Origin of the sequence: Paenibacillus sp. DMB5, from assembly GCF_001517085.1 — a bacterium.
Lineage (GTDB): Bacteria > Bacillota > Bacilli > Paenibacillales > Paenibacillaceae > Paenibacillus_AQ.
In genome coordinates this window covers 1-57,671 of sequence record NZ_LRAC01000024.1, presented here as the reverse complement: position 1 = coordinate 57,671, position 57,671 = coordinate 1, and the positions used below count along the sequence as shown (strand labels likewise).

Sequence of the window (57,671 nt, the reverse complement as noted above, 5' to 3'; positions counted from 1 at the left end):
ACTAGCTGCAGATAATCCGAGCGGACAAACAGATGATTCAGCTTCATAAACACAGCGGGATCACCCGCCTCCTGCCCAGTCTCTTGCGGATACTGCTGCAGATTGATGTAATTGAACTCCAGCGTGTTGGCGCGGTCGAGCACTTTTTTGCTAAAAGGATGCGTCGTCTCGTCCATATTCACCGTACCGATCAGGAATACATTCTCCGGGATGCCAAGGCCACCATAGGTTTCTTGATCGTCAGGCGTATCCAGCAAGGTAGGAGAGATAAGGTCCTGCGTCTGAATCGCCCCCTCCCGCCACTCCTGCGTCTCCAGCACACTCAGCATATCACTGATATAATGCTCCACCCGGGCCAAGTTCATCTCATCCAGGCAGATAAAATAAGGCTTATGCCGATTCTCCGGCTGCCGCGCATCCACTAACACCTTCGTAATCGGACCTGGCTGGAACCTGCCCGACAGATCCTTATACCCCAGCAGATCCGCTGGATCACTCCAATCCGGCCGTACCGGAATCAAGCTAAACTGCCCATTATCCCGCGTCGCCCCCAGCGCCTCCGCAAACAGCTTCACCAGCCGCGTCTTCCCCGTACCCGATATACCCGCTAGAATGACAAAGGGCTTGGCTTTTAGCGAGAGGTAGAAGTTCTCGATAAGATGCTCCGGGAAAAAGAAGCCTTGGCGGCGGATGTGGGATTGGATTTGGTGGAGATACGTAAGAATATTAGGATCTGATGGCGGCAAAATAGGAATCACCTCATGCAAACTCTCCATACTGGAGGCAGTCTCATCTTGATCTAGAATAGTAAACTCCGGCCAATTCACTTCTGTTGTAAGTGCTTGAAGCACATTAAGTCCTTGTCTGGAAAAACGGAACAAATACCCTTGATTCACTCCGCCTCCTGAATGGAGCGGGCCTTGGGTTATATTCAGTTGCATAATTTGCTGATTAAAATGTTGTAGTGCAATGGGCGGATTAAGCTCCGTATAAATAGTCCGAACCAGTCTACCTTCCTCTTGCCAGCTCGTATTTGCCATAGAACCTGGTTTGGGTGCTTCTACTGCGGCATCTCTTACCTGACTAACATATCGAATAGCCTTATTGGAGTAATGAAGGATGATATCACCTTGTTTAACTTCCTTCATGGTCTCCCAGTGATATAACTTTCGGCCTTGAGTATTCAGGAGGGGCGCCCACAAAATTCCCTCTTCTTTCTCCGCCTGAATAGTAGTTCCTTGATTCACCCACCATACGCTAGGCTTTGGCTGATATGTAATGAATTCTAAACGGTATTCAAATGGTACTCCTGTCGCATAGAAATCAATATATTCAGCTTGATCTTCAGGTACGACGACCTGTGGTCTTTTGGCATCGTCTGTTTTTTGATTTTCTCTTTCTTCCATGATATAGGAGTATGAATGAGTGAACATCTCAATTAGAAAATCCTTCAACACCTGGTTTCCGTTATAGCGAAGTTGAAGGGCTTCCCGACTAGCAGATACTTGATCAATTTTAATAAGTGTTGCATCATAGTTACGATCTTTATAGATGAGCTTAGCCTTTCTTCCTTCACCTAAATTAGGCTGTTGACCTTGATTAGCTTCCAGAAAGTCCGGATGAAACTCAACGGGAATATGCGTGCCATCTCGAAAGATAGAAAAATCCACTTTTTTGCGACCAATTAAGTTAGGAATCTCTGTATCCTTCCACCAGCTTCGTAGTTGCTTGATCATTTATGTTAACTCCCTTGGCACATTGATAGTATCTTACTGATGCTTTTTGATGTTCTCCTTTATTCTCTGTACATGAAGCTTACGAATCTCAGGATCGATAATATTGGCTTGAACAAGCAAATCATATATCACTTGGACCTGTGCAGCAGAAATAGGCGGCTCAGGAGCTCCCATTTTCAAACTTAGTAGTTTTCTTGAGATGTACTCGCTTAGTTCCACATCATATACAACCAGTTCATCTGAATGAATTTTCCGCAGCTCCGGATCAATGCTAAAACGACATCTCATTGTGAATGAAATCATAGAAACTAATTTCACCGCGGCTATACCTTTTAAAACACTCTCGATGGTCTTGATATGACCATAATTTTGTTTTAGCGGATTATACATCTTGAAACGGTTACTCACTGACCATTGTTGATCCGTTCGCCCACCTTTTATTTCTCCATTGTAGTTTTTCGTCTCAATAACAAATAAGCAATACGGGGAAATAACAACATGATCAATCTGAGCGTAGCCTGTACGAGACTTCCGATTAGGGAGCAACAGATCACTTAAAGATTTACATTCCTTTGGTAGCTGTTCCAGTTGGATATTGATTTTATGCTCGCCTAGCTCTCCAATTCTTGTAGCAGTAACCTTCGGCTTCGCCTTGGCTGTTGGTGCCTTACGTACAGGATGGGGTGGCTCCGTATCAGGTTTCTTGAAGAGAGACCATAGCGCTTTAAACATAGCACAACCTCGTATCACCTGGATTTACAATATGTATGGTTATTCGACAATATGGTAATGTATCCCTTCCAAACATATACATAAGAAAAAGACTGTCGAAGTGACAGTCCAAATGTAAAGTATGTGCATGCTTAGATTTCGCTGTCTAATCTGAAAGGACAGAAGGAGCAGTAAAGGCATTGGCAAGCTGCATACCATCCTTTAATCCTTGGAGATATAGACGTTCATATAGAACGGAGAGCTTCAGTTGAAGCTTATCTTCCCAATCCTCAAACTCAGGCATTCGTGCAATGTCCATAGAGTCAAACAGAGCCTGAAATGCCTTATTCTCTTCTTCAAAAACAAGTCTGGGCTCAGATTGGTACTCGATCTGTGCGGTTATCTCATTTAATCTGCCTTGCATCGTTAGTACAAACCATGCCGGAAAGCTCACCACATCTCCTCCATCATAGAAGTTTAAACGACAAGCCCCCGAGTACCGATTCTTTTCTTGATACATCTGATTAATAATTTCATCTACCTTACGACTCTGAGCTTGAACCGCCTCATTACCGCTGAGTGGAACTCCCTGCTCCAGTGATCTCTGACCAAGTTCGTTCAGCTTGCGCTTCTCCTCTTCATATTTCTGAATCAAATGCTGCATTACAACCCCTCCCTCCTGGAAAAGCTATGTCTGTAGACGATGTACAGAAATTTTAATGCGTTTATCGGTTTATTTTATTTTAATTCGATATTCGCATTAAAACAACCGTTACCTCGCATACAATTTGGTTAAATTGTGAGGTGACCCGGAAATGAAGCATCGCAAAGAGCCCCCAGGTGACAAAAACATCATCGGGACCCGTGTTGTAGCTATTCGAAAAGCTAAGCGAATGAAACAGAAGGATTTCCTCGCTAGGCTGCAAACCTTCGGGTTAGACATCAGCCCGACTAGTTTGTCGCGCTTGGAGGGTCAATATCGGCTTGTGCAGGATTATGAGGTGTTGGCTGTTGCGAAAGCACTGGATGTTTCTGTGGGGGAGTTATTGGGAGAAGGTAGATAGTCAACTAACGTTACATTTATTTAAGCATCTATTTTGGGGAATTATGCGCTGACTGATATATAAATTGAAAATCTGTTTACTCCTCAGCACTCTTTCATGATAAATCTATTTCTCATTTCCTTAACGCAAAAAAATACGCTCTCAAGTAAGAAAGGGTAATCACACAAAATTAAATAGAAAAGGACTCTTGTTAAACAGAGTCCCTTATTAAAAGATACAGCTAATTATGGTTTGAACCATTTATCGTCTCCTCGCCGCAACTCATAAAAACACTGAAAATATATCTCACGGAATGCATCGACATCTTTTATCTGACTAAAAATATCCATTCCTAATTTATAGAAGCAGCCTGATTAATTTCCTCTTGAAAATTGTTCAATTCAAATTTCAATGTTTTTGCATCATTCTCAATAGATTCATTTTGTAAATTGTTTTTCAAACTGAAGTTTCCCTGAGACTGTCCTACCACGTAATAGCCAAAATCGTTCTTATCTGGCCTATCTCCTTTATCGGCGCTGAGAAAAACAATAACTTCTTCATCAATTTCAAATTTTGGGATGTAGTCTTCATCGAGGACAAGGATCATATCATCTGTTTCTCCACCATCTACCCGTACTTCTACGGTTTCTCCAGCTTCTCCCTTAAAGACAGTTTGAACTTGGATTGTTGTATCGGTAACCGGGAACCCTTCAAAATTTTTCTGCACTTCTTGGGAGAGAACTCTACCTTTTACAATCGCATCTGCCTCATTAACAAGCTGATTCTTGTCTAAGTGAATAAACTGAACTTCAGAATACACAACAGTTTTAACGGTTGTAGGTAAATTAGTCATGGTTCCATTCGACAAACTTGCTTCAGTATTACTATTTGTACATGCCGATAGAAACAGGAACAGCAAGCTGCCAAGAATAATATAAGGCGATTTCACTTTTAATCAGCCCCTTCTTCGTCTCTGTTATAGACAATAACGTTGCCCACAGTAAAAATGTTACTTAAATTAAAAAGCAGCCTTGAGAGGCTGCCTTTTCAAGTCTGAGTTTAAATATTGCTTTCGACACCTTCTGGAAGGAATATTCTTGGAACATTATTGGTTCTATTGTACTCTTCTATGCGATTAATTTCTTCTTGAAAATCATTGAAATTAAAGACCTGGCTCTCGTTACTATTTCTATGAAAGGATTTTGAAGAATGATCTAGACTAAACTTCCCTTGGGACTGTCCTACAACATAATATCCGAAGTCGTTTTTATCCGGTCTTGACCCTTTGTTGGCACTAAGGAAAACGATGACCTCTTCACCAATGTTAAATGATGGGGCTGCTTCCTCTTCGGGAATTAGGATTATATCCTCCATCTCTCCACCGTTAACTCTTACATTTACGGTCTCTCCAGGTTCACCCTTATAGGTGGTTTGAACCTGAATTATTGTATCGGTAACTGGGAATCCTTCAAAATCCTTTTGTACTTTTTGAGAAAGAACTGTTCCTTTTACAATCACATCTGACTCATTGACAAGCTGGTTGTTATCAAATTGGACAAGCTGGCCACTAGACAAAACAACTCTTTGGGATTTCGGGTCATGTTCAGATTCTTGAGTGTCTACCTGCCTTAACAAATCGTTTCTCCATCTGGATACAGAGTATTGGGCTGCCTCTCTGTCTGCGGCTGTTAGATCTCTTTGGGCTATGGAACCTATAATTCCCTCTTCATACATAGTATCAGCATAGACTGGGGAATGGTCTACTCGTAATGTGTGTCCTAGTTCATGAGTAAAGGTACTCTGGATATCATAGTAACCCGAAATTGCAGAATTAGCCCAATTATTACTTGCATTAATGAATATATCTGATTCATCCACTACACCTGAGGAAGTAATATAGGCATAGTTTCGCCCTAAAAAGGAATTGGCTCCATAAAAGTATTAATATAATCAGCGGTGGGGCTACTTGCTGAGGTTTCTGAACCTGACTTATACAAGAAATTGAAGGGTATCGCACTATTCCATTCGTTCATTGCTGATTGTATTTGTGTCTTGGTAGTCGAATCAAAAGTAGATTGAACAGTATAAATGACACTTGATCTTCCAGGAGACCAAACTGTCGGGTGTAATGTATGGCTGTAAGCTGCGAAAGTTGTGCCTGCACTACTCATCAACAAAAGTAATGAACCCGTTATGACAAAAGGCTTTTTCGATAATTTTTTTAGCATCTTGATATTCCTCCTTATAGTGGTTTGAGGCCAGAAGACTTATCTTGATGTAAAAGCAATAAAAAAATCTAACGCCTACTTGCGTTAATTACTTGTGATACTGCATACCCAAAAAAGACCCCGCATCCGCGGAGTCTTTCACCAATCTATCTCTAGTGCCCAGTCCCATGATTAAATAGCGTAATACCGCCCGCAGGGCTTGTCTTTGCAGCGGAGTCAGCACTAGCTGAAGCTCCAATAGCAACTGCACTAAGTAACAACAGCGTCGTCAGCAACAAGGATATCTTCTTCGTCATAAAAAAACTCCCTCTCTAAGATATTTTTTATAATCCTTTGATACATCTCTTGCTGTGAATCTGTAGCCCTGTTTCGGATAAGCTCGTAGAAGGCGACAGATTTTCTAAAACCCGCCTCATCTTCTAGTTTACTACATATTTGTAAAATATCTAGTATTCCATTTAAGGCATCGGTCATATTATTTCTTCTATATAAATAGGTAGCGAGTAAGTACTTGTAATCCACATAGCTTCGTACATCTTCTCTCTTCTCTTTGCTGCTGATCTCCTCGATCTGATCCTCGAATAGCTCAAGCACCCAATCGATAGAGTAGTTGTATTTGATTGCAGACTCCAGGACGGTTAACAGTCCGTTCAATACTTCCTTCTTCGTTAACGTTTGCAGAAAGCGGACATACTCCTGCAGAACTCCGCTGTTCCCCTCAAGCAATTCAATGACATAACCGTTGGCCACAGCCATTTCCTTGAAAAAAGCCGCTTCCGCATATCCCTCTTCATCCAGATGCTTAATCCAGCTCAGATCCTTGTATTGATTAATGCACCTTCTTGCTTCTGCGTATTGTCCCGTCTTCTGGTGCCCCACCCCCTTCATTAACAGACTATATCCGAAATAGTAGGCAATGCTTCTGTTCAGGTACGGCTTGGGGGACATCCCGATGATATTATGCGAGGTCTCGTAGGTGATAGCAATTACTTCGAATAGCTTATCTGACACCTCAATTACGGCTGGCCAGTTTTCACATGAAAATGATAGTTTTATCATGTCTACAAGTGAATCGGCAGCTATACCATCGAGTTCAAGCAACGTATACACTTCCTTTCAAAACCATTTATACCAATACTAACCCTTTATTTTCCATGGGTCAATATTCCATTTCTGCAGTTTGCTAGATTGTCAATATTATTGCATATCCCGGCTTCTCCACTCCTATTAAGCACATTTTTCATATAAAAAAAGAGGACCAGCTTCCTGGCCCGGGTTCCCCCGCTCCATTTCGCCGATCCTGCTTAAGCCGCCTATCTCATAAACAAAGCACTAAAAATAATCACATCCTGCAGGAAATGAATCGCCAGCGCCCAGAAGAACCCTCGCGTCTCCAGTATCGATTTGGCCAGGAACCAGCCGATAAAAGCAGCCATCAGCATACCTGGCACTCCGCCCGGATTCCCGAAATAATGAACGGTACCGAAGACCACTGCTCCCAAGCCTTGTGCTACATACGGAGAGAATCCATAGCGGCTGACAACGGCAACGAAGGAGAACCGGAAGATGATTTCCTCTGAAAAAGCGTTCATTAGCGCAAAAGCAAGAATTAGCAGAACCCCGGGATATAACTCCAGGTTCATGCTTCCCCCGTGAACCACCTGGAAGTAGATGACGACAGCCGTCACTAACGTAATCACGACCGCAAAGTTAGCACCCAGGTTCCTCCACGTCTCTGTAGCTTTTGGCTTAATCCCGATCCACGGTTCAGGCCGGATGGTTCCATCCCGCTTTTTGAGGTTTAAATACGCAAGCCCGGCCTTACCCGTTAATCCATACACAATGCCGATCACGATAGCAGCCACTAACAATACCGTCATTTGATAGCTGATCTCCAGATTGTATGCGGTGTTGCCGAATGCTTTTAAGGCGAGGGGCGGATGGCTTCTAATCCACAGCAGGAGCGGAGCGCAGGCAATCACCACGATCGTGATCAGCAGGAGGGGGAACAGGCTGTCTCGTCTTTTAATCATTCTTGGGCCCTCCGTCCGGATGGTTCAGCGTATCCAGCGCATGCCGGCACCATTCAATGGTCATTCGCAGGTATCGCTCGCCGTAGTCGAGCGTCAACAGCCAGAGCTGGGCCTGCTTGCTTCCCCCTCCTGGAACACTTGCTTTAATGGCTGCAAGCACCGCTGTTAACTGCTCACTCGCAGCTAATTCTTCCTCGATAAAAGTAACCAACTGCGGAATATGGCGTTCATCCGAGACGAACAGCTTCATCAGCAATTCATGCCTCATCACAGACTCCTCAGGCGGCAGCGCTAACCAGGAATCCAGCTGGGCACAACCCTGCTCAGTAACCCCGTAGACGATTTTACGTCTTCCCGTCTCTGCTTCCTCCACAACCGACACGGAGCCCTCTTGCTCCAGCTGCTTGATGCTTTTGTGAATGTGACCATAGGATTCGTTCCAGAACAGGCCAATGCTTTCCTTGGAAAACTTAACAAGCTCATAGGCGCTCATGGGTTTAATGCGGAGCAGGCCGAGTATGGCAAAATGAGTGGTGTTGATTCTTTTCATAAGTCCCCCTCAAATAGATGTATCTTTAAGATATATATAATTAGCATATTAACCCATCGGGCTAAAGATTACAATCCATTTTAAGGAGAAAAATAAAAGAGTTCACCTGCTTAGCATCCGTTCTCCACTACCTGGTCAATCCGCATAGCCCGAAAATTAGTTCATCATCAGCTCATAGAAATACTTAGGCTCCTGAGTCTTATACAGGTTATACCAGGCTTCTAAAGTTTGGGCCGAGCATACATCCAGGGCTCTCAGGACGTGAACGGTAAACTCCAGCGGAGCTATCCCGGAGGCCGTAATCAGCTTCCCGTCTGTTACAGCAGGCTGCAGTTTATAGTGCTGTTCGCCTGTGTATGCCGGGCAGACCATTTTGAGATACTCCAGGTCGTTGCTGGTATGAGCACGGGTATCCAGCAGGCCTGTCCGGGCCAGCCCCATTGTAGCTCCGCAAATCGCCGCAACCCAAACATCTTCCTTCAAACATCTCTCGGCGGCTTGCAGGACGGGCTCGTGAATGCTTTCTGTCCACGTCTCTCCACCCGGCAGAATCAAAAGATCTCCGCTTATAAAGCTGCACTCCTGCAGGCTGAGGTCAGGCATTATTTTTAATCCGCCCATTGTAGTTACAGGCTTCTTGTCTAGCCCTACGGTGACTAATTTAGAGGATGCCTGCCCCTTCTTATAGTATCTTCCCGAGTTCAGCTCGGCAGTCAGGTACCCGATTTCCCAGTCCGCCATAGTGTCAAAAACATACAAATATACAGTTTGATTCATTAATAATTCCCCCTTCTCTGATTACCTCCATAATAAAACAGCTCCACTGACATCCGCTGTCAGTGAAGCTGTTACTGCTGATAATATTCCATTAGCTCCGCTGCGGTAGCAACAAGCCTGTCCTTTAAGCTCTGCGGCTCCATTACTTGAACGGACTTCCCATACGGCAGCAGAAAAGAAGGGACATACCTGTGAAGGGACTCCTCCTCAAGGGTAAAGATGGCCTGATTCGCTGTCCGCTCCTGCAGATGATGCCCCAGAAACCAGTGCATACACAGGTCGTCCAGCGCATCCGCCGTGCCTTCGATCCTCAAGGCAACCAAGCCTTTCGCACCAGCCAGATCAGGCAGCAGCTTATGCAGGAAGCTTTCACGGGCCGAAAAATCCTCTGAGCGCTTAAAGTTCACCGCCGTACGTTTGATCGCCAGAATCCGGTCTGCCCGGAAGCTGCGAAGCTCCTTTTTCAAGTGGCAAAAGGCAACTGTGTACCATCTGTTATTCCAGTAGACCACTCCATACGGGTCAATTACCCTGCTCTTGGGCTGTTCTTCCCGGCTTGTCCGGTAATCGATTTCTACGGAGCATTCATTGGCTACCGCCCATTCCAATTCCGCGAGCACCGGCTGGACAGAAGCAGGCACCCTATGGTTAATAACCTCAATGCCGGCCAGATGGCGGCTGAGCACCTGCTCCTGCTCCTGATTTGAATACATCCTTAGCTTTGCTGCTGCATTGTCCAATGCCTCACTCATGGGGGAGCCGGCTTCTTTGGCAAAAAGAGCCGCATGAAGCAGCGCCTTCTTCTCTTCCATATCAAATAGCAGCGGTGCTCTGATCACATTACTCAGCAGGCTATACCCGCCGTTATGACCCGCGTCAGAGATGATCGGGACTCCGCTGGCACATAGTGCATCAATATACCGGTACACGGTCCGTATGTTGATTTCCAGCTTCTCGGCGAGCTGCTTCGCCGTTATTTTCACGCCGGAGTTCAGCATCCATAGGATGGCCAGCATATTATCTTGTTTCGGCATCACATAAGCCCTCATTTTCTTAAAATCTGCTAGACTCAGTTTACCTCACAACGCCCCCCGCCGCAGCTTATAAAAAATAAAGACGCCAAAGGAGCTCCCCCAGCGTCTTCGTGCCTTTCTATTAATTCTTACCGCCGTACCCCTGATAGGTAGCGTAAACGGCATTTGCATATTGATCGGCCAGAATAGGCCGGCCATAGGAATCGGTAGCTCCCGGATACCAGTTGTCCCCTCCGTTATAGTGCAGCAATCCGTTATAGATGCTTCCGAACCTGGAGATCTTTTCATCCAAAATCAGTCCGCCCAAGGCTACCTGATCCTGTTCACTGCTGTGATTATAGGTGCGGCCAAATTTGGCGCTGAATTGCGAGAGATAGGCATTGCGTGTATTAGGTTCGACCTGCATCAAGCCGTCGCCAGCCGACGGGCTGCCCGGCAGACCTGCCCCAAAGCTGCTTTCCTTCTTAATAACCGCACTTAGCAATAGGGCAAAGTCTCCGCCTTTACCAAATTTATTGTCCACATTCATTACATAGGTCCAGATTTGACTTGGAACCTCGGAAGGCTTGGTTACAGAAGTCTGCGGTGAGCCGATATAGATTTTAACTGAAGTCATCTTGTCATTGACATTGTCGCCGACCCAGGAGGAGCTGGCAGTATAAGTCCATTTGGTGCCTCCAAAGTTATCGTTTTCATAAACTTCAACCGTCCAGCCGCTAGGCACCTTGAGCGATGACATCCAGTCATTCGGTATACCTGCAGCGTTCAGCTGAGAGAGTACATAGTTGCCCGTTCCAACCGTTACGGCCTTTCCGCCGTAATTGATATCTGCATAGAAGGTGGCCCCGTTTGTTGCCGGAGATGGCGTTGGAGTCGGGGTCGGTGTGGTTGTTCCTCCTCCGCTTTTCCATAACGCAGGAGTATTAGCCGGCTCCCAGCCTGTGAGGGAAGTATGGGTCTGAAGACAGGTATACGTACTTCCGCTATAAGTTACTGTATCATTTACTGCGTATGCAGTATTTGGTGCCCATGCTCCTCGTGCGGCAGCGTTTGCAGGCGTTAAGCTCGTGAAGTACAGGGATAGAAATACTGCTACAACTACCAGAAGCGATAAGGCTCTAGCGGGAACTTTTTTCAAAATCTGAAGCCTCCTTTATTTAGTTTACCGGTTTCGGCCATAAGCCGAACCACAGATTTATTGTATTGTCGTTTGTGAAAATCATTCCATACTCCATAAACTTTAATTGGCTGGATCCATAAAGAAATAGCCCCGCTGACATCACTGTCAGCGGAGCTATTCTAAAGCTTGCGGCTATTCATCAAAACGGCCAGCCCGGGAAGCCCGGGAAACCGCCGCCCCCGTCGTCGGCGTAGTCACCCAGAATCAATTCATAGGTTACGTTCTGTGCAGGCATCGGGAGTGAAGCATAATAAGGCGGGATCTCCGGGCCTCCGTCTACCGCTCTCCAGCCAAGCACCTCGCGATTGGCATAGGTGTTTCTTGATGGAATCGTGAATTCAGCGCCATACCGGTAGGTCTCTTCTGATAGTACTTCCTGTACTCCGGTATCCGGATCAATCCCAATGAACTTGGCTGTATATACATTTCTGTCATAATACAATTTCAGTACAAGGCTGCCGTCATCCTTCACGGTTCCGGTCTGTACATTTAGACTGGACCCGGACTCAAACGTAAAGCCCTCAATGCTGTATACAGTAGCAGTTACAGTTTCCTTTTCAAGGCCCATATGTTCCGTTATGGTGTACAGTGTATAGTCATCATCAATGCCGACGCCTTTAATATAATGCTCTACCATGTACTTGGTCTTCCAAATGGCTTTGAAGGTCAGATCATGTGCAGGCATTTCCCTGTTGTACGGATACTCCTCCGCATCCCAGCCTTCCCAGCCCATGAATTCAAAGCCTTCACGAGTCGGAGCATTAGGTCTTCCGAAGGTGTATCCCTCTGCACGATGGATAACGTAGTTACCATCTACCATAGCGCCGCCATGACTAGCCATATCCTCATCTGTCAGGCTACCGCCGTTCAGATTAAACCTGGCATCGTACAGCTTATGGTAATAGAGGTTCAACGTTGCTTCATCTGAATTCACGTTAATAATAAACGGCGACTGGTTTGGAATTCCATATTCATCTGTTTGCAGCATATACTCCGTTTTGTCCAAAAAGTCTGCATTACGGGCATCGTACGTTCTATAAGCAGGAACCGATATAATTTCGCTCCTGAGCTTAGTGAACTCTGATCCCCAATCGTCTCTCACATAAAGATTCACATTCAAATCAAATTCTCCGAGCTCGTAAATAGCCTGATACGTTCTTGCTTCTAACGGAACCGTTTCGTCTAAATTCTCCCACTCTACGAATTTCAGCCCTGGAAGAGCCGTATACGGCGGGTCCAGCACAGCCCCCGGTCTGTACTCTCTTACCTCCGGACTAATTCCAAAGGGCAGTCCAAATTGAGACAAATAATCGTACGAGAAGGTTAACGCAGTATTCCCGCGGTCATAATAATACTTGATTACCGTTGTTCCATCCGCATTGATCGTGATCTCTTGCTTCTTTGGTGTGAGATATCCCCAAATATCGACAGGTTCGTATTCAGCTACACTGTCTGTTGTACCTCTGTACTTCTCTGCCGAATGAAGATTGTATTGCCCGGTATACACATTCTCAGTGTAGCTCTCAACGAGGTATGGTGTATCCGTCTTTGGTGCCCATTTCGCCCACAGTAATGTCGTGTCTGCAGGCATTTTAGCTGGAATGGTTACCGGCACAGAGGAGTTAACATCGTCAAACCAGCCGATAAAGTCATATCCGACTCTAGCGGGATCGGGCTGCTTCGGCACATCAGAGTTATACTCGCCCCAGATTCTATTAATAATCCTTGATTGCGAAGGCGGATAAATTACGCGATCATAGGACAACAGGTTAACACTGTAGCTTGATCGAAGATTATCCCAATGCAGATTAATCTTACGGCTAATCGGTTCAGAGTTGAAGGTTGCGAACGGCGATCTCCAGGCAATGGTCATCACACTGTCCGTACCTGTTATATCATTACCGTTAGCGATGATTCTAAGGCCGACCGGATCATATCTGAAGCCGGGATTAGAGAACGTGACATCGAAATATACCTCCGGATTATACACTTTGTTCTCTACTTCACCTTCATGAAGATCCAAGTAGCTCATCTCATAAAATAAATCATGCAGATAAAAGGTTTTGTCCTCACCTTTTAAATTAACGTCCTGTATGTCCTCTTGATCATAAGCAAAGTCAATGACCACATAACGTGAGCCTATGGTCAGCAGCGGGAATTCATAGGATGTGGAGAATGGCACGACGGAGAAGGTTCCCTTGAACGCCTGTGCGATAATCTTAATATCCAGATACAGCCCTATCTCTACATTGATAGCTCCGGCAGCATTAGAGGTAGCAGCTTCACCTTGTGTCTGGCTATATTGATAGTAGAAGAAGCCCCATAGCTTAATGTATCCGCCCATCTCTACCTGAACACCGATACTATTGAGGGAGGTGGATAACGCACCAACGGCAACCTCTAGCCGTATCCCCGCCCTAAGCCCCAGCTCACCCATGGCGTAGAATGTAAAATCATATTTTTCCGGTACCAGGGTTGATTTGGAGTTTCCTACACTGCCTGCCAATAATCGGATGTTATAGCTGTACCGCTGACCGTTTTCATAGGTATAAATGATGCCCAGCGAGACATTTACTTTGGCACTAACCACAAAGTCTGCCTGGAACGTGACTTCAATCAGTCCGGCAACAACGCGGAAGCCTACCTTCAGCAGATTTTGCTCTACAATATCTACCCAGTCATTTTCATTCTCCAGCATAGCTTGGTACAGATCAGGCAGGGCATTGGAGATTTCATCAATCTCTTGATCCTCCAGCTCTTCAGCTTCCTCCATGATCTTCTTAATCTGCTTGGCTATACTTTCTACACTATCGTCATTCCAGTCCGGCTCTTCTTCCTTCTCAAACAATCCAATGTTGGCGTCGAACTGAACGGCCGTGTATGTGTAGACATCTATATTCGCATTGATCTGATAATCGCCGGGATACGGGAAAATCCAAGCCTTTTTCCAGAAAATCTCCCCGCTTGCCGAAATGCCTACAGATAGTTCCTGCTCGAATACACCCTTCAGCTTGATCTTAATTTCATTGTCATCATCGATTTCGATCGTGACCTCAGCCGTAATCTCTATAGAGGCGCGGACACCGCTCCTGCCTTTGAAGTGGCTTAGGCTCGTGCCGATGTTGACCTTAATATCATCAAGCTCCACCTCTACCCTGGAGCCGGCTACCCTCATCTGCATTGTGCCAGCCTCATTAAAGGAGGAAAGATACTTAATATCATCGGCATCCACCTGTAAATCCCCGCTAAGCTCCTTGAAGCTATCCGTCTCCAGAGCCATAGCTGCAAGATATCCGGCAGCCTGCTCTGCGAAGCCGCTATCGATCGCCTGTTGCCGCATCTGTTCTTCAAGTTCAGGAACATCACTCTCAGCAAGCAGGTCTTTGCTGTCAATATCCTGCTTTTTGTAATAATCCAGGGATCTTACTAAGCTGTCCTCTGTTACAACTGTATACGTTATCGTATACATATCGTTTGTCAGAGTAACACCCGTAATTAATGCATATTCCTTAAGCTCAGCGTCTGCACTACCCAATTCACCCTGATAGAAGGCAATATAGTCACCGGCTTCAATAACCAGATTCTCATCAAACTCAAATTCGGCATACTTGCTGTCTGTATAATCCATATCGGCTGCAGGAACGGTGATGGAATGATTGCTCGAATTACCATCCGTATCCGCCAGCAGATTTACAGGCAGCACATCAGGGATAAAGAGAATATCTTCAATCTTAGGAGCTCCATAATGATACTTATTTCCTGTAATCGAGCGGATTTTGACGTATGAAAGGTCATTATCGTCCGATGTACTGTTACGCTGCTTCGGGTGAGACCCCTGATAGATAATAACGGTATCACCGACTTCAATATCGTCACCCTCATAGATAAAGTAGCCATTCTCATAGTTAATAGTAGAATTGCTGCTTCCTTCCGCATTTACTTCCAATTGATATAAGGAGTTGGCAATAAAATCTGCCGTCTGCCCATCCTGGCTCATCACGGAGATATCCGCTGCAGCTACATATACAACATCCGGCTTATACTGGAGGTTATTCACTTCAGCCTTTTCTGTTGTAAATACCAGCTCTCTGGTGGAGGAGTCCTGTATTGCTGTGCCATCTTTGAAGCGGAGAGCTTCGTTAGACAGATTCAGCTGGAAGGTACCGCCCTCAGGATAAGCTCCCTCATCGTTGTTGGCTCTGATCGTGAATTCGCCGCTTCCTCCGGTAACAGCAATTCCCGTCTCTTCAGCGAAGGCAGCATGAGAAGTAGAGCTAAATACGATAGCGTTCTTAACCTCTGCAGCTGTTAATGTGCCGGATGGATCCGCTACTTTGACCGTGAACGTGCTTGGCTGCTCCAGCTTAGTAATCGTAGGAACGCTTTGCGTCAGCAGATCAAGCTCCGGCAATTTTTCATATTTGGCATATAAGGTAATATCTCGGGTGATAACTGCAGCTGTGTTAACTTCTACAGTGAGCGCACTATCCGTATACCAACCAAGGAAATGATGGTCGAATTTATATGCAACCGGAAGCATGCCTAACTTCTCGCCCTTGCCGACAGTCATGCTGCTAATTTCCTTGCCGCCGTTAGGATTGAACGTAACCGTATAATATGTATCCGGTACAGCCGTTGGCAGGGATGTAGGCTTAGGTGTTGCGGCTGGTGTTACCGACGGAGTTGCTGCCGGTGTTGCTGCCGGAGTTACAGCTGGTGTTGCTGTAGGCGTTACAGCCGGTGTTGCTGTCGGAGCCAATGTTGATTCTGGTATTGGTGCTCCTCCCCCTAGTGCTGGAACTGACGTTGGCACTGGTGAGGCTGTTGGTGCTGGTGACGCTGATGGTGCTGGCGTTGCTTGTGCGGCTCTTTCCTTTTTCACAGCTTCATTGCTGCGCATCAGAAAGGATGCGGCTTCTGCACGGGTTGCATTCGAGGCAGGATTATAATTGCCTTTAGCATCGCCTTTAATCAGATCTGCCTGCCATAGCTTGATAATCGCATCAGCTGCCCAAGGAGATACATCAGCTATGTCATTAGGCTCAGAGGTAATAGCCGGATTGGGAGGATAAGGAATGTTCAGCTCATCAAAAAATCTGACCGTAAACGTAGCCATCTGCTCCCGGGTTAGCGTTGCGTCCGGTGAAAAGCTGTTATTGCCCGTACCGCTTGTAATCCCGCTCGCAACTGCCCATCCGACGTAGGGTGCATACCATAAGCCTGCCTGAACATCAGAGAATGCAGCAGCTGTATACTGTGACGCATCCACTCCTGCCATACGTCCAAGTACCGTTACAAACATGCCACGGGTCATTGTACCCTGGGGTGAGAAGCTGTCGCTCCCAGTCCCGTTAAACAAGCCGTTCTGCTGTACATAGTCCACAGCAGCATAGAACCAATCTGAGGACTTCACATCATTAAAGCTAACGGAATTATTCGTTGCACTGGTGATACTCAAGTTTGATACTGCAGCAGCATCTTGAACCATCTTATCCAGACTTGATGCCAGCTCCCTTGATGATGGAAGAGGAACTGTACCGGAGCTGGGGCTGCTTGCATCCGCTAAGCCGCTTCCTGATGGTATGACCGATACAAAGATCAGCACTGCCAGCATTAAATGAATGATACGCTTGTACAAGTTATCCCTCCTCATTAGGTGCTTTTATCCTTACAAAAAAGCATCCTGAAAATATGACAAATTTCGTGATTATTCTCCTTGCATTTGCATTCTATCATAGTAATTTTGCCCATTAATGAAACTTAAAGAAATCTTTAAAATGGCTCCGGGATACAACATTCCGGCAAATTCAAACCGATAATAATAAAGATTACTGCCTTGAATACAGCCTCCTTTAAGAAGGCTATCTATAGCATAATTAGTATATTCCAGCGAATTTTGCAGATTGGGGTCGACATCATCATGCGGGGGATTCTCCGAATCAGTTCTCGTAATATCTTGCTTCGTATAGCTGTAGCCGTCGTTATTGGTCTGGCCGCAAGCTATGCTATCCTGTCTGCGCCGCCTGGCACCCCCAAGCTCCAAAGCGAACAAGGCTTTCTGGATCTGACGCAGCATTCCATCAATAAGCAGCCGCTAAAGCTTCAGGGGGAATGGGCATTCTACTGGCAGGAACTGCTCTCGCCGGAGGATATACACAGCCGGATGGCAGGAGGCGAGACAGCTGACCGGTATATCAGCATCCCCCAATCCTGGTTAGGCTACAAGCTGGATGGTCAAGAGCTGAGTGGAGAAGGCTTTGCAACCTTCCGGCTGGTCACCCGGCTTAGCGGGCAGGATCGGAATGAGCAGCTTGCCTTGCGGTTGCCTACCATTTTTCATGCATATAAATTATGGGTTAACGGAGAGCTGTTAGAAGAAGTTGGTGTGGTGGGCGAGGACAAGAGCAGCATGATTCCGCGTCTGGCAACGAAGCTGGTATTCTTCCAGCCAGAGAACGACACGGTAGAACTTGTTATGCAGGTATCGAACTTCCATCATAAACGGGGCGGCATCACCAAGGATATCGAGCTGGGCGGCAGTAATGTTCTGGCGGCCAGGGCTAAGCTGAAGGTAGCCTCAGAGATGTTCATAACCGCGAGTCTGCTGGTAATAGGCCTGTATAATATGATGTTATTCGTTCTGCGGCGCAAGGACAGGGCTCCACTCTACTTCGGCCTGTTCACCGTGCTGTTCGGTATCCGGTCCCTGCTGAACGGTGAGCTCATGCTTACCCAGTGGTTTCCCCATTTTCCGTGGGAATTGCAGTTCAAGCTGGAGTATCTGACGCTTTGCCTCGGCGGTTATATCATCACCAAGTACTTTGAATGCATTTTTCCGAATTATGTGTCGCGGTGGTTTCGGCTTAGCACCCGTATTGCAACCGGCGTACTTTGCCTGGTGATTGTGCTGACCCCTGCACTCCTCTATTCAAAAATGCTGGTGCTGATTGGTGTTATCGTTGTGCTGCAAATGGCGTATCTGATGGTTGGGCTGGCTGTGGCGGCCATACGGCGTATGGAGGGAGCGCTGATCTTCCTGCTCGTGTCGGTGGTGGCCCTGGTTACGGTGATCAACGATTTTTTATATTTTAACGAGTGGTCAATCATTGGTAATACCTCTCCGTTCGGGCTGCTGATCTTTACGATCGCACAGCTGGTTCTGCTGTCTTCAAGATTTACGAGGGCGGCAACGAACGAAGAGCGGATTGCACGTGAGCTGCAGGAGGCTAACAACAAGCTGACTGAAATGAATTCCAGTCTGGAGCAGATTGTATTGTACCGCACCCATGCCTTATCCGCAGCTCACGAGGATCTCCGCATGTCATACGAGCGGCTGCTTCACTCCGAGCAGGGCAGAAAGAAGCTTCTTGCCTACATTACGCATGATCTGCGTATGCCGCTGTCCAGCATGCTTGGTTATGTCGAGGCTGTAATGGACATGGTTAAGCCGGAACGCAATGAACAGTACCTGAAGTATATCCGGGATAACACGATAAGAATTAACCGCATGATCGGGGAGCTATCCTTCCTGTCACATCTGGAGACGGGGCAGGTAGCGTACCAGATGGAGCCTGTGCAGGTGATCGACTTCCTGCGCGGTTTCTTTGAGCAGTATGAGCTCGTTGTGCGTGATGCAGGTCTGGATTTCTTACTGGATATCGGGCATACGGAAGATATCGGATCTACGGAAGAAGATCACAGGCCTGACTCGCCTGTTATCCGGATGGATACGCAAAGATTAGAGCAGGCATTGTTCAATCTGGTGTCAAACGCAATGAAGTTCACCTCCAGCGGCGGGATGGTGCGTCTTGCGCTAACCGTGGACGAGGCAAAAGAGACAGAACCCCGCTGTGCAATCATTAGCATACAGGACTCCGGCACGGGCATCCCCCCGGAGCAGCTCGAGCAAATCTTCGACCGCAATTACCGGATAGAGCTGCCGGGCACGGATAAGGGCGTAGAGGGCAGCGGGCTTGGGCTGGCGATTTGCCGGGAAATCGTCCAAGCGCATGGCGGGACCGTCTGGGCGGAGAGCGACGGCAAGACGGGGTCGATATTCTATGTATCGCTGCCTTGTATATGAGCAGCAGGAAGGTGATGACGTGATGGACACTTACAAAATTATGATCGTCGATGATGATCCCCACATCTGTGAGATTATTCAGGCGTACTGTGAACGGGAAGGCTTTGTAGCCTCGTATAGCCACAACGGGACAGAGGGCATGCTGCTGCTTGCGTCGTTTAATCCGGATTTGATTGTACTGGATGTACTGCTGGCTAATGAGAACGGTATCGACTGGTGCAGGAACGCACGCAGCTTCACCAACGCGCCAATCGTATTTCTGAGCAGTCATGAGGAGGACGAGGTAAAAATCAGCGCATTATCTTACGGCGGCGACGATTATGTGACCAAGCCGTTCAGCCCGGGCGTACTCATGGCCAAGATCAAAGCTCATCTTCGCAGAGTGTCCGCAGGCAGAAGGGAGCAGCTGCTGGAGCTGCCGGGCTTGACGCTGGATTTCTATGCACAGTCCGTCAATATCGGCAGTAAGACCATCTTTTTATCGAAAAAAGAATTTAGTCTGCTCGCCTATATGGCCCAGAACATTAACCGTGTCGTCACCGTCGATACATTGTTTCATCTCATCTGGGGAATGGACAGTCTGGAGGATACGAGAACGGTCGCTGTACACATCAGTAATTTACGCAAAAAAATCGAGGCTGATCCTGTCAATCCGGAGAGAATCATTACGATTCGGGGTCAAGGCTATATGCTGGCTGTCAGCAAGCGCGAGCAAAGTGATAAGGGCAGGTAGTGTGCGCGGCTCCTCCCTTATCGGTAAGTTGAAATCAAAGAATAAGCTAGTAGAGCCTCACAACGCCCTCCGCCGCAGCTCATAAAAATACTGCACCGCCGGATGCTTCTGCTCCATCTTCTCAGCCATGCTCAAGATCCGCTTTTTGCCGACCCGTTTGTCCAGCAGAGCCAGGATGTTCAGCATCATGTCGCTGCTCTCCATACTCTCCTCTATCGGAGTGACCAGAAACTTGTTAGCGACCACGATAAAATTCGACTTCGTTAATGCCGTCTGGGCGGACAGAAGCTCCTTGGCATGCTCGGTGCTCTTTCGGCTGCTGGCCATGACGATCAGGCGATCCTCCGGCACCGGTCCCTTGACGGTTTGTCTCACCGCTTCAATGTCGTCATTTGTGACAGGAATCCGGATACCCGGATCGTTCTTGATATCCAGCTCTGTCTGATACCATCTTATCGGGCTATTTTTATCGCTCATGCTGAGCACGTTCTTTTTATCAACCGAGATGTAACAGATCCCTGATTTATCAGGCAGGTAACGGTAGCCCGGCGCGCGGTACTCTACTTTTCCATTTAACGCAGGGCTCAGAAAGCCCTCCAGCTGCTGCTTCAATTTACTCCAGGACATGAAATCCCACCTCTCCATATTCCAAACAAAGGACAGGCTTGCTGGCTCCGGGGGTTGTCCCCCTCTCCATTCCGCCTATCCTCCATTTAGCAGCTTCATCTATTCGTTTTCCGCCCCGTCAGGCTCCTTACTTGCAAAAGCATCCAGCAGCGCACGCACTTCACTTGTTGATCTGGTATTCATCAAGTTGTTTCTCAATTCACCGGCTCCGCGGAAGCCGCGGACATAGATTTTGAAGAACCGCTGAAGCGGGCTGAACGAGCGTGGTGCCTGACCTGAGTATTGATCATAGAGGTCCAGATGCAGCCGCAGCAGATCCAGCAGTTCCTCGCTGGTGTGCTCCTTCGGCTCCTGCTCAAAAGCATAAGGATTCTGGAAGATCCCCCGCCCGATCATAATCCCGTCCACCCCATACTCCTCAGCAAGCTTCAGGCCAGTCTGGCGGTCCGGGATATCCCCGTTAATGGTCAGCAGTGTATTTGGTGCAATCTCATCGCGAAGCTTTTTGATCTCAGGAATCAGCTCCCAGTGGGCAGCTACCTTGCTCATTTCCTCCCTTGTGCGCAGATGAATCGACAAATTCACAATATCTTGCTGCAAAATATGGGTTAACCAGCTCCGCCATTCGTCGATCTCAGTGAACCCGAGCCTTGTTTTTACACTGACCGGCAGTCCCCCGGCCTTCGCCGCCTGAATGATCTCCGCTGCAAGCTCGGGACGGCAGATCAGGCCGCTTCCCTTTCCGTTCTCCGCTACGTTCGCTACAGGACAGCCCATGTTGATGTCGATGCCCTTGAAGCCTTCCTCGGCCATACCTATACTCATCTGGCGGAAATATTCCGGCTTATCGCCCCAGATATGCGCCACCATCGGCTGCTCATCCTCTGTAAACGTCAACCGCCCGCGCACCGCATGATGCCCCTCCGGGTGGCAGTAGCTCTCCGTATTCGCAAACTCGGTGAAAAACACATCCGGTCTGCCCGCCTTACTTACGACATGACGGAACACCACATCCGTTACATCCTCCATGGGCGCCAGTATAAAAAAGGGACGCGGCAAATCGCGCCAAAAGTTAGTTGTCATCATAATAACCTCTCTATAGATATCAGGACCAATATTATCCTGCGTATGTTTTGGTACTGCCCAAGTAGAAACGGCTGCGCCGTCCTAAACAGGACGGTATCCGTTTCTGCGAGAAAGATAAGGGTAAAGGATAGCGTGAAATATATACTTTCTTATCTTTTCAAAAAGAAATAGACCGCCCTGTCCAAAGGAAACGGTCTATCGCATGCTTTATTATAACATGGCAAGAGGAAAATTCAATCCGGATTAATAAACGGCTATCGGACCGTAAGGCCCTTCCAGAATGTCTATTTTCGTATCAAAAATAGCGGTCAGGATCTCCGGCTTCATAATCTCTGCTACGGTTCCAAAGGCGGCAATTTGTCCATTCTTCATCGCACATATCCGGTCTGAATATTTGGCGGCGAAATTAATATCATGCATCACCGTCAGAATCGTTCTTCCAAATTCATTGGCAGCCTGCCGCAGATGCTCCATCATTTGAACCGAGCGGGCAATATCCAGATTATTCAGCGGTTCATCAAGCAGGACATATTCCGTCTCCTGGCACAAAACCATGGCAACGTATGCTCTTTGCCTCTGACCGCCCGACAGCTCATCCAGATACCGGTTTTCCAGATTCGTCAGATCCAGAAAGTCGATATATTTTGAGATAATAGCCTCGTCCTCTTTCGTTAATCTGCCCTTTGAATAAGGAAACCGTCCAAATCCCGCCAGCTGCCTGACCGTAAGTCTGGTTACAAAATGATTTTCTTGCCGCAGGATCGTGATAATCTTGGCCAGGTCCTTTGATTTTGATTCAGAAACATCCATATTAGCCACACTAATCTGACCCTCATCCAGCTCCAGCAGCCTGCCAATCATCATAAGCGTCGTAGACTTCCCCGCACCATTGGGTCCAATTAGAGAAGTAAATCCTGCCTTGGGAATTTCAATATTGAGCGGTCCTATGGTGACCTGATCCGTGTAAAGCTTTCTGGCATTATTTATCTTTATCATAGCGACCTCTTTCTCAGAATCACAACCAGGAAGGTTATTCCGCCAAACAGTTCAATAATAACGGATACTACAGCCCGTGAATCAAATACGTGATACATTAAAAAATAGGCCGTCGTCAGAATGAAGAAACCTATAGCTAGCGCCATGGCAAAAAGATACCGGTGATCATACGTCTGCGCCGCCTGATAGCTCAACGTTGCAACTAAAAATCCGTAGAACGTAAGGGGCCCCACTAAAGACGTTGAAACGGACATCAGAATGGCAACCAATATCAGCGTATAAATGATACTGGACTGATAGTTCACTCCAAATGTAGTAGAGACATCTTTGCCGAGCGACAACACATTCAGTTTCTTGGAATACAGCATAATTAATACTGCGATAACGATAACTATGGGAATAACAACCGGAAAATAAGCAGCATCCGCATTATTGACAGAACCAAATAGTCTGGACTGCAGCAGATCGAACTCAGACGGCGCAAGCAGCCTTCTCATAAAGGAGGACACCGAATTGAGCCCGGCTCCAATGATGATTCCAACGAGCAGCATCAGCTGCAGATTGCCGTATTTTCCGGATAACAGCCAGCCATACAGGATCAGGCTCATCAGGACCATAACCGTAACCTGAAATAAATAGGACCCGATACCGCTAAAGTTAACCAGTGCACCCGTCCCAAAGAAGAACATGGTACTTGTATGAATGGTGGAGTACAGCGATTCAAAGCCTAACAGGGACGGTGTTATAATCCGGTTATTCGTAATGGATTGAAAGGCTACGGTTGATAAGCTATGGCACACCGCCGCAATAATCATTGCAACCAGTGCCACCACTCTTCTTGTAACAACAGGAATAAAGGACGGTGAATCTACGGGAACGGGGTTGTTATACATTAACAGTCCGTATGAGGAAAGTGCACCCAAAGTAATCAGCGTGATTAGGATGATCCAATAACGTTTCTCCTCTTTCCGGGAGCGGAAGGCGCTGGCTGATCTCTTTTCATGCTGGAGGCCATTACCGATTCCTGCATTTTCAATTCTCCGGTATTCCAATGCGTTCATCTTGGCCTCCTTGGTCTTCTCTGTCGCAATAATAGAGTAATGAATACGGCCGCTCCCACTGTACCCAGGATTAAGGAGACCGGCACCTCAAATGGCATAATAATGACGCGGGAAATGATATCACAAAGCGTTATTGCCCCCATCCCGATCACGCAGACCCAGGGCAGATTGCTTCTGAGATCATCGCCTCTGTACATGGAAACAATATTGGGGACAATCAATCCCAGAAAAGGCAAGTTACCTATAACAGCGGCAACCACTCCAACCGCAACAGTAATAAGACCATTCGCAAGCAGGAGCAGCCTGTTGTAATTCAATCCAAGACTTGTCGCTACATCTTCCCCCAGCCCGGCTAACGTCAATCTGTTTGCACATATAAAAATAAGAATGCTGACGATAACGATGATCCACAAATATTCATATCTTCCCGCTTGAACAGCTGCGAAAGAGCCAACGAACCAGCTCTCAATAATCTGCGACATTTGAAAATGGAGCCCCAGGAAAGTGGATAGTGCCGAAATAACGGCTCCTAACATCAGGCCGATGATCGGGACAATTAAAGAGGAACGCAGCCTGACTCTTCTCAAGAATAAAAAGAAAATCATCGTTCCTATAAAGGAAAAAAGGATTGCCCCTGTCATTCTAGTAACCAGAGTCGGCGCCGGAACGAATAAATAGACAACCAGGAGTCCGAGGCCAGCCCATTCCGTAGTTCCTGTTGTAGTAGGTTCAACAAACCGGTTCTGTGTAATCAGCTGCATGACGAGTCCCGTCATGGCCATCGCAGCCCCGGTAAGCATTAAGGCAATCGTTCTTGGAACACGGGTGATGAAGAACATCTCCATTCCATCCGCTTGTCCGCGTATATCATACACTCCGGTGAACAGCGATATCACGCCTAGAATGATAACAACGATGACCGCCAGTACAAAAGGTATTGTCCATATTCTATTGTAATTATAGAACTGGGGTTGAGAGCAGCTCTCAACCCCGGAAGTAATATGTTTTGACACTATATTGTACTCCTTTACATTACTTAGCAAATGCTGCAGCAATGCTATCAAATATTTCTATAAAGGTCTCCAAGGATTCATTAGTATAAGTGTCATTTGGTGCATACACGATGTTGCCTGCAGTAACTGCAGTTGTGTTCTGAAGAGCAGGGGATTTATCAATTACGTCCTGAGCAGGAACCTTCTCTTCTGTAGAATTGATAGCCGCATCGCGATCCAGTACCAGCAGCCAATCAGGATTGCTCTGTGCAATAGCTTCAACAGATATTTCATCCCCCTGATGATCTGTGGAGGATTCGGCAACCTCCAGCGCCGGAGTCCATCCGAAAATATCATACAACGGCCCCCAGACGCGTCCGGAGTGAGGAGCTGAGAAACCGATATCTCCGCCGGATACGATAATGCTCATCACTTTATCCGTTCCGTTATAAGCAGACTTGGCTTTTTCGATGGCTTGATCTAGATCAGCTGTCAGTTGCTTAGCCTCATCATTCTTATCAAAAATCTGTCCCAGAGCAGTTGTAGCCTGTTTCAGTCCATTCACCAGATTTTCTCCAGGAGCACCGGCTTCTTCGGAGACATCAAAGGTAAGATCAATAACAGCAGCATTCGGTACCAGCTTCTTGATATCTTCATAAAAGCCGGAGAATCTTTGGCCAACAATGACAAGCTCAGGCTCAACAGCAGCAATAACTTCAAGCTTGGGTTCACCGTGGTTCCCGATATCCTGGACATTCTCATCCGCTACATAGGGTGAATCCGCAGGCATTACCCCCTTAGGAACAGCCGCTAATTCAATATCCCAGCTCGCCAGCGTTTCAAACGTTCTATTGTCCAGAGCAACAACATTCTTAGGATTTACAGGAACCGTAACCGTTCCATGGGCATCAGTGATTTCAACGGTAGTAGCTTGTGGAGTATTAGTAGACTCAGCAGCTGCGTTCGCGTTCGCATTACCATCCGTTCCAGCTGTATTATTTGTGCTTGAGCAAGCCGCCAGTATCACAACCAGAACCGCCATCATTACAGATAATTTTAACCTCTTCATTCCTTATACCCCTCTCCCTGTATGTATACTTTGCAGATAATCTAATCATTTATCCTGCGATAGGACTGTGATAATGATTATCAATTTCACTTAGGATAGTATACCAGCATGAGAGAAATATAATCAACCCCTTTATCCTTCAGCCAATAGAATTGAGCATAAAGACTCATTTGTCCACTAATTCAGTAAGCAGCGCTGATAAATTCAAAAAAAAGAGGGGGAGATCCCCTCTTCACTTATCTACTCTTGACCGGAATAAATTCTTTCAAGCTCATGAATTTGATTTTCCAGTGAATAGCCTGCACTTGCAACAATATCTTTACAATCGGTACGGGTATATCCTTTGGAAACTTCGACAATGGCTTCATACCAAGCGTCAATATCTAGCGGTAAAAATTGTATGTTACCTGTAATTTTTGCTTCCTCAGGCATGATATCACTTACTATGCACTTCAAACCCGAAGTTTGTGTTTCGACTAGCACAAGGTCAAGCCCTCCGAACCTTGAAGGTAAACAGAAAATATCCATTGCCTGCATTAGCTTAGGGACCTCAATATCCGATTGAAGCCCCAGGAACAGCACTCGTTCTTCAAGACCAAGAGTAGATACCATTTCTTTAATAGAATCCAATCCTTCACCGTTTCCGATTAACATAAGCTTTGCATGCGGTATTTCCTTGCTCACTTTTGCAAATATCTCTATCAGCATCTCGTGATTTTTTTGATAAGCAAACCTTCCAACATGTCCGATAACAAATGAATCCTTTAGACCCAGCTTCTCTCTATATTCTTCACGGACTTTTGGATTAAAAGCAAACTTCTCCGTATTAATCGCATTCTTTAGAATTCGAATCTTTTCTTTAGGAATCTGCGGACCATAGAGCCACTCGGCAGCTGACTTCGCACAAGCTAAGAAATGGGTAGCATGCTCCGGCATAAACAGCTTTTTCTGCTGCTCATGTGATTCAACAGCCTGCTGTCTCAGATCGGGATCATCAATGCAAACCATATTGCTGTGAGCATGTACAATAATAATAGGGATTCCCATTTCAATTGCAATCTCTTCTACTAAGAAGTTTTTCCAATAACCGGTGTGCAGATGAATGGCATCATAACCCTCGGATAAGATTGCTTTTAGTTCTGATATAAATTGCTCCCGGTTCTGCTCTGCATAACAAGAAACATAATGAACCTTACATCCATCTTTAGTCAATTCATCTTCAAAATCAATCTTTTTACTGAACGTTACAAAATCAAAATGAAATCTGGTTCTATCTATAGAATCCCAGTTTCTCATGGAATAATGTGTAATGCCCGCCCGTGAATTGGCAATGGGCAGCTGCAGAACCTTTACTTTCTTCATTGATTTATTCCTCCGATGCATTAGTATTCTGCACATCAATCGCTAATAAGTCACGCGCAAGGGCAAGCACCCGTTCTGATGAATTTCCATCGGCATATTTATGTGTTATCCGCTTCAAACGCTCTCTGTCTTTCTTAAACTTATCTTCGCCGAACAGCGAGTCAACAACGGCTTGCTGAAACTGATGATAATCCAGCGCTATTTCCCCGGGCATCCAGGCATCATAAGGTTCCATCATAAGGCCCCTTGTCGAGCTGTACTCCTCAAGATCTAACGGAGTCAGGATAATTGGCTTATCTGTAAGCAAGAAATCGATAATGATAGATGAATAATCCGAAATTAGCCCATCTATGCCATTTAATATTTCATACAGATCCATATCGTTGCTATGCAGCATTTCGTCTGTAAGTTCTACAATATTCTCTGAATTAGTGAACATTTTCCGGCTGAGCTGCACGGTATGTTTTTTATATAGAAAGAGGATATTATTTTCACTCAGAAAGTCATTGAATGCCTTCTCGTCAAATCCGTCCATATCGCTAATAAGGGCCGCATTATTTCCGTTGCTGGTTAAAAATGAATCCCTGTGTGTAGGTGCGTAAAACAAAACTTTACGCTGATTAATTGGCCCTATGAGCTTCTCCAGCATTTTTTTTCCGTCGGATTTAAAAATCATATCGTTACGCGGATAACCGGTAATTACGAATTTCTCAAAATCGAGCCTCAGGCAATATCCCATAAAAATACTATATAAATGCGACAAGGATGAGATCGCTGTCTTTTTACTAAAAGTTTCGCTTTTTCCGATGGATAAGCTTCTATCACTTTCTTCGTTGCTCATAAAGAATAACGTCTTTATGGTAAATCCATGCCATAATTCTATTGATTTCTTATTGCCACACTGTTCACCGTATTGTGTGATGATAAGACTGCTGGATAGATAATTATAATAATATTCACTATCTCTTATTGAGTCTTTAACCAGAACAACCTCAATCTCATCATAGGGATTATTAATTAACGCCTTCGACACAGCACCTGAGTTGTAGTGTCCAATAATACAAATTTTATTAGGTATTTCCTTAATTTCTCCATATTCACTCAAGTCGATTCGTGACAGATCTGCAGCTCCATATTTGTTAGGAATATAAAACTGCTTAATTCCAATATTATAAAGTTGATGAGCGATCTCAAGATGATAATTACTCGTTATGATGACTTGCAAGCCCATATCATTAATTTCACTAGGCTTTATAACCGAAAGACCCAGCATGGTGGTCCCATGTTTTTGGGGGTTATTATCAGCAAAGCAAGTAATATCATACTTATCTTTTAGCAGTGCATAATAGGATTTACCAAGCATGCCAGCGCCGAATATAACATAGCTCATGTAATTACACTTCCTTGTTATTGATATTAACGATCAATTCTGGAAAATATTCAGCACCCAAGTCATTTAGCACATCTTGAAAATAGAAAACATTGCATTCCGTTTTACGCAGCTCGCGCTCCACATCCAGATTTCCATACATTAATATAATTACCGTATCCTCTCTCGTCAGCGACCCGAAATCAGGTATCACAAGAGGAATATCTAATATTTGGTCATAACCCTGTGCTTTTATATCCCAGACTTCGTCTGGAACGATGTTGCATTTTATAAAATCTTCAAGTGTACTCTTGGCCACAAAACCGGCCCCATATGCTATCAAACGACTTTGTGTTCTTCGTATAATGGTGAGAGTATCTTTTTTGGGAGGAGAGTATTGTGTCAGATAGTTGCTGACCGCATAGAACAACGTAGAATAACCAGCTTCTTCTATGCGCTTCTCATTTAATAAGCATGGTAATAATCCGCTAGCTTTCACAGTCTGTACAAATTGATTTATATAAAAATCTTTATAGCTTTCCAAGTGAGGGTTACGGTTTATCCGCCTTACCAAAAATGCATCCTTATATATAGCTTCTATTTTACAAAAAAAGTCCAATTCAGATGGCTCAACACAATGTTTTAACGTGTTTTGAGACAATACGCATCTGCTCTCTGCATATTTATCAATAGTCTCCATGCTGGTTTGGGATGTAACGATCGAATCCTCTCGTAAAATGTACGAGTATAACGGCCTTCTCAAATGCAGGACAAAATCCTCTGAAGCCAGTATGGGCAACCAAATCTGCGGCTCTTGTGTGTTGCTTTGATTAGTTATAAAGGTTTCAATGAGCTGTAATTCGGTTATTATTGAAGCACGAAATACAATTAACGCCACATTTGTCAAAAACTTTCCTAGTATATACTTTTTTAACAAATTCCGATTATAATTAGATACTACGTTTATCTCCGGAATGTTCAATTTAGGAGAAAACCCCATATCCCACCGATTTTTCACGACATCGCAAACAACACAATTTATATGAGGAAATTGACGTAAAGCATTCACCATGGCTGAAACGTATTCTTCATGAAGCAAATCATCACAATCAGGCATACATACAAATTCCCCGGTAACTAGCTTCAAACCATTTCTGACAGCTGCTGCTACTCCCTGATTCTCCTGATCCCAAATAATGACTTCATAACCCCGGGCTATAAGTTTATCCTCATATTGAGCTATTACATCTCTAGTGCCGTCGTTACTGCCGTCGTTTACCAGAATGATCTCAATGTTATCCCATTTCTGTGAAAGAACAGAATCCAGCATTCCGGAGATATAGTTAACTTTGTTATAGCATGAAACGATCATGCTTACTTTTGGTTGCATGAGTCTGCTCCTTCTGGCGATAATGCAATTGAATCATTGTAGAAGCCAGGGAATTTAATAGAAGCTGCATATGTTAATATCTCATCATAAGTTACTATCGTACACTCTTGCTTATGAAGAGCTGCGGAAATATCAAGGACTATTTCATAGTTAGACGGAAAAATCAGAACAGTATCATCAGCGGACAAGCCTGCAGCATCCGGAAGTTTAACGGCAACTCCGTCTCCGCTATTGTCCCACAATTCATGCGGTTCAAGCGATGTCCCCTTCAGGTATCCCAGACTTGAACGTCCGTTTTTCCCAAGAGCTCCCCAAGCAATAATACGGCCGGGTCTTTTGGAAATCTCCCCAGGCTTATTACCAAAGATATTATCTGAAATGGCAGTGAACAGCAGCTGCGGGCTCGCCGTATGTTCCTCATTTATTTGCGGGCTTGGTACAAAGACATGATTCACAACATCTATTGTTTCCTGCCGTAATAATTTCAGCTTTAACGAATCCGTCTGATTAAATCGATCGAATAGTAGCAGCATTCGTCTCAATCGGCTCAGTTTGGCTAAGAACATTATCCTCTTGTTCTGCGGTTCTAGTTCACATAACCACTCTGCCGTTTTATCAACGATTATATGATATTGTTCATAATACTTTTCATAATCATCAATGTTCTTCCTGATTGACATTTGCATTTCATTTTGTACATACCGGTAGAGCGGAACCCGAAAGTGCTTGATCTTGCCCCGATTGGCTGCTAAGGGTAATACGTATTGAGGTTCCTGAGTCCTGTTAATTGTATAGAAATAATGATCAATCATACCACTGTTAATCAGATATTCACTACGCACCATGTAATTCCAAACAACATCCGCTATCCTGCCAAAAAAGAAGCTTTCGAGCAGATTAGATAAGATTTTTTCATGATTCTCAGCTTTACAGTAATTATGATACACGGTTCGATCATTGTATACATACCAAAAGTCACAAACGGCCCAATCATACTCAGGGTTCGAAGATAGCCAACCAGCCATCGTTGACACATATTCCGGTTCAAGCTCGTCATCTGCATCAACCTGACATACAAATTGACCGCTTATGCGCTTGAGTCCTTCGTGCACGGCGGCGGGTAATCCCCGATTTTCCTGTTCAATGATGATTACTTCAAAACCCCTGGCCTTAAACTTAGGTTCATATCCCAAAAGGACATGATGAGTATGATCAGTAGATCCATCATTCACCAGAATCAGCTCAATATTATCCCATTTTTGGGCGATGATGGAATCGAACATTTTGTGCATATATTTACCTTTGTTATAACAAGGAATAACTATACTTACTTTTGGATCCATCATCATTCTCCCATCTACAATCTTCAATCTTCAACTAAAGTATTCCAAATATTTATTAATGCCGTCCGTGCCATCATATTTAGCATTGCTTTGAGAAAGCCTTGTACGCTCCCCTGAATTTTGAAGCAGTTCAATAATGGCATGCGCCAATTGTTCAGCATCAAAGCTGCATACTCTCCCATTAATACCATCCTCAATCTGCTCTCTGGCAGAGGAGAAATCAGTCGTTACGATGGGACAGTTCATGCTCATTGCCTCTTCTATTGAGAGCGGGCGGCCTTCAAACACAGATGTTTGAACATATAAAGTACAGTTTTTATAATATGGGAAAGGATTTGGCCTCTCACCGAGAAAACGGACATAATCTTGCAACTGCATCGTTTCAATCAAACTTTGGCATTTTTCTGTATAAGACTTTACCTGATGGCTTCCAAGAACAAACCAGCGAAAATCGATACCGGCATCCTTCAATTTCGCGGCCGTTTGGATAAGTAATTCAATTCCCTTTTGCGGGTGAATTCTTGCGATCGTTAATAAGTTATTTTCGCATTGTTGATACTCTTGAGGATAAAATTCTTCCGACTGTCTAAGCATAAGAGCTTTATTATTAATGTTAATTAAAACTTTAACCCGATCAGCTAGATCAGGGAAATATGAACAAAAGGATTCGGCATTTTGGTTTGCAATACAAACAATGCCATCCATTTGATCATAATAAGATTTTTCACAGCGATATAAGGAGTCTTCATTCTTAAACTCTATTTCTGCTTTGATATCCAGATGCATAAATACAAACTTCTTTTTTGAAGAAACCCTATCTGCTACTATTTTTAAAGGAAGCATATTCGTAAACGCTATCGCGGCATCATATCCATGATACTCTGGACATATGGTTTTCAAAATGCTCCAATTTTCTTCAAAACGCACACCCATAGATTGCTTTTTAAATTCCGCATCCATATTGCGATCATGAATGAAATTTTTAACTTTAACACTTTCGGTCTGGCCTGCTGCTTCCAGTTCTTCCATGAGTTCAGGCGACCAGCTTGAATATTGCTTAAGGAATGGAAGGACATTAACGTGCTCAGGGATCATGTCAAACATCTTCGCATTATCCTGATCATCATTGAAAAGTAAAAGATTTATCTCATACTTATCAGAAGGAAACAACTCAAAAAAGTTGAGCAGAAATCTTTCAACGCCACCGCAAGTTATAAAGGAAGTATAGACAACCAGCATTTTTATCTTTGTATGATTATTGTCCAAAGCAGTCACAACCTTAACTCAGGTAATTTTCTTTAACGTAATGAGATAAATAGAGTTTGATATCTTCCGCACCAATTACGTGAGCTGACGAGGATTCTTTAACATAACTTAGAACTTGCTCCGCCTTTGGGAAAACAAGCACTATGTCCTCTTCTCCGAGGGAATGAAAGTCCGGCTTTTTTACGGCTTCCCCATCGCCTGAGATGTCCCACAGCTCTGTTGGCCCAATCGGTGTATGCTTCAACAACGGGATCAACGCTATTGCGGCCTTTCCCAATGCTCCATAACCAATAATCCGACTATTAGATGTAATAGGTATGTCTCTAGCTGGAACATTAAGAAGTTTATTTTTTACTGCGCGAATAAATAGTTCTTCTTTTCCAATCAGATCATCTCTTGTAATAGGAGTGGATGGTACACAAACTGTGTTTATTGTTTCAACCAAATCATCAAGAGCTTGTGTAAGATATGGATGACCATCCGATAATCCCTTGGCATGTCTATATAGGTTGATATGTTTCGACAGTAGTGAGACAGCCATGATTTGTTGTTTCTTGTTAAAGTCTGCAATACTCTCCGGCAGGTGACTTACAGCGATCTTAGCAAGCCGATTATATTCATCGTAGAATCTTTGCGCCTGTTCGAACTTCACATGGTGGGAATGGCCAATGTCTCCTACATTGAAATGGTATAGCGCCAAGGGGAAATATTTATATTTCCCATGATACATGGTAAGTGGAATGATATAACCTGGCTCATGGGAACCCTTGGTATCTGTGTAATACGTTTGTACAATCTTACATTTATTCAAATATTCTGCTCTCACTAAATAAACCCACACTTCCGAACGAATATCGGTCAGTATATATCGTTCAGTATATAGAGGTTCTTCCGTTTGCAGTTCGCTGAAATGGGAAGGCTTAAACTCTTTACTTGTTCCGCTGCCTGTATATAGGACTGCATCGCAAATGCAATAGTCATAATCTTTATTTTCTTCTAACCATCCGGCCATAGTAGAGACATATTGGGGATCTAGCTCGTCATCGCTGTCCACCATACAGATATAATCGCCAGTAGCCAGAGCAAGACCTGCTTTGGCAGCGGCACATACTCCGGCATTTAATTGATCTTCAATTATGACCTCAAACCCGCGCATGCGGAACTTAGGCTCATATTCAGCTATTACCTCACGTGTACCATCAGTAGAACCGTCATTTACAAGTATTAATTCAATGTTATTCCATTCTTGAGCCAAAATAGAATCAAACATTTCTCCAATATATTTTACTTTATTATAGCAGGGCATAACCATACTTACTTTGCTTTGCATCGGACTACCTTCTTCCAAATCAGAGTCTGCACGATTCTCTAGGATTCCCCAATTCTGTTCTGCAAAAACTGTTCCATAACCTTCGCCATTGTAATAGACTCCTCAGCAGTCAGCTTATAGTTACGTCTTGCCGGTTCGTTAATATTGCGGACAAAGTCAGCGAGCTCAAAGCGGATTCCATACCCGGGAAACGGCGCAGAGAAGCTTTCATTGTTATCCAGATTTTCGTAACATACCTCGAACGTTTTCGTCAGCCACCAGGGTGATTTCACTTGAATGTATCCTTTAGTGCCGGAAACAAGCAATTGTCCCTCACTTTTAACACCTATGCCTGTCTTCACTGTGGCAATTGCATCTTCAAAGCGGAAGTATGCCTTTGTATAGATATCCACACCATTATTGTCTTTAAAGGAATCAAACCGCAGGTCACTGTATTTCGTTCCAAGCAGCTTCAGGATGGGCAATAAATTATAGCTCGCAAGCTCTGTAAAACTTCCACCGACAAAAGGGAGATATTCCCTCGCAGCAGGGTCACTGGGGATAAGCTTTGTGAATGTGGCTTCCACATCATATATTTTGCCAATCCGCCCGCTTTTAGCGATTGCCAGGAGATTAAGAAAGCTCGGGGCATAGGCTGTTTTGATGGCTTCCATTAATACAAGACCCGTTTGCTGTGCCATTTCATACAGCTCGCGTGCTTCATTTTCGCGTAAAACCATTGGCTTTTCGCAAAGCACGTGTTTCCCTGCCAGCAAAGCCTGGCGGGCGTATTCATAATGGGTTTCATGAGGCGAGGCAATATATACACCATCAATATCATCAAGAAAAGCTTCATACTGATCGAAGGCCTTTGCCAGTTCAAACCGGTTGGCGAAAGCTTCAGCGCTGCTTAGACGTGGATTAAATACCGATGTCACCGAGATCCCGCTTACAAACTTCACTTCAGCCATGGTTCTCTCTGCTATACGGCCGCTTCCAACGATACCAAGCCGAATGCTCCTGTTCCGTTCAATTCGCAGTTCTGTGCTTGAAATATCTTTTGTTCGTTCGAGATAAACAACCTCGCAATATTCATTTAAATAGTCGAATGTGCCGCGCCAATCCGATCCGACAACGAAAATATCGATGTTAAATTTTTGAACGTCTCCAATCTTCTGGCTCTCATGATCTTCCACAATAATTTCATCGGCGTAGCCGCAGCTTCGCACATTGTCAATACGACGCATTAAGGAATCCACGACATTCATTTTGCCCCGTTGAATGTCGTATTGTTCCGTTGTAACACCTACGATGAGATAATCACCGAGCGCCTTCGCACGTTCGAGCAACCGGCGGTGGCCTTCATGAAATAAATCAAAGGTTCCGTATGTTATCACTTTTTTCATATAATCCTCCCCGGTTCGATGCCTAATGAACGTAAACGCGATAAAATCTGTGAATGATATACTGTAGAAGCAATCACTATACGGTCATAGTCCTTTGCAAAAAAGCGCACTTCCTCAGGGGTCAGACAGCGTTTTCCCTCAAATATATCGCCAGGCTTTGCGTAAGTATCTGCAAATGCGACAACCTTACAGAAGTCCAAAGCGGAAAGCTGCCGGGCGTATTGCTCACCGACTTTGCCGATTCCATAGATGATGATCCGCTCGTTTTTATCCACCTTATCAAAGGGAAATAAATAATGAATACCGGCATCCATTCTTCTTGCCATATCTGCATGCTCAGCTCTGGGAGGCAGGGTGATTTCCTGCAAGCGGCTGGTTGACACTTCTTGGGTGTATGGAAAGAAAACCAGGTCAACCCCCACTGCCTTAAGTTCTTCCTCATCATGCCCCCAACCGTCAGCAAGGTGATCGTCTCCGCTGAACATAACATCAAATCCGTACTTTTCCAGAGCAGTGAATTTATAAATTAAGGGCTCTGTCGTTACATCAACTTCATCCACATATTTGAGCGCCCCCACAATTTCCAGACGTTCCTTAAGCGGTATGGTTGGCCATTTATTTTTGCGCTTCGAGATTAGCTCATCTGTAAGAACACCAACAATCAGCTTGTTGCACCGTTCCTTCGATCGGCGGATTAAATGAAGATGCCCCATATGGAACATATCAAATGCACCTGAAATGTATCCGATATTCCAATGTTTGTTGGTATCCGTGGCTAACATCCTTTATTCCTCCGAAATATCAAAATGTTGTTTGTTCTGATCATAAAAATCATCAATTAATGCCGGGTTGTTCAGCTTTCCGTAACTGTAGTGCCCAGCCAAAACATTTTCAGCGATAATGAATGAATAAAAATGCGTATGACTCAAGAAAAACACGGCCAGATCGTGTTCGTCACTCCCCAAACCAGAGCCTTCCGTAACCCTAAAGCCCCCCATTTGCTCCCAAATGCTGCGTTTGAATAAAATCGCGCCGATTGAAAATCGATGCGGGCACACGAAGTAGGAATAAGGCATGCTGCTTAATTTTTTGGAGGTTTCGTCCAAAGGTAAGGTATGCTCCCATAAGAAGAGTGTTTCTTCGGTCTTCCCCATAAAATGAGTATTAAAGTCATAATAGGCTCTTCCAAATTCATTCTCGAATTCATTCAGACAATTCATTTTCTCCATAAACCGAACGTAACCATGAACATTGACTGGAATCAAAGGGGCGACTATACCGACCCGATACCGAGAATTACGCTCCAAGTCCATGTGGGTATACATTAAACCTTCGAAAAAGCCTTCGCAAATGAACATGTCTTCGTCGAGCTTATAGATATATTCGGCATTTGAGTGAAGCTTGATAGCTATGTTTTGTATTAAAGACAGATTGTTTGTTTTGGTTGATAAATAGGACCACTGGTTGTCCCTGCACAATTCGCTAAGCTCGGGAACGTATTTCCCTGATGACATTACGCAGACATCAATATCATCCGGCACAAACCGCTTAATACGCTTAAATACAATGTCCCACAGCTTTTCTTTGTAGCCTGCAAGCACCAGTAAGGTTTTGTTAACATGCTTCCGCTTATCCTCGAATGTAAAAGGATCATAGAGTTTTTTGGCAGAGAATGACCCCCAGTTGCAAACGATAATCTCGCAGCGTTCTAATAGATGGAGAGCCTTTAATTGCTCAGTAAACTCATATGCGAGATTGGGCGAGGTTACAATAATGCAGAATTCACCCTCTTCTTCACAAAATTTCTGCGGAGCAACTACAGGAATATCGTGTATGGTTTTACCTTGCATTTCATTTGAATTATCACAAATATACAATATTTGATCCGTCTTCTGGTATTGTAAAAACAACCTGGTATATTGGCCAGAGGGGAACAATACAAGTTTTTTGTTTTTAATTGAAGAAAGATCGTTTATTGCTTCCCCTTTTATAAAAAAGCTCTCCATGTGATTGGCTCCCCACATACAATAATTATTTTATTAAACGCTCCGAAGGAACAGCGTATAGAATCAAATCCCATAATACGGAGTCGGTGTATTTTCTAACATAAAATTGATAGTCTAAATCAAGTTCATGTAAGTAATGTGGTATTTCATAAAGGTCTTCACCTTTATGATACAGGCAAATCGCCAGGATGGGACGATGCTTCTTAATGGTCTCTTCTGCTCCACGTAGAGCGGCAAGTTCGGTCCCTTCCACATCCATCTTTATATATGTCGGCACAATACCGGATAATTCACTGTCCAAGGTAGAGATTTCAATAGTAACCTCGCTAACTAAATCTGTAATCCGATTAGCAAGAGGATGATCCGCCACATAAAAGAATGTCGAACCGCACACATCCCCTACAGCTTTATTTATTGGATGAACCGGAATATTTACCTTCTCGATGGATTTCTGTAACGTTTTAAACGTATCCGGCGCGTTCAAATGCAGTAATTCCTCGCACATCCGGATACATTTCAGCAAACTGCAGAACAGTATCGCCTGTATATGCACCGCAATCTACAATATAATCTGATTCTGTAAGCTCGAATAGCTCAGAGGCGATATATTGCCACTTAGCATCAAACCACGGAGCGGACAACGGCTTTATTTTTAATCCGCTTTCGATGAAATCATAGTAGGTGCTTTTTGACAGGCTGTCTTGCAGCATAGACATCACATCCATACACTTTGAAGCATTGGTTAAGCACGCTGTACCCATTTCAAGCGCCCTGGAAATCTCAAAAGGAACGAAATAAATGTCCTTTGCGTCAAATCCCATTTGTACCATCCCATCAAGAAACGTCTTCTTCACCTTCGGATCGTGATTAAGAATGACAGGAGTAACAAACAGAAGAATATTAGACTTAGCTGCCTCGTCCGGGAGATGCACCGGAAGTCCCTTACGTGTAACGCCTGTACCACCGATTCCTGCATCTATAAAGAAATCAATTGGGACTTCACTTTGACGAAAATAGTTAAGCCAATTAAGCCCCCACTCTCCGGCACCATATAGAACAATTTTCCTTCCGCTTAACACTGCTTGTCTTGTCAAATGAATTAATGTTGGGGCAATAAGCGAATCGATCGATGTATCTAACAAATTTTTAAGCTTTGCTTCAAAGGACATACGATGACTTCCTCTCGTTATTGGCTGGATGAGTAATTAAATGTACACTCGGGCGTAATTTCAGGAAATCTGTTCCGAAATAAAAATTCACGTAAGAACTCTAAATCAATTGTCTTATTCCCATGGCTTCTCTCTCGCACAAAATGCAAAATTTCGGCGGATTTCGGCAATATCATGATAATATCATCTTTTTCCAGTTCTTCGAATTTAGGTTTTGTTACACTATTACCCAAAAACTTACTATCCGTGTCGGCACCCATATCCCAGTAAAGCTGCGGCTCTAATACAGTTCCTGCAAGCTGCGGCAGTATAGAACTTGCTACTTTTCCAAGTACACCATAAGCGATTACCCTTGAACCTTGATTTAGCTGAGGTATCGTTAGCTTGTCCGAATCTAAAATAAGTTCATCAAGTATATCCATAAGATCCATGTACACGCTAGACTTAAAGACATCAGGATGGAATTGAGGTTTTGGGCTAAACAATTCGTCAATCAGCTCTGTTGCATTGCCTGCAACTTCATCTATGAATGGCTCCCTGTTGCTTACAGCTTGTACTCCTGAGTCCATATCGTTCAGGTGGTACAGATAATCCTTGATTTTACCTAACTTAACTAGAGCAAACAATCTATCTTTTTCTTCCCGGTTTAGATCTGCACGTTCAATGGACCAGTTATACAGATAAGAGTAGTCCGTATAATATTTGTCCACCTTATCGTACGAGTCAAATGAATACATATCACTGGCAAAGCGGTTGAATCTGTACAGAGGTTCTTCAAAACACTTCAGCTTGCCGCCGCCAAGCATGAAGGGAACAGCAAATAAAGGCTCATATGTTTTTCTTCGTTCAGTGCAGAAGTTTTCAATCAGACGGCAGCTTTTCACATAGCTAATTCTCGCCATGTATACCCATGATGTTGTAATAATTTTCCGCAAAATATGCCGTTCCAACAGCTGCTTGTTATCCGACATCGGAGCCGCACTGGTTACGGCCTGAGGTTCTACTTTACCGTCTTTCACTACATAGGGTCTGTAAGAACATGCCGTCCATTCATAATCCTCGTGCTCGTCCAGCCAGCCTGCCATCATCGAAACATATTCCGGTTCAAGGTTGTCATCACAGTCTACAAGACAGAAATAATCCCCTGTCATCTTAATCAGCCCCGCATACACGGCTGCACAGCAGCCTGCATTAGCTTGATCGACAACAACAACCTCATAGCCCCGGGCACGCAGCTTGGGCTCGTATTCGGAGATTACCACACGAGTGCCATCGTTAGAGCCGTCATTGACGAGAATGACCTCAAGGTTATCCCATACTTGTGCAATTACACTTTCCAGCATTGCCCCGATATCTTTGACTTTGTTGTAACAGGGTACAACCATGCTCACTTTACTTTGCATTGTTTAAACACCTCGTATATTTTAAGCCGTCAATAAAAAAGTAGTGCTCGAATATATTCATATCCTCAAGCTGTTTGGCTATCTCTTTATGATAAATACTTGCGATAATGAGCCGTGAGTTATCATCCATTAGAGCAGGCAATTCGGAAGGAGGCCGCACGGGAACACCATATGCCAAACTCCCCCATGCTGCTTTACGATTATCAAAAGCGCAAACGACATTCAATCCTTGGCTATAACGCTCCATCCAAATTCTCAGACTATCGCCTGCACCAAAAATGTATACCTTTTTATCTTCAATATCACTTAGCATGTCTGTGTACCGGCTGACATACTCTTTATATGACCGGCCTAAATCTACAATGCTATGTTCCCTATGCTTTGGTCTGCGATCTTTCACATCCGGCTCGTATAGTCCGCCAGGATAAGCTGCAATTAACGTTTCCTTGAAGGCTGCAGGTACTGGAACTTTCATATCCTCAAAGTCCATTTCCACACTTTCCGCAAACCATTCCTTGTCATATACCCTCCTACCACGCTCACCCATCAGGACCGGGATAGAGTAATATAATTGGTTAGAGTACTTAGAACAGAAGCGATCATACCGTCTAGCAAGATAATCATATTGTCCGGATATGCCCCCGGCACCGTAGCAAAATTCTTCTTTACCTTCAGGAATTTCAGCCCCCTCGCATTCATCAAGGGCAGCCGATGCATACATTTGTAAATGCATCTTCCATGCTGTTTCCTGAACACATCTGGCAGCATCGCTGCCCGGCATATCGTCAAGAGGAAGAATGTCGATATAAGCCCCCATGTGGCCGCCCTTAGTGTGCCCGTTAGGAAAATTAGAGAGAACAGCTGTGTCACTTCGCCGCAGCCTCATAAATCGTGGAGCAGCGGCAGGATCATTTTGTGGTGTCTGCAGGAAATAGGGTTCGTTAAACCAGTGCTGCGAAAGCCTGAGACGATCATATTCCTTACGCGGCAAAGCAATATCAATATCGTCATCCCAAGGGATGAACCCTTTATGGCGTACCGCGCCGAGCAGAGTTCCAAACATCACGAACCAGTTCAGCTCTTCACGCTTGGCGACTCTGGCAAATTCTTTTAGAATATCAAGCTCGACGGCCTGCAACTCACTTAGCTTGTTCATTAATTAATTCTCCCAAGGTATATATAGGTACATTTACTCTCCCGCTTAGGTCTTTTTTGATGTCTTCGCCTTCAAGGTTGCTTACAATTAAAACGTCACAGCTGCTGCCCAATAGTAAACCTTCAAGACTTCCATTATTTTGAAGATTTTTATCAATCACAGCTGTTACGTCGATTCCGCTATCGTTAAAAACTTGAAACAATGTCTTTCCGCGCAATCCAAATCCGTAAATTGCCGGGCGGTCAAATCCCAGCTCACGCAGTTTTTTGGCTGCAGGGAGAAGCCTATAATAACGATACGCAATTTCCGGCGGCCGCCTCGAAATATTCTCCATTGACCGCTCCGTTTCCAGCTCCAGCGGTAGCGTCATGTCACCGAATACTTCGGTTCGTGTTTGGAGATCAGCCTGTTTTGATAAAACATCAAACTGCTCCGAAAGGCCATAGCGTGCTTTAAGCAGCTCAAGCCAGGCATCTCTGCGGGAGTCCATACCGAAAGCCGGTGAATATAGAAGCGCCCACAAAGCCCTGGTAAGGGCAATATCAGGCGAGGCATCTTCCCAATAATATTCCTGATCTATAAAGATAAGCTCATCGTTCTCTTTATCGTAAAAACAATTCGCGGGAACAAGCTCCCAAAAGCATTTACCGCTCTTTGCAGCCCTCATGATAGCTTCCCGGATACGGTCAAACTGGGAAACCATCTCGTTTACATCAAAGGTTCCATCCGAAAGCTTCTCGGCCCAGTAGTCCCACAGCGTTGGGAAATTCAGCCGCGGCATAACCAACGAATTGCCTTCCATTTTCATAGTAATGACATTTACGCCCAAGCCGGCAAGCTCCTTATGGTTCCTCAAGGTTCTCAGCAAACCTGCCTTCCCGTCGGGATGAAGAGGCGTTTTATGCACCGTACCGTCACCGCGGACTGTTGTGGCAAAGCGCTTGGCGGGCTCACGATAAGCTGTGACTGCAGCATAATCCACGATGCAAGGCGGATCATTCTGACACACCCGAGCCTCCACGAAATAGGCACCGCACATAAACTCAAAGGCTCCGCCGCGGATAACCTCACGGTATAGGAACCGTTCGTCGAATTGCAGAGATACATCGTCTCTTATATATGGAATAAAACGCTGGTTCAAAAATTCGTCAGGAAGGTAGTTTTCCGAGTATACTTCCCGGGTAAAGTAATGATCTGTAAGCGGGTAAAACCACTTTTGCCCTTCAAAGCCCGCAAGCCTTAATCGGGTTTGCAATTCAGCTTTACTGGGGAGAGGGCGCTCTCCGCGGCCAAAGAGTGTATCATAGGGCAAAGCATGATTCGAGGCCCGTTCTCCCGCCCAATATCGCAATGCGAAGGGATTCTCATACACTAAGAGCAAACGGCCGTGAGCACCCAGCTTGTCTTTGTAAGCCGCCAAAGTTTCAATAGAGAGGTCTTTGGGGTCCATGACCCTTTCATAGGCCACCCCGTTTTCAAAGGGATACCAGCTGAAAACCGCATCTTTCCACGGGGAGTTTTCATAGTATTGTTTTAAAGTATCATTTAGCATTGAAAACGCCCCTTTGCTTATTTTGTGAATACTGACTATTCGTCCAATAGCTTATAATAAGCAACAGGATGCGATTTCCGTTTACCTTCAGGCGGGAGTATCATATAATCACCAAACTTATGTGTAAGGTAGGCGTTATAATCATAATGCCCCAATAAATTCAGATGTTCAAAAGGATATTCAGCAGTCTGCTCAAACCATTCCCGTTTTCCTTCGCTGTATTTATCAGGAGCAGGGAATGTGATTGTCCTTACACGCTCTCCCTCTTTACGATTGAACCTCTCGGTAAACCGCTGCAAATGATTCGAAACCATTTCAAGCGGTATCAGGCTAAGCAGTGAAAAGATGCCACGCAGCATCGGGTTCTTATCCGTCTTCTTGCCTACTTCTGACCATAAAATTTTCCGGATTATAGTACAGTGAAGATTATGCAGCTTCTCAGCCCATTTCCCGTCAGGCACACTGTCAAAGGGAAATATATCGATAAATATCCCGGACTCATACGGCATATGAGCCTGTCCTTCCCTAAGAAAGTAGGTATTCTTCCTTCTAATCTTCCCGTATCCCCAGCGATAACCGGGAGTAGCCCTCATATCCTGGAAGTAAAACCGGTCCGGGTCCAGATCTGTTTCACATACCTTGCGGAACTTCTCGTATTCTGCCCGAAGCAGACCAATATCCGCATCATCGTCCCACGGTATGTAGCCTTTATGGCGGATTGCACCAAGCATGGTCCCGCCGATCATAGCATAATTGATATGATGTAAGCGGCAGATCCGATCCACCTCCGCCAGCATTTCAACCTGTATAAGCTGAACAGCTCTTAAATCCTCCGGAGAAAGCGGACCTTTTTTCATATTGTCTGATTGCATTTCAATTCCCATGTGACAAAGCACCCTTCGCCCAGTCAATTCTGTTTACCATAACTGCGTCTACACCGAGATCTCTTGCAAGGTTAAGATCTTCCTCGCTAGTAACTGTCCACGGGCGTATCAATATGCCCCGTTTGCGGCAATCTTCCGCAAGCGCTGGATAGTGCAGCATATGAATGCCGGGATGCAGCGCTTCGGCTCCAACCTTTTCACATTGCTCCCCAGTGACCCATACTCCGCCGCCGCATAGCAGCGCAGTTTTGGATGACGGCTCAAGCAGCTTTATTTTCTGAATAGAATAGTGGTTAAATGAAGACCAAATAACCCTGTCGCACATACCATACTTTTCAACTAGTTTTAACGCCGCAGATTCAATTCCGTCATAATAGAAGATACCAGTTTTTAGCTCTATATTGATAGTCAGTCCTGTCGGGTTCAATAAATTCAATACTTCTGCCAGCGTCGGCACTTCCATAAAGAGCGGCTCAGTGCGGCCGCTTTTATTGAAGTTGAGCTTCTTTATTTCAGATAGGGTAAAGTCTTTTACCCACCCCTGGCCATTGCTCGTCCGGTCAACCGTTTCATCGTGGATGACGACAATTTCATTGTCCTTGGTAAGCTGAATATCAAGCTCCACTCCGTCAGCGCCCATTTGCGCAGCCATTTGAAAACCAACGAGCGTATTTTCCGGCGCGGAAGAATAGGCTCCGCGATGGCCCCATATTTTCATTACAGCCACTCCGCCCTTCCATCTGTAACAATTTTATCTTTACCGGCGCCAAATCTCACATAGCGTAGCTGTTTTTTCCTGGTGTTAACGAGCATAATATCGAATGCTTCCTGCGAGGGTTCGCCAAGCTTCCGGTCAGGGGTAATAAAGCCTTCCGGCTTATACTCTGTGAATGCTTCGCACTTTGAATTTACTAGAGATATAATAGGAAAGCCTTCCTCATTGTCCAAGTAATCTCCATGGTTATGACCATTTATAAAAGTAAGAATTTTTGCAGCGTGGTTGCTGAGCAGCTCCATTAGCTCGTGTTCTCCACGCATTTCCTTTGCCCAATACTGTAAGCGGCTAACAGGAGTAAGATGGGAAAAAATCATAACCCGCCAGTCATCAGGCGTGCCTTCAAGCTGTTCCTTTAGCCACTGAATGCACGCTGTGTTGTATCCATAACGCAATGTCTCTTCCGGGTCAAAGGAATCCAGAAATATAAAACGCAATCTGTTTGCAGCAAAATCGATGGAATACCGGGGCTCATCTCTGCCTAGATAAAGCTCGCACTGTTCTTGTAAGGAAAACCGGTCCGGATTGTTCTTGAAATAGTTGGTATCATGATTGCCCAGAACCGTCCATACAGGTACTTCACACTTTTTCAAGTCACCCAGTACCTGTTCTACATAGTAGCGGCTCACCTCACGTGTGGTCATACCATCCGTGAAATCCCCAAGGTGAATAATCCCATCAAAGCCTATTTCTTTGTGAAGCTGCTGGATGGAGGCAGAAGTGTCATCCCAGGTCCCGTTTACTGTATAATGTGTGTCGGTTAACAGTGCAAAACAGAGCTCATCCTTTTCCCGTAGATCCATGACACGCTTCGAGACCCGCTCCACTTCATTTCTGATCCATGGCTTCATTTGCGTTAGGGGTGTTGTATTCTTTTCAAAAGAAAGAATATGATTAACATCTTCAAAACCATTAAAATCCGTTCCATTCATTTTCCTTAGGCATACCCGAAAGTAAACGCGCTCTGAAAAAATATAATCATCTTGCCTGTAGCTGTTGCCGCTTAAATCCTGCCGGTAAACCGTCCAACTCTCATCGGGGGCATAGTCATAGGTGTAAATCCAGCGATCTTGTACCTCCGCCTCATAGGTAGCAACGTTGAACTTATACTCCGGATCAATGAGCTGCAGTCTGTCGCCAGGCTGGGCCAGATAAAAAAGAGGGGTACTCAGCATTTCTGGATGTCCCGGCTCCTGCAAGCCATCACCTGCGCGTATTTTCAACCCTGCTAGCCCTGTTAATGATTGCTTCAAGTGCTCCCCTCCCCAATTGCATTTGACAACGATTTATCCTTGAGTTCCCTTCAGTTCTTTCCTTACTGCGTCCAGCGAGTTTCTGACAATTTGCCACATGTCATAATATTTGTATTCAGCGAGTCTGCCGCCAAAGATCACATTTTCTTCTCTTTCAGCAAGCTCTTTGTAGCTTAAATACCGTTCACTGTTCTTTTGATCATTGACCGGATAATAGGGCTCATCTCCGTGTTCATACTCTTTTGAATACTCACGTGTTACTACAGTTTTAGGCTGTGTGCCAAACTCAAAGTGCTTATGCTCAATTATTCGGGTAAACGGAGTTTCCTTATCCGTGTAATTTACTACAGCGTTACCTTGGTAGTTAGGCTGATCAAGAACTTCCGAATCAAATCGCAGTGTACGGTACTCTAGCGGACCGAACTGATAATTATAGAACTCATCAAGCATCCCAGTGTAAACCGTCTTTGCGGCAATATTATCAAAGGTTTCTCTTTGTGCAAAATAATCCGTATTCAGTCTGACCTCGCTGCCTTCAAGCAGCTTTTCAACGATCCCCGTATATCCTCCGACAGGAATTCCTTGATACTGGTCGTTAAAATAATTATTATCCCAAGTGAAACGAACGGGCAAGCGCTTAATAATAAATGCAGGCAGGTCCTTGCAGTCACGGCCCCATTGTTTTTCTGTATATCCTTTAATCAGTTTTTCGTAAATATCTCGCCCCACTAATGAAAGAGCTTGTTCTTCAAGGTTCTGCGGAGCTTCACATTTCAGACGTTGACTCTCTATAATCTTTGCTGCTTCTGCCGGATCGGAAACTCCCCATAACCGGTAGAAGGTATTCATATTAAAGGGGAGATTATATATCTCACCGTTATAATTCGCTATTGGCGAATTGGTATAACGGTTGAATGTCGCGAAACGATTAACATACTCCCATACTTCTTGATCATTGGTGTGGAAAATATGCGCGCCGTATTTGTGCACATTAATCCCTTCCACTTGTTCCGTATAAATATTGCCTCCGATATGATCACGCTTATCAATCACTAGGCAAGTTTTATTACACTTCATGGCTTCATGTGCGAATATAGCACCAAAGGGCCCTGCGCCGACAATCAGGTAATCATATTTCATGAGTTTAATACCGCCTTTTTAGATTTCTCATAAATTTCAATTCCCGCTTTTCCGTCAGAATGTAAGATTTCTGTATGACGGAATTCGACCTGCTTGTCTAACCGTTGTTGGAGCCAAGGCTCCAGAACAGGCTGAGAAATCATATTAAGAAATTTTTCAAGCGTGTAGATATGCGGATCTTCCAAAAGTGCACAGCTATTAGCATTAGTGAGTTTATGATCTATTCCTGCGGATAGGAAATCCATGAACTTGCTTAAGTTATCCTTAATCGGGATGCTCTCCTGACGCAAAGAGCCGCTCTGCGGATCAAATTCGATAAACTGATTGCTTTGCACATCAGTGAGATAAATTTTATCTGCAGCGTTTGAAGATACATAAAAATAACCATTACGAATGCTTTCGGCTGGAGTATCGCTTTGCAAGATATCTGGACAAAACACATCTACATAAGAGAATAAATGGTTTTCTAAGTTGAATTTAACCATCCGCCGTTGTTCTGCAGGCACTAAATATAGAGAATTGTTGGAATATATTATTTTTTGAAATAGCCCAAACCCATCTGACGGGATTCCTTCGAGATCTATTAAATAATTTGTCATTGTATTATCATCCGGATTAAGGCTGACTAAAGCGGGCTTTTTCAAGCCTACCATCCAGTAAACTCCATCAATTTGTACTATCTCTGAGTATCCGCATTTGTCACCGCTTATGGGATTCAATTTTACAGCGTTGTTATACAAATCAATTTCCATTACTGCATTTGCATTGGAAAATGCTAAAGTCAGCGAGCTCTTTGCCTCATTATAAACACCGTTAGAGAAATACCCTAACTCAGGGTCGCAAATGTTTTGGACGGGCTTTACCCAGCTGTCTATAATTTCTGTACTGTTATCATCCATTTTCAGCTTAACAATGCCGGGATATTGTAAAGGGATGAAATAGAGCGAGCCCTCAGCCTCAATTATTTTCGCAAACTTACTCTGGTCATTATATTTTTTATCTTTCGGCAATGGCAATTCAACGTATTCAAAGGATTCACTTGTTAAATCATAAATTGCTATAGCCGCAGCGGAATGCGGGGAGAAATAAAGTTTATTGCCGCTTTGATGGATGGTGTGATATACCCTCCAATCAAATACCTTTTCATTTTCAAAACTACCGATATACTCTACATCCCATGTCTTCTTGTTTAACCGGAAGAAACCATTAAAATACAGCGTTAAAAACCACAAATATTCCTCTGTATCATACAAACTGCCTATGGAAAGGGTGAGTTCTTTCATCTCACTATTTTGAATCATTACAGGCTTTGGCATACATTGATACATCTGCATTAGTGAAGTGCCATCTCCATAAAAAGCCGAGCTCATACTTAAAGCCCTATGCAAATCAGCCGTATCATCATAAATTCCATATCCTTCTGACTGGTACTCCTTAATAAGCTGTGTATATTCATCAAAGAAAACCGGGCGCATGGAACCGTAAGTTGCCACACTTAAAGGATGCGGCCGCCACCAAAGCGCTACATCATCACGGTTTCGGAAGGTGTCTAATACAGACCGGAGCTTCGCTATATACTTGCCATCCCCATTAAGTATAGGACCTATTGATGTATTATAAAGCACTACTTTTTTCCAGGAACCATCAGGCTTTTCAATCCGCTTTTTCCATTGATCAGGCAGCTTGAAATCGTCCGGTTTGGAGTTTATTACCTTATCGAACTTTGGCGAACCGGATGCTACAATCTTTTCCTTCACATTTCCGAAACGGCCAGCGCAATTATGTTGCTTTTCAAAGGCTTGGATGGCACGAATGTAACCGCTGCGCACCTCATTAGATTGAACAAATACTCTGTCAGAATGGACAACGCCTTCTACAGTACATAAATGCTCATCCACGTTATTATTAGACGACACAAAATAAGGGGAGTAGCACAGCAGTCCCGTATGGTTTTTAAGATTCTTGCTGAAGTAATCCGGATGAACAACTGTAATTCTGTTAAACTCGTCGTAGCCGTTATGAATGAAGCTCACATCCGGACGGCGTTCCTCTATATTATAATCTTGCCAATCGACGATCGGCACATAGTCTGGATATTGATGTCCGTCATATTGTATTTGCCCTAACCGGCCATCTGGAAGCCTGTCATAATACGGAATCGGAACCACATACGCATCACACTGGGGATCCGCTTGCGCAGCAAGCCATATTGATTCAAGAGCATCCCACATGGACGCCTTGTAAGGGAAAAATACAACCTCGATTTTGCTTGGCTTGAGCACATTTTTAATGCTGTTTTCAATCATCCAAAGTTCTTTCTTCAGCTGCTTAATGAAGCTTGCATTAACAGTCTCAATTTGCACAGCAATATTATAAAGACTCGTATGGTATCCGGTTAACAACTCAACCGTCCGTGTGTCCTCAATCTCTAAATTCCCTATAAACTCACCTATATACACTGCCGCATCCTGACAATCGCCCAGCAGGTTAACTACAGTAGAGAAGTTTTTTTTGGAAAATTGCTTACTGATCTCATCAGTTACCTCATACAGTGTTGTTATTAAGTCAAGCATTTGCTTTTGCTGGTATTTCCTCATCAAACTTCCACTCCTGTATGAATGTTATGTTCTTCCTTTGCTTTATTTCTGCACACACGAAACTCACTATATTATATAAGTTATATCGGTTATAAGCCTCTTTTGATAAATAGTCTGCATAAATCGACAAATCAGACGAAAAAAAACCCGTAGTAGCTAATTTACGACATATGATCCTCTCGCCAGGGCAATCTCCTTGAAGCTGCGTGGCCCAAATGGGATGCCGCGGACGAACTCAAAGATTCTCCAAAAACAAACATAATCAAACTTTACATAATTCCCTTAACAACAGATGTGCTATTGTAATCCCATACATTTGTACGAGGGAGTGATTCAGCGTTGAATGAACATTTGAGTATCGCGATGGATGCATTAAATAGCTACTCAATAACCTGCAAATCAATAGAGTTTATAGCGCAAAGCGGAAATACGATCTATAAGGTCACTGACCCGGACAACAACAGTTACAGCCTCCGCTTGCATCTATCTAAAGGGGATGCCCTTGAAGGCTTTTGGAGTAAGCCGGAAGTGATCCGCTCTGAAATGGTCTGGCTTCAAGCCTTGGCCCTGGAAACAGATTTAACCGTGCCGGCACTTTTAAGAATAACCACGGGGATTTCATTACGAATGTGAACGAAATTAATTGTACTTTACTAAGATGGGTGGAAGGTGAGCAGAAGCCTTTTATTCCTACAGTAGAGGACGCGGCGGCTATAGGGGAAATGACCGGCAAACTACATCGGCAAGCCTCGAATTGGAGCATCCCAAGTGTATTTGAACGCCCTTCCTTTGACAGCTCCCGTATATTGCAATCCCTGGACAAGCTTGGAGAGCGATCTGATGCAGGTATGCTTAACGCCGATGATACAGCGCTTCTTCAGCAAGCCGGTCAACGAGTCATTGCAATGATGAACACTATCGAAAGAACCTCCAGCAATTGGGGAATGATTCATGCGGATTTAATTCCAAATAATCTGGTGTTTCATGGAAAAGGAGTACGGCCGATCGACTTTGGCGCTTGCGGGTTTGGTTACTATTTGGTTGACCTTGGCTGGACATTTTCCTATATCCATCCTGCATTTAGAGAACAGCTGCTTCAATCCTATTCGCAATATTATCCGTTACCGGATAACTATGTTGAGCTATTGGAGGGCTTTTTTATTGCAGCGCAGCTTGAAACCATGAATTTCTGGCTCGGTCTGCCTGACTGGCAAGAATGGCTGCCTGATCATGTTGGTAAATTAGCGGGCAGAGAGATTAATGCGTATATGAACGGTCAATCGTTCCTCTTTAGCGGCAGACCTTACTGGGAATAAGCTGGCACTTTAGGCAGCCCAAAGTTCCTATGGCCATTTTTTTCATCCAATCCTTTTAATGAATTTAGCAGGAACGCCGCCGGCAATGGTATTCGCATCAACTTCCTTATTCATTACTGCGCCGGCGGCAATGATGGCCCCATCTCCGATCGTGATCCCTCCCTGATTTAGCTGATCTAGAAGTTCATTTAGGTTCATAGGTTTTACCCTCTTTCCCCTCATGCTCTATTCACCCCTATGTAAAATTATGAGTTCAACGCTACGATCCGCAGCTATTTTCCCGGCTTCTTCCCTAGTTTGCGTACCGCAAAATCCCTTGTATCCTCGTAGCTGTCATTCACGCATTCTTCCAGTATTTCTTGGGAGAGTATTTTCCTCTTGGACATACGTTTAATGAGTTTATGACGGCAATAGGAACACAGCGTTTGTCTGTACATGTAGATAAATAGGGATGAATTCATTTTAACCGGCCGGTTATCTAATAACTTTTCAACGTCCATAAAGACACCATGCCATTCCCCATCTTCGTAAGTTACTGGCAAGCTCTGAATACCTTCGAGCAGGATCGTTTCATCCTCAGCCGTATAGCAATAGCATAGAAGGCTTAGCGCATTTGCGAGCTCTTTCCTCTGTTTAATCAGATCAATTGCGTAGCCGTGTATCCGGTCTGACGGTACATGCTGCAGCATCTCAAAGGCGACGTCGCGTATCGCTTCATTATCACTTTCGGTAAGCTCGAAAATAAACTGCTCGTCCAGCGGAAAACGAACCTTTTTAAACGTCCACAGCAGTTCCAGCTTTATTTCCAGATCGGTTTCCTGAACAGCGTATTCCGCTAATCTAAGCAGCTCATCTTCTGTAGCGGTCCTTGAAAAACGGAGTGCCAGCCCCCGGCTGCGGAACCTGCTCTGCTTTTCTTTTGCTGCTTCAATTAGTTTCTCTAGTGTCGGCGGCTCAACACTTCGTTCATTCTGCATCACGGTGTGTATTACGGAGTTTAGAAAAGCTTTTACATAATCAGATTTAGCCGCATTACTCTGCAAAAATGTATCGACACGTTTAGCCCCTAACTTATTTTTCGCGTTTGAATAGAACCAATCCATATTAACAGCTTCACTGTTATTGAGCGAATACTCTCCAAACTGAATAACAATACTCTTAAACGCAGGAAATCCATCCAGAGAGGTTAGCCATACAGACAGCCATTCCAGGCTTTCCCTTACAGCAGAACTGTTACGACGGGAGAGTGATCCGAGCAGTGCATTATATTTTTCATATAACGCTTCTCTGGCCTTCATGCTACCATCTGCTGCAAACAGATACAGAAGCTCGCACAACTGACTGAATAGCCCCATATCCAGATTCTTTTGCATAAATTTGCGGATGATCGCCTCTTCAAAGTAGTCCTTATTCTCGTAAAGAAAAATAGCCTGATATAAAAAGCTTCCACGCCCGCCTTCACATTGCGTATCGTAGCAAGTATTACGAAGACAGCACCAAAGAACAATATCCCTATACTTTTCACGGTTATTGCTCTCTTTTAACATGAGATATGAACTGCCCAGTCCCCGTTTAAAAGCCTCTTTAAATTGAGTTTTGGCCCATTTTCTGCCCATCAATTGCTGACCTCCGGCGGCTGCTCCTCCAGCAAAATAATAGCTTCTCCGCGTTCCTGCCTTAACCGAATATTCTCTTTGCCCCAGAAGCACATCACATCAATGATTCTATTGGCTGTAACCCCATATTCCGTCAGGCTATATTCGACCTTTGGCGGCATCTGCTGATAGACAAACCGTTTAACCAGCCCATCCCTTTCGAGCTCACGAAGCTGCTGGATCAGCACCTTTTGCGAAATACCGGTAATGCTGTGCTGTAACTCGCTGGTTCTCTTTGTGCCGGACATCAGTAAACATATGATTAACGCTTTCCATTTGCCGCCTATAATCTCCAAAGTCGCCTCTATGCCCAGATGATATTGCTTCATATAATAACACCCCATCCATGCTGATCTATCAAGCCAGTTAAAAGATTTATTATCGCATTCCTTGTTTGACCTAGTCCAGTACACACTTTGAGGTAACCATCTTACTTTATTGTGTGTATTTTCATTTGCCAAAGCCTGCAACATAATGTTGGTATCAACTATACGGGTTAAAGGAGATTTCATAATGAAGACATTGGTGATTCTGGCACATCCTAATCTTGAGGGTTCAAGGGTAAACCTGAGATGGAAAGAAGAGCTGCTGCAATATCCAAACGATGTTACCCTTCATGAGCTTTACAAAGAGTATCCTGACTGGAGCATTGATGTTCCAGCCGAGCAACAACGATTAGAGGCACATGACCATATTGTCTTTCAATTCCCGCTATATTGGTACAGCTATCCGCCTTTACTGAAGAAATGGTTTGATGATGTCTTTACTCACGGATGGGCCTACGGTTCAAAAGGGGACCGACTTAACGGCAAAAAGCTGGGCCTCGCCATGTCCATCGGGGATAAGCAGGAAAATTATCTGCCTGAGGGCTCCGTTTCTTTTACCGTGGATCAGGTGACAACGCCTTTCAAAGCCAGTGCAAAACATGTAGGCGCAGTAGCATTACCTTATTTCGCAGTCTTCGGAGCTTCCTTTCAGGCCAGCGATGAGGAGATCGATCAAAGTGCAAGGGACTATATTAGCTATATTAATAAGTATAAATGACAGTGACTAAGCCGGAGTAACATGCTACCGAATGGCTTTGACTTCATTGCTTTTCAACTTTGCACAAATTACTCATGCCCCCTGTTCATGAATCATATAGAATAGCTCTTGTAAGCAACGAAGGGAGCAGATCAACTATGATATTAAATGTACAGGACGTATCCATACGTTACCATAAAGCCAATAAAAACGCGGTGACCAAAGCTTCCTTCTCTATTGAAGACAACAGCATCGTATCCATCGTGGGGCATAACGGGGCAGGAAAAAGCACCTTGATTCAAGCCATCATGCGAAACCTAAACTATGAGGGCTCCATTACATACGGCTTTGACAAAAAGGAGCTCTATAAATACATCCGGGTGCAGACGCAGACCTCTACGTTTGAAAAAAACGCCAAAGTAAAGGATATTGTACAGCTCTATATTGAACTTCTGGATAGCCAGGAGACGGTGGATGAGCTTCTGCAAAGTGTGCAAATGCTGCCCTTTAAGAATTCATATCTTGAGAAGCTGTCCGGCGGGGAAAAACAAAAAATTGCGGTGCTCCTGGCGACCATCGGCAATCCTAAGCTAATTATTCTGGATGAGCTCACTACTGGGCTGGATGTTATGTCCCGCAGAATGATTTGGGATCTCCTTAACAAAATCCGCAAGGAAAAAGGCGTTAGTATGCTGCTGACCAGCCACTTTTTAGACGAGGTGGAGTACTTGTCCGACTATGTGATTGTCCTTGAACAGGGTATGGTCAAGCTGCAGGGGACGGTTCCTGATCTTATCAATGAGGCTTTTGCAATGCATAAAGTGGCGACCTGTCTTGTGGATTCCAGCTTTAGCTTCTCCTCCCTGAAATATGCGTATAAGCAGCAAAGCAATAAACTAATGATTGAATACAAGGAAGAGAACGAAAAGGATGTATTCGATAACCTGAAAATATGCGGGGGATATGATATCCAGCTGCAGAAACGGACGTTTGAGGATGCTTTTCTAAAAATGATTGGCTATGAGCTGGATGAGAAAGGGGAAACCAAATGAAACCCGTAATAAGCTTAACCAAATATAATTTCAAACTGTTATTCAGAGATAAATCGTCCGTGCTTATGGCCTTTTTAATGCCGATCGGCTTCTATATTCTGTTCGGGTATATGCTGCAAAATGTGGAGTTCAGCGGCTCGTCCTTATCTGACCTGCTCATCCCGCTGTACATCATCATTATTATTGGCAACGCAGTGATTAGTGTGTTCGGCACGTTTTATGTACAGGCGAGGGAAAGCGGCAACCTGCAAAAATTCAAGTTCATGGGTGTCAGCGAGCTCTGCTTCTCCTTCACTTTGTTTGTGGCTACCTTTGCCTTTCAGCTTATCGTCATTATTGCTTTCATTGTGTTTACTTATTTCTATAAGGGAACCGCATTCCCCATGCAAAATATCATCCCGGTCCTTGTTACCCTTGCCGTCATTGAGATTTTTCATTTTGCCGTTACGTTCCTGCTAACTTCTATACTGAGAAAGGCTTCTATCTATAATCCGATCTCCTTAGCTTTTTATATGTTCCAGATGTTCCTTGGCGGCTTAACATTCCCGATTGAAATGTTCCCGCAGTTTCTGCAGAAGCTGGTGTATTATATTAATCCGGTCATCTACGGACGAAATGCTTTGCTGGCGGCCTGGACTGGCAACTCTGCATTCGGCAGTGTGGTCAAAGATAATGTGATCCTGCTCGCTATCTCTGCCGGACTTGTGATCATAGCAGTCTGTGTTCAGCGCTTTATTTTTGCTCAGAAGACCTCTGCAGCACTGGCGCAATAAAACACCCCCACAAAGTGGACCCTTACATGGATGATGGCTCAGGTACTTTGCGGGGGACCCCGAAAAGCTATAATTAGGGCATCCATAACAGATGCCTCTCTCCTTTTCATCGATTGTTCGACAGCTTAATAACGCCCAGCTCGATCCCCTTTACAATGGCAGCAACGGTGGAGTTCACCATCAGCTTATCGTTAATCGACATTAGATGATTGTTTACTGTGCGCCTGCTGATAAACAGCTTATCGGCAATCACCTGCTGCGTATCCCCGTTGCTTGCATACTGTAAAATTTCCTTCTCGCGCGGGGTCAGCTCCTCGATCACATCATCATCCTTATTTTCCATAAAGATTGTACCGCCCTGGTGGAGCTGCCTGATGCTGTCGATCAGATGTTCAACGGACATATTTTTATCTAAAAAGCCCTTAGCCCCCATGCGCTTCGCTTCCAGGTTGTATTCGTGCAGGTTGTATCCGGACAAAAAAGCGACCTTCTGCTCAGGAAAATGGTATAGCACCTCCCGGCACACATCGAGTCCGCTATACGCGCCCATATGTATATCCAGCAGAATCAAATCAGGCTTTTCCTGCTGCACAATTTCCGTTATGTTGTCCGGTGTCTGGAAGCACAGGAATTCATCGATATGATTCGCCATCACAATTTCCAGGCTTTTGGCAAACAGCTTATGATCATCAAATAAGAGTACCTTCATGTGTTCTCCTCGGAAGTTTTAGTGTAAACAGCTTATAATCCTCTTGCTGGGCCCATTCAAAAGCTCCGCCAAGCGAGCCCGCCTGCTGCTTCAGGCTGGAAATCCCCAGATGCTTAATCTTACCCTGCATGTCCTCCTGCACGAGTGGTTTGCCGTCCTCTTTCACTTCCATAATCCAGCAGTCTGCGGTATACAAATGAATCCAGATATGATCTGCCTCCGCATATTTACAGGTGTTCGCCAGCAGCTCCTGTAACGTACGGTAAAATAAATACGCAGACTGCTCATCCATCCGCTCGAAGATTTCATACTGAATATGTGGATTAGGAATACTGCCATACCGCTTACGCATCTCATCAAGCAAAATATGAATGTTCCGCTCAAAAGACAAATCATTAAGTGTAGACGGATAAATCTCATGCATCTGCGAGCGTATCGACGTATTCAGGTCCGCCAAGGTTTCTACCGCCAGCTCCTTCAGCGCAGACTGTTCCGTTGGTAAAGTGGCCACGATATTTTTGGTCGCAATGATATTTTGCAGAATGTTATCGTGCAGATAATACGTTACCTCTTTGCGGAACCTCAGCTCCTCACTGAAATTCCCGCCTTGGTCAGCATCCGGCAGCTTCATCCTGCTCATCTCTTCCCATTGGCTAAGCTTGTCCTGCATATACCAGGTTAAGGCGTATGCCGTATAGTAGTGCCCGGGCGTGAAGGACTGGTGTGTATGAGTTTCGTGAATCAACAGCTGGACTTCTCCCGCATAAAGCGACTTGCCTGACTTAAACTCAGGTTCAAGAAAAACGCCGCTGGTATACATGACCTTGTCCTTATATAAGACTTTGATGCCGTCATTCGGTAAAATAGGTGCCAGCTTGGAATCAAAGCCGGACCACGACAATCCCTGCTCCCGCTGGCTTAGTGCATCCTCCCATTTTTTCACGAACCAGTCACCCAGTCCGCTCTGGAGTATTGCATACTTGGCTTGGATTACCCTCTGTATATGGAAGCATGCTGCAAATGCGATCACTAATAACATTAGGCTGCCAGATAAATAAACGGCAAACGGGCTGCTGTTACCCGCATAAACCCACTTATAGCTGGCAATAGAGTAGCTGAACATCATACTTATCATACACAAGAAAAAAATAGCTTCTGAAAAAAGAAAGCGAAACAGCACCTGGTATATCGACGCTGACATCACATACATAACAAAGATCAGAAAGCTCACCGGCAAGGTGAAAATGGTATTTTCCTGATAAGGAAAAAGAAACGGTGACGCACACGCTGCAATCGCTAAGCTATGTAATAACCCTATTATGATCACGTTCCATTTTTGCATCGTATTCAGCTCGGCATGCAGCACCATCACGATGGCATATAGAGTGCAGACCGTAAATAATAGGACCGGATTTAGAGCAAATGCCGCTAGTAGACTGGCTAACAGGGTGATGTAATACAGGATTTTAATCCAAGGCTGAATGGCCTTTTGCCCCAGATAATAAATGGAAACTGCGATAAAAATAAAAGCTGAGCTGTAAAACAAATAAGGATGGCTCTCATAAAACAAAAACATCCATAAAAAAAGATGAATGGGCATGTAATATTCCAGCTTAGCACTATCGGCAAAAAACAAATAGCCACACAGCAGCACATTGCCGATCACAAATACAAACAGGTAATGCGCTGGAAGAGCGATTACCTTATTTTGAAATAAACAGATTAAAGCTAAAACAGCTGGGTAAATGAAAAATAGCATTTTGATGCTGGGGTCTGTCAATAATTTTGTGTAAACACTTTTAAGCACAGATTTCCCCCGAGGGG

General features: G+C 44.5%; 51 protein-coding genes (1 of these 51 running past the window's edge). 8 read left to right on the top strand and 43 right to left on the bottom strand.

All coding sequences use genetic code 11. The features are described from left to right. The 3 genes from AWJ19_RS05580 to AWJ19_RS05570 form a co-directional block, all read right to left on the bottom strand. Positions 1 to 1,736: the 5' portion of an AAA family ATPase gene (locus tag AWJ19_RS05580; protein ID WP_068722072.1), read on the bottom strand. It extends 451 nt beyond the left edge of the window; 1,736 of the gene's 2,187 nt are visible here — the first part of the coding sequence; the start codon lies at positions 1,734 to 1,736; its stop codon lies beyond the left edge, outside the window. 33 nt (positions 1,737 to 1,769) lie between these two features. Continuing rightward, on the bottom strand, positions 1,770 to 2,468 hold the full coding sequence (locus tag AWJ19_RS05575; protein WP_068722071.1) for a nuclease-related domain-containing protein: 699 nt from the start codon (positions 2,466 to 2,468) through the stop codon (positions 1,770 to 1,772). A 145-nt stretch (positions 2,469 to 2,613) separates the two neighbouring features. Then, entirely contained in the window at positions 2,614 to 3,111 is a 498-nt protein-coding gene (locus tag AWJ19_RS05570) for a hypothetical protein (RefSeq protein WP_068722070.1), read from the bottom strand. Positions 3,112 to 3,262: 151 nt separating this feature from the next. Between AWJ19_RS05570 and AWJ19_RS05565 the strand changes: the two genes are divergently transcribed. Further along, positions 3,263 to 3,511: a helix-turn-helix transcriptional regulator gene (locus tag AWJ19_RS05565; RefSeq protein WP_068722069.1), complete on the top strand. Its 249-nt coding sequence runs from the start codon at positions 3,263 to 3,265 to the stop codon at positions 3,509 to 3,511. Positions 3,512 to 3,842: 331 nt separating this feature from the next. Here the strand turns inward: AWJ19_RS05565 and AWJ19_RS05560 are convergent, their stop codons facing one another. The 10 genes from AWJ19_RS05560 to AWJ19_RS05520 all read right to left on the bottom strand — a co-directional run bounded on the left by AWJ19_RS05560 (position 3,843) and on the right by AWJ19_RS05520 (position 16,930). Further along, on the bottom strand, positions 3,843 to 4,439 hold the full coding sequence (locus AWJ19_RS05560) for a hypothetical protein (protein WP_068722068.1): 597 nt from the start codon (positions 4,437 to 4,439) through the stop codon (positions 3,843 to 3,845). 110 nt (positions 4,440 to 4,549) lie between these two features. Then, positions 4,550 to 5,368, bottom strand: a complete 819-nt coding sequence (locus tag AWJ19_RS05555; protein WP_128083510.1) for a hypothetical protein — start codon at positions 5,366 to 5,368, stop codon at positions 4,550 to 4,552. 35 nt (positions 5,369 to 5,403) lie between these two features. Beyond that, positions 5,404 to 5,718 carry a hypothetical protein gene (locus AWJ19_RS34575; RefSeq protein WP_128083509.1) on the bottom strand — a complete coding sequence of 105 codons (315 nt, stop codon included), beginning with the start codon at positions 5,716 to 5,718 and terminating at the stop codon, positions 5,404 to 5,406. Positions 5,719 to 5,967: 249 nt separating this feature from the next. Then, on the bottom strand, positions 5,968 to 6,819 hold the full coding sequence (locus AWJ19_RS05550) for a hypothetical protein (RefSeq protein ID WP_068722066.1): 852 nt from the start codon (positions 6,817 to 6,819) through the stop codon (positions 5,968 to 5,970). A gap of 212 nt (positions 6,820 to 7,031) precedes the next feature. Further along, positions 7,032 to 7,751, bottom strand: a complete 720-nt coding sequence (locus AWJ19_RS05545; protein ID WP_068722065.1) for a CPBP family intramembrane glutamic endopeptidase — start codon at positions 7,749 to 7,751, stop codon at positions 7,032 to 7,034. Beyond that, positions 7,744 to 8,301 (bottom strand): PadR family transcriptional regulator, encoded by a 558-nt coding sequence (locus tag AWJ19_RS05540; RefSeq protein ID WP_068722064.1) that lies wholly within the window; start codon positions 8,299 to 8,301, stop codon positions 7,744 to 7,746. Before AWJ19_RS05540 ends, AWJ19_RS05545 begins: the two co-directional genes overlap by 8 nt. 156 nt (positions 8,302 to 8,457) lie before the next feature. Then, positions 8,458 to 9,078 carry a type 1 glutamine amidotransferase family protein gene (locus AWJ19_RS05535; protein WP_068722063.1) on the bottom strand — a complete coding sequence of 207 codons (621 nt, stop codon included), beginning with the start codon at positions 9,076 to 9,078 and terminating at the stop codon, positions 8,458 to 8,460. Between the two features lie 71 nt (positions 9,079 to 9,149). Further along, on the bottom strand, positions 9,150 to 10,112 hold the full coding sequence (locus AWJ19_RS05530) for a YafY family protein (RefSeq protein ID WP_068722062.1): 963 nt from the start codon (positions 10,110 to 10,112) through the stop codon (positions 9,150 to 9,152). A 121-nt stretch (positions 10,113 to 10,233) separates the two neighbouring features. Beyond that, a complete protein-coding gene (locus AWJ19_RS05525; RefSeq protein ID WP_241781615.1) occupies positions 10,234 to 11,250 on the bottom strand; it encodes a carbohydrate-binding protein in 1,017 nt (338 codons plus the stop codon). Positions 11,251 to 11,431: 181 nt separating this feature from the next. Then, entirely contained in the window at positions 11,432 to 16,930 is a 5,499-nt protein-coding gene (locus AWJ19_RS05520) for an S-layer homology domain-containing protein (protein WP_068722060.1), read from the bottom strand. A 318-nt stretch (positions 16,931 to 17,248) separates the two neighbouring features. Between AWJ19_RS05520 and AWJ19_RS05515 the strand changes: the two genes are divergently transcribed. Further along, positions 17,249 to 19,375, top strand: coding sequence for an ATP-binding protein (locus AWJ19_RS05515; protein WP_241781614.1), 2,127 nt, complete (start codon positions 17,249 to 17,251; stop codon positions 19,373 to 19,375). A 22-nt stretch (positions 19,376 to 19,397) separates the two neighbouring features. Beyond that, the gene (locus AWJ19_RS05510) at positions 19,398 to 20,108 is read left to right on the top strand and encodes a response regulator transcription factor (protein ID WP_068722081.1); all 711 of its coding nucleotides are present in this window, start codon (positions 19,398 to 19,400) and stop codon (positions 20,106 to 20,108) included. A 57-nt stretch (positions 20,109 to 20,165) separates the two neighbouring features. Here the strand turns inward: AWJ19_RS05510 and AWJ19_RS05505 are convergent, their stop codons facing one another. The 25 genes from AWJ19_RS05505 to AWJ19_RS05385 all read right to left on the bottom strand — a co-directional run bounded on the left by AWJ19_RS05505 (position 20,166) and on the right by AWJ19_RS05385 (position 49,319). Further along, positions 20,166 to 20,735 (bottom strand): hypothetical protein, encoded by a 570-nt coding sequence (locus tag AWJ19_RS05505; RefSeq protein ID WP_068722058.1) that lies wholly within the window; start codon positions 20,733 to 20,735, stop codon positions 20,166 to 20,168. 99 nt (positions 20,736 to 20,834) lie between these two features. Then, positions 20,835 to 21,818: a tRNA-dihydrouridine synthase gene (locus AWJ19_RS05500; protein WP_068722057.1), complete on the bottom strand. Its 984-nt coding sequence runs from the start codon at positions 21,816 to 21,818 to the stop codon at positions 20,835 to 20,837. 246 nt (positions 21,819 to 22,064) lie between these two features. After that, positions 22,065 to 22,817, bottom strand: coding sequence for an ATP-binding cassette domain-containing protein (locus AWJ19_RS05495; protein ID WP_068722056.1), 753 nt, complete (start codon positions 22,815 to 22,817; stop codon positions 22,065 to 22,067). After that, positions 22,814 to 23,878 carry an iron chelate uptake ABC transporter family permease subunit gene (locus AWJ19_RS05490; protein ID WP_068722055.1) on the bottom strand — a complete coding sequence of 355 codons (1,065 nt, stop codon included), beginning with the start codon at positions 23,876 to 23,878 and terminating at the stop codon, positions 22,814 to 22,816. Before AWJ19_RS05490 ends, AWJ19_RS05495 begins: the two co-directional genes overlap by 4 nt. Beyond that, the gene (locus tag AWJ19_RS05485) at positions 23,875 to 24,891 is read right to left on the bottom strand and encodes an iron chelate uptake ABC transporter family permease subunit (protein ID WP_068722054.1); all 1,017 of its coding nucleotides are present in this window, start codon (positions 24,889 to 24,891) and stop codon (positions 23,875 to 23,877) included. Before AWJ19_RS05485 ends, AWJ19_RS05490 begins: the two co-directional genes overlap by 4 nt. A 19-nt stretch (positions 24,892 to 24,910) precedes the next feature. Further along, positions 24,911 to 25,939 (bottom strand): siderophore ABC transporter substrate-binding protein, encoded by a 1,029-nt coding sequence (locus AWJ19_RS05480; protein ID WP_068722053.1) that lies wholly within the window; start codon positions 25,937 to 25,939, stop codon positions 24,911 to 24,913. Between the two features lie 240 nt (positions 25,940 to 26,179). Beyond that, entirely contained in the window at positions 26,180 to 27,301 is a 1,122-nt protein-coding gene (locus tag AWJ19_RS05475) for a glycosyltransferase (protein ID WP_068722052.1), read from the bottom strand. A 4-nt stretch (positions 27,302 to 27,305) separates the two neighbouring features. Beyond that, positions 27,306 to 28,691 (bottom strand): CDP-glycerol glycerophosphotransferase family protein, encoded by a 1,386-nt coding sequence (locus AWJ19_RS05470; protein WP_068722051.1) that lies wholly within the window; start codon positions 28,689 to 28,691, stop codon positions 27,306 to 27,308. Positions 28,692 to 28,695: 4 nt separating this feature from the next. Further along, positions 28,696 to 30,060: a glycosyltransferase family A protein gene (locus AWJ19_RS05465; protein WP_068722050.1), complete on the bottom strand. Its 1,365-nt coding sequence runs from the start codon at positions 30,058 to 30,060 to the stop codon at positions 28,696 to 28,698. Then, on the bottom strand, positions 30,045 to 31,403 hold the full coding sequence (locus AWJ19_RS05460) for a glycosyltransferase family 2 protein (RefSeq protein WP_068722049.1): 1,359 nt from the start codon (positions 31,401 to 31,403) through the stop codon (positions 30,045 to 30,047). Before AWJ19_RS05460 ends, AWJ19_RS05465 begins: the two co-directional genes overlap by 16 nt. 30 nt (positions 31,404 to 31,433) lie before the next feature. Continuing rightward, on the bottom strand, positions 31,434 to 32,669 hold the full coding sequence (locus AWJ19_RS05455) for a glycosyltransferase (protein ID WP_068722048.1): 1,236 nt from the start codon (positions 32,667 to 32,669) through the stop codon (positions 31,434 to 31,436). A gap of 13 nt (positions 32,670 to 32,682) precedes the next feature. Next, positions 32,683 to 33,999 carry a glycosyltransferase family 2 protein gene (locus AWJ19_RS05450; protein ID WP_068722047.1) on the bottom strand — a complete coding sequence of 439 codons (1,317 nt, stop codon included), beginning with the start codon at positions 33,997 to 33,999 and terminating at the stop codon, positions 32,683 to 32,685. Between the two features lie 38 nt (positions 34,000 to 34,037). Further along, positions 34,038 to 35,384: a Gfo/Idh/MocA family oxidoreductase gene (locus tag AWJ19_RS05445; protein WP_068722046.1), complete on the bottom strand. Its 1,347-nt coding sequence runs from the start codon at positions 35,382 to 35,384 to the stop codon at positions 34,038 to 34,040. Next, a complete protein-coding gene (locus AWJ19_RS05440) occupies positions 35,381 to 36,166 on the bottom strand; it encodes an adenylyltransferase/cytidyltransferase family protein (RefSeq protein WP_068722045.1) in 786 nt (261 codons plus the stop codon). Before AWJ19_RS05440 ends, AWJ19_RS05445 begins: the two co-directional genes overlap by 4 nt. Before the next feature lie 3 nt (positions 36,167 to 36,169). Continuing rightward, positions 36,170 to 37,390, bottom strand: a complete 1,221-nt coding sequence (locus tag AWJ19_RS05435; RefSeq protein ID WP_068722044.1) for a hypothetical protein — start codon at positions 37,388 to 37,390, stop codon at positions 36,170 to 36,172. Between the two features lie 25 nt (positions 37,391 to 37,415). Beyond that, positions 37,416 to 37,874 (bottom strand): FkbM family methyltransferase, encoded by a 459-nt coding sequence (locus AWJ19_RS05430; protein WP_157889946.1) that lies wholly within the window; start codon positions 37,872 to 37,874, stop codon positions 37,416 to 37,418. Continuing rightward, entirely contained in the window at positions 37,852 to 38,559 is a 708-nt protein-coding gene (locus tag AWJ19_RS05425; RefSeq protein ID WP_068722043.1) for a hypothetical protein, read from the bottom strand. The genes AWJ19_RS05430 and AWJ19_RS05425 overlap by 23 nt, the downstream gene beginning before the upstream one ends. 17 nt (positions 38,560 to 38,576) lie before the next feature. Further along, on the bottom strand, positions 38,577 to 39,962 hold the full coding sequence (locus AWJ19_RS05420; RefSeq protein WP_068722042.1) for a glycosyltransferase family 2 protein: 1,386 nt from the start codon (positions 39,960 to 39,962) through the stop codon (positions 38,577 to 38,579). Beyond that, positions 39,952 to 41,118 carry a LicD family protein gene (locus AWJ19_RS05415; protein WP_068722041.1) on the bottom strand — a complete coding sequence of 389 codons (1,167 nt, stop codon included), beginning with the start codon at positions 41,116 to 41,118 and terminating at the stop codon, positions 39,952 to 39,954. Before AWJ19_RS05415 ends, AWJ19_RS05420 begins: the two co-directional genes overlap by 11 nt. Beyond that, a complete protein-coding gene (locus tag AWJ19_RS05410; protein ID WP_068722040.1) occupies positions 41,102 to 42,670 on the bottom strand; it encodes a hypothetical protein in 1,569 nt (522 codons plus the stop codon). The genes AWJ19_RS05415 and AWJ19_RS05410 overlap by 17 nt, the downstream gene beginning before the upstream one ends. Positions 42,671 to 42,705: 35 nt before the next feature. Next, a complete protein-coding gene (locus AWJ19_RS05405; RefSeq protein ID WP_198536471.1) occupies positions 42,706 to 43,554 on the bottom strand; it encodes a LicD family protein in 849 nt (282 codons plus the stop codon). After that, positions 43,544 to 44,272: a glycerophosphodiester phosphodiesterase gene (locus AWJ19_RS05400; protein WP_068722039.1), complete on the bottom strand. Its 729-nt coding sequence runs from the start codon at positions 44,270 to 44,272 to the stop codon at positions 43,544 to 43,546. Before AWJ19_RS05400 ends, AWJ19_RS05405 begins: the two co-directional genes overlap by 11 nt. Continuing rightward, positions 44,272 to 45,582, bottom strand: a complete 1,311-nt coding sequence (locus AWJ19_RS05395; protein ID WP_068722038.1) for a metallophosphoesterase — start codon at positions 45,580 to 45,582, stop codon at positions 44,272 to 44,274. Before AWJ19_RS05395 ends, AWJ19_RS05400 begins: the two co-directional genes overlap by 1 nt. Positions 45,583 to 45,615: 33 nt before the next feature. After that, complete coding sequence (glf, locus tag AWJ19_RS05390; RefSeq protein WP_068722037.1) at positions 45,616 to 46,722, bottom strand: UDP-galactopyranose mutase; 1,107 nt, start codon at positions 46,720 to 46,722, stop codon at positions 45,616 to 45,618. After that, entirely contained in the window at positions 46,719 to 49,319 is a 2,601-nt protein-coding gene (locus tag AWJ19_RS05385; RefSeq protein ID WP_068722036.1) for a hypothetical protein, read from the bottom strand. The genes glf and AWJ19_RS05385 overlap by 4 nt, the downstream gene beginning before the upstream one ends. A 339-nt stretch (positions 49,320 to 49,658) precedes the next feature. Between AWJ19_RS05385 and AWJ19_RS36280 the strand changes: the two genes are divergently transcribed. Both AWJ19_RS36280 and AWJ19_RS05380 read left to right on the top strand, forming a co-directional pair. After that, positions 49,659 to 49,952 carry a hypothetical protein gene (locus AWJ19_RS36280; RefSeq protein ID WP_241781613.1) on the top strand — a complete coding sequence of 98 codons (294 nt, stop codon included), beginning with the start codon at positions 49,659 to 49,661 and terminating at the stop codon, positions 49,950 to 49,952. After that, positions 49,949 to 50,635, top strand: coding sequence for a phosphotransferase (locus AWJ19_RS05380; RefSeq protein WP_241781612.1), 687 nt, complete (start codon positions 49,949 to 49,951; stop codon positions 50,633 to 50,635). The genes AWJ19_RS36280 and AWJ19_RS05380 overlap by 4 nt, the downstream gene beginning before the upstream one ends. A gap of 42 nt (positions 50,636 to 50,677) precedes the next feature. On the opposite strand, the gene AWJ19_RS33840 is transcribed toward AWJ19_RS05380, so the two are convergent. The 3 genes from AWJ19_RS33840 to AWJ19_RS05370 all read right to left on the bottom strand — a co-directional run bounded on the left by AWJ19_RS33840 (position 50,678) and on the right by AWJ19_RS05370 (position 52,619). Then, complete coding sequence (locus tag AWJ19_RS33840; protein WP_198536470.1) at positions 50,678 to 50,833, bottom strand: hypothetical protein; 156 nt, start codon at positions 50,831 to 50,833, stop codon at positions 50,678 to 50,680. Positions 50,834 to 50,907: 74 nt separating this feature from the next. Next, positions 50,908 to 52,251 (bottom strand): hypothetical protein, encoded by a 1,344-nt coding sequence (locus AWJ19_RS05375; protein WP_068722035.1) that lies wholly within the window; start codon positions 52,249 to 52,251, stop codon positions 50,908 to 50,910. Further along, the gene (locus AWJ19_RS05370) at positions 52,251 to 52,619 is read right to left on the bottom strand and encodes a helix-turn-helix domain-containing protein (RefSeq protein ID WP_068722034.1); all 369 of its coding nucleotides are present in this window, start codon (positions 52,617 to 52,619) and stop codon (positions 52,251 to 52,253) included. The genes AWJ19_RS05375 and AWJ19_RS05370 overlap by 1 nt, the downstream gene beginning before the upstream one ends. A gap of 184 nt (positions 52,620 to 52,803) precedes the next feature. Here AWJ19_RS05370 and AWJ19_RS05365 point away from each other — a divergent pair, with 184 nt between their 5' ends. The 3 genes from AWJ19_RS05365 (at position 52,804) to AWJ19_RS05355 (ending at position 55,138) form a co-directional block, all read left to right on the top strand. Continuing rightward, on the top strand, positions 52,804 to 53,334 hold the full coding sequence (locus AWJ19_RS05365) for an NAD(P)H-dependent oxidoreductase (protein WP_068722033.1): 531 nt from the start codon (positions 52,804 to 52,806) through the stop codon (positions 53,332 to 53,334). A gap of 137 nt (positions 53,335 to 53,471) precedes the next feature. Beyond that, complete coding sequence (locus tag AWJ19_RS05360) at positions 53,472 to 54,365, top strand: ABC transporter ATP-binding protein (protein WP_068722032.1); 894 nt, start codon at positions 53,472 to 53,474, stop codon at positions 54,363 to 54,365. After that, positions 54,362 to 55,138, top strand: coding sequence for an ABC transporter permease (locus tag AWJ19_RS05355; protein ID WP_068722031.1), 777 nt, complete (start codon positions 54,362 to 54,364; stop codon positions 55,136 to 55,138). Before AWJ19_RS05360 ends, AWJ19_RS05355 begins: the two co-directional genes overlap by 4 nt. Before the next feature lie 106 nt (positions 55,139 to 55,244). On the opposite strand, the gene AWJ19_RS05350 is transcribed toward AWJ19_RS05355, so the two are convergent. Next, positions 55,245 to 55,847 (bottom strand): response regulator transcription factor, encoded by a 603-nt coding sequence (locus AWJ19_RS05350; RefSeq protein ID WP_068722030.1) that lies wholly within the window; start codon positions 55,845 to 55,847, stop codon positions 55,245 to 55,247. After that, positions 55,828 to 56,790, bottom strand: coding sequence for a hypothetical protein (locus AWJ19_RS34570; protein WP_128083507.1), 963 nt, complete (start codon positions 56,788 to 56,790; stop codon positions 55,828 to 55,830). Before AWJ19_RS34570 ends, AWJ19_RS05350 begins: the two co-directional genes overlap by 20 nt. Between the last annotated feature and the right edge of the window lie 881 nt (positions 56,791 to 57,671).

What these genes read in the sequence shown, in the direction of transcription:
- AWJ19_RS33840 (WP_198536470.1), bottom strand. Translation starts at nt 50,833, where the DNA reads ATGAACCTAAATGAACTTCTAGATCAGCTAAATCAGGGAGGGATCACG.
- AWJ19_RS05420 (WP_068722042.1), bottom strand. Translation starts at nt 39,962, where the DNA reads ATGCAAAGTAAAGTGAGCATGGTTGTACCCTGTTACAACAAAGTCAAA.
- AWJ19_RS34575 (WP_128083509.1), bottom strand. Translation starts at nt 5,718, where the DNA reads ATGCTAAAAAAATTATCGAAAAAGCCTTTTGTCATAACGGGTTCATTA.
- AWJ19_RS05415 (WP_068722041.1), bottom strand. Translation starts at nt 41,118, where the DNA reads ATGAACAAGCTAAGTGAGTTGCAGGCCGTCGAGCTTGATATTCTAAAA.
- AWJ19_RS05445 (WP_068722046.1), bottom strand. Translation starts at nt 35,384, where the DNA reads ATGAAAAAAGTGATAACATACGGAACCTTTGATTTATTTCATGAAGGC.
- AWJ19_RS05355 (WP_068722031.1), top strand. Translation starts at nt 54,362, where the DNA reads ATGAAACCCGTAATAAGCTTAACCAAATATAATTTCAAACTGTTATTC.
- AWJ19_RS05575 (WP_068722071.1), bottom strand. Translation starts at nt 2,468, where the DNA reads ATGTTTAAAGCGCTATGGTCTCTCTTCAAGAAACCTGATACGGAGCCA.
- AWJ19_RS05425 (WP_068722043.1), bottom strand. Translation starts at nt 38,559, where the DNA reads ATGTCCTTTGAAGCAAAGCTTAAAAATTTGTTAGATACATCGATCGAT.
- AWJ19_RS05400 (WP_068722039.1), bottom strand. Translation starts at nt 44,272, where the DNA reads ATGAAAATATGGGGCCATCGCGGAGCCTATTCTTCCGCGCCGGAAAAT.
- AWJ19_RS05465 (WP_068722050.1), bottom strand. Translation starts at nt 30,060, where the DNA reads ATGCAACCAAAAGTAAGCATGATCGTTTCATGCTATAACAAAGTTAAC.
- AWJ19_RS05450 (WP_068722047.1), bottom strand. Translation starts at nt 33,999, where the DNA reads ATGCAAAGCAAAGTAAGTATGGTTATGCCCTGCTATAATAAAGTAAAA.
- AWJ19_RS05475 (WP_068722052.1), bottom strand. Translation starts at nt 27,301, where the DNA reads ATGAAGAAAGTAAAGGTTCTGCAGCTGCCCATTGCCAATTCACGGGCG.
- AWJ19_RS05570 (WP_068722070.1), bottom strand. Translation starts at nt 3,111, where the DNA reads ATGCAGCATTTGATTCAGAAATATGAAGAGGAGAAGCGCAAGCTGAAC.
- AWJ19_RS05360 (WP_068722032.1), top strand. Translation starts at nt 53,472, where the DNA reads ATGATATTAAATGTACAGGACGTATCCATACGTTACCATAAAGCCAAT.
- AWJ19_RS05500 (WP_068722057.1), bottom strand. Translation starts at nt 21,818, where the DNA reads ATGACAACTAACTTTTGGCGCGATTTGCCGCGTCCCTTTTTTATACTG.
- AWJ19_RS05405 (WP_198536471.1), bottom strand. Translation starts at nt 43,554, where the DNA reads ATGGGAATTGAAATGCAATCAGACAATATGAAAAAAGGTCCGCTTTCT.
- AWJ19_RS05545 (WP_068722065.1), bottom strand. Translation starts at nt 7,751, where the DNA reads ATGATTAAAAGACGAGACAGCCTGTTCCCCCTCCTGCTGATCACGATC.
- AWJ19_RS05375 (WP_068722035.1), bottom strand. Translation starts at nt 52,251, where the DNA reads ATGGGCAGAAAATGGGCCAAAACTCAATTTAAAGAGGCTTTTAAACGG.
- AWJ19_RS05435 (WP_068722044.1), bottom strand. Translation starts at nt 37,390, where the DNA reads ATGGAGAGCTTTTTTATAAAAGGGGAAGCAATAAACGATCTTTCTTCA.
- AWJ19_RS05565 (WP_068722069.1), top strand. Translation starts at nt 3,263, where the DNA reads ATGAAGCATCGCAAAGAGCCCCCAGGTGACAAAAACATCATCGGGACC.
- AWJ19_RS05350 (WP_068722030.1), bottom strand. Translation starts at nt 55,847, where the DNA reads ATGAAGGTACTCTTATTTGATGATCATAAGCTGTTTGCCAAAAGCCTG.
- AWJ19_RS05505 (WP_068722058.1), bottom strand. Translation starts at nt 20,735, where the DNA reads ATGTCCTGGAGTAAATTGAAGCAGCAGCTGGAGGGCTTTCTGAGCCCT.
- AWJ19_RS05510 (WP_068722081.1), top strand. Translation starts at nt 19,398, where the DNA reads ATGGACACTTACAAAATTATGATCGTCGATGATGATCCCCACATCTGT.
- AWJ19_RS05470 (WP_068722051.1), bottom strand. Translation starts at nt 28,691, where the DNA reads ATGAGCTATGTTATATTCGGCGCTGGCATGCTTGGTAAATCCTATTAT.
- AWJ19_RS05480 (WP_068722053.1), bottom strand. Translation starts at nt 25,939, where the DNA reads ATGAAGAGGTTAAAATTATCTGTAATGATGGCGGTTCTGGTTGTGATA.
- AWJ19_RS05535 (WP_068722063.1), bottom strand. Translation starts at nt 9,078, where the DNA reads ATGAATCAAACTGTATATTTGTATGTTTTTGACACTATGGCGGACTGG.
- AWJ19_RS05460 (WP_068722049.1), bottom strand. Translation starts at nt 31,403, where the DNA reads ATGGATCCAAAAGTAAGTATAGTTATTCCTTGTTATAACAAAGGTAAA.
- AWJ19_RS05490 (WP_068722055.1), bottom strand. Translation starts at nt 23,878, where the DNA reads ATGAACGCATTGGAATACCGGAGAATTGAAAATGCAGGAATCGGTAAT.
- AWJ19_RS05385 (WP_068722036.1), bottom strand. Translation starts at nt 49,319, where the DNA reads ATGAGGAAATACCAGCAAAAGCAAATGCTTGACTTAATAACAACACTG.
- AWJ19_RS05530 (WP_068722062.1), bottom strand. Translation starts at nt 10,112, where the DNA reads ATGCCGAAACAAGATAATATGCTGGCCATCCTATGGATGCTGAACTCC.
- glf (WP_068722037.1), bottom strand. Translation starts at nt 46,722, where the DNA reads ATGAAATATGATTACCTGATTGTCGGCGCAGGGCCCTTTGGTGCTATA.
- AWJ19_RS05540 (WP_068722064.1), bottom strand. Translation starts at nt 8,301, where the DNA reads ATGAAAAGAATCAACACCACTCATTTTGCCATACTCGGCCTGCTCCGC.
- AWJ19_RS05365 (WP_068722033.1), top strand. Translation starts at nt 52,804, where the DNA reads ATGAAGACATTGGTGATTCTGGCACATCCTAATCTTGAGGGTTCAAGG.
- AWJ19_RS05410 (WP_068722040.1), bottom strand. Translation starts at nt 42,670, where the DNA reads ATGCTAAATGATACTTTAAAACAATACTATGAAAACTCCCCGTGGAAA.
- AWJ19_RS05370 (WP_068722034.1), bottom strand. Translation starts at nt 52,619, where the DNA reads ATGAAGCAATATCATCTGGGCATAGAGGCGACTTTGGAGATTATAGGC.
- AWJ19_RS05495 (WP_068722056.1), bottom strand. Translation starts at nt 22,817, where the DNA reads ATGATAAAGATAAATAATGCCAGAAAGCTTTACACGGATCAGGTCACC.
- AWJ19_RS05440 (WP_068722045.1), bottom strand. Translation starts at nt 36,166, where the DNA reads ATGTTAGCCACGGATACCAACAAACATTGGAATATCGGATACATTTCA.